At 72.7% G+C, this 57325-nt stretch carries 52 protein-coding genes, 1 tRNA gene and 1 pseudogene (2 of these 54 running past the window's edge); 25 read left to right on the forward strand and 29 right to left on the reverse strand.

Annotation, left to right across the window (positions count from 1 at the left end):
- The 3 genes from H4J02_RS09405 to H4J02_RS09415 form a co-directional block, all read left to right on the forward strand.
- Positions 1-841 carry the 3' portion of a DUF4192 family protein gene (locus H4J02_RS09405; RefSeq protein WP_187674342.1) on the forward strand. 326 nt of this gene lie to the left of the window's left edge, so only the last 841 of its 1167 coding nucleotides appear in the window; its start codon lies off the left edge, out of view; its stop codon occupies positions 839-841.
- Positions 842-956: 115 nt separating this feature from the next.
- Positions 957-1745 carry an alpha/beta fold hydrolase gene (locus tag H4J02_RS09410; RefSeq protein ID WP_187674343.1) on the forward strand — a complete coding sequence of 263 codons (789 nt, stop codon included), beginning with the start codon at positions 957-959 and terminating at the stop codon, positions 1743-1745.
- A complete protein-coding gene (locus tag H4J02_RS09415) occupies positions 1742-2203 on the forward strand; it encodes a GbsR/MarR family transcriptional regulator (protein WP_187674344.1) in 462 nt (153 codons plus the stop codon). The genes H4J02_RS09410 and H4J02_RS09415 overlap by 4 nt, the downstream gene beginning before the upstream one ends.
- Before the next feature lie 441 nt (positions 2204-2644).
- Here the strand turns inward: H4J02_RS09415 and H4J02_RS09420 are convergent, their stop codons facing one another.
- The 3 genes from H4J02_RS09420 to H4J02_RS09430 are packed head-to-tail and all read right to left on the reverse strand — an operon-like array spanning position 2645 to position 4107.
- Positions 2645-3043, reverse strand: coding sequence for a CrcB family protein (locus H4J02_RS09420; protein WP_187674345.1), 399 nt, complete (start codon positions 3041-3043; stop codon positions 2645-2647).
- Positions 3040-3534 carry a CrcB family protein gene (locus tag H4J02_RS09425; RefSeq protein ID WP_187674346.1) on the reverse strand — a complete coding sequence of 165 codons (495 nt, stop codon included), beginning with the start codon at positions 3532-3534 and terminating at the stop codon, positions 3040-3042. Before H4J02_RS09425 ends, H4J02_RS09420 begins: the two co-directional genes overlap by 4 nt.
- Before the next feature lie 51 nt (positions 3535-3585).
- A complete protein-coding gene (locus tag H4J02_RS09430; protein ID WP_187674347.1) occupies positions 3586-4107 on the reverse strand; it encodes a carboxymuconolactone decarboxylase family protein in 522 nt (173 codons plus the stop codon).
- A 47-nt stretch (positions 4108-4154) separates the two neighbouring features.
- On the opposite strand from H4J02_RS09430, the gene H4J02_RS09435 reads away from it, so the two are divergent.
- The 6 genes from H4J02_RS09435 (at position 4155) to H4J02_RS09460 (ending at position 10643) form a co-directional block, all read left to right on the forward strand.
- Positions 4155-5567 carry a PLP-dependent aminotransferase family protein gene (locus H4J02_RS09435; RefSeq protein WP_187674348.1) on the forward strand — a complete coding sequence of 471 codons (1413 nt, stop codon included), beginning with the start codon at positions 4155-4157 and terminating at the stop codon, positions 5565-5567.
- 122 nt (positions 5568-5689) lie between these two features.
- Complete coding sequence (locus H4J02_RS09440) at positions 5690-7159, forward strand: HNH endonuclease signature motif containing protein (RefSeq protein ID WP_187674349.1); 1470 nt, start codon at positions 5690-5692, stop codon at positions 7157-7159.
- A 116-nt stretch (positions 7160-7275) separates the two neighbouring features.
- The gene (locus tag H4J02_RS09445) at positions 7276-7839 is read left to right on the forward strand and encodes a dihydrofolate reductase family protein (RefSeq protein ID WP_187674350.1); all 564 of its coding nucleotides are present in this window, start codon (positions 7276-7278) and stop codon (positions 7837-7839) included.
- Positions 7840-7848: 9 nt separating this feature from the next.
- The gene (locus H4J02_RS09450) at positions 7849-8721 is read left to right on the forward strand and encodes a carbohydrate kinase family protein (RefSeq protein ID WP_187674351.1); all 873 of its coding nucleotides are present in this window, start codon (positions 7849-7851) and stop codon (positions 8719-8721) included.
- A gap of 202 nt (positions 8722-8923) precedes the next feature.
- Complete coding sequence (locus tag H4J02_RS09455; RefSeq protein WP_187674352.1) at positions 8924-9541, forward strand: pyridoxamine 5'-phosphate oxidase family protein; 618 nt, start codon at positions 8924-8926, stop codon at positions 9539-9541.
- Positions 9542-9617: 76 nt separating this feature from the next.
- Positions 9618-10643, forward strand: a complete 1026-nt coding sequence (locus tag H4J02_RS09460) for an LLM class flavin-dependent oxidoreductase (protein WP_187676524.1) — start codon at positions 9618-9620, stop codon at positions 10641-10643.
- A gap of 24 nt (positions 10644-10667) precedes the next feature.
- On the opposite strand, the gene H4J02_RS09465 is transcribed toward H4J02_RS09460, so the two are convergent.
- A complete protein-coding gene (locus H4J02_RS09465; protein WP_187674353.1) occupies positions 10668-11381 on the reverse strand; it encodes a response regulator transcription factor in 714 nt (237 codons plus the stop codon).
- Positions 11378-12601, reverse strand: a complete 1224-nt coding sequence (locus H4J02_RS09470) for a sensor histidine kinase (protein ID WP_187674354.1) — start codon at positions 12599-12601, stop codon at positions 11378-11380. Before H4J02_RS09470 ends, H4J02_RS09465 begins: the two co-directional genes overlap by 4 nt.
- Before the next feature lie 143 nt (positions 12602-12744).
- Between H4J02_RS09470 and H4J02_RS09475 the strand changes: the two genes are divergently transcribed.
- Positions 12745-14115 (forward strand): acyltransferase, encoded by a 1371-nt coding sequence (locus H4J02_RS09475; RefSeq protein ID WP_262406011.1) that lies wholly within the window; start codon positions 12745-12747, stop codon positions 14113-14115.
- Between the two features lie 12 nt (positions 14116-14127).
- On the opposite strand, the gene H4J02_RS09480 is transcribed toward H4J02_RS09475, so the two are convergent.
- The 12 genes from H4J02_RS09480 to H4J02_RS09535 all read right to left on the reverse strand — a co-directional run bounded on the left by H4J02_RS09480 (position 14128) and on the right by H4J02_RS09535 (position 24034).
- Positions 14128-14553, reverse strand: a complete 426-nt coding sequence (locus tag H4J02_RS09480) for an HIT family protein (RefSeq protein WP_187674355.1) — start codon at positions 14551-14553, stop codon at positions 14128-14130.
- A gap of 87 nt (positions 14554-14640) precedes the next feature.
- Positions 14641-14716, reverse strand: a tRNA-Ala gene (locus tag H4J02_RS09485).
- 91 nt (positions 14717-14807) lie between these two features.
- Positions 14808-15191 (reverse strand): ribosome silencing factor, encoded by a 384-nt coding sequence (gene rsfS, locus H4J02_RS09490; protein WP_187674356.1) that lies wholly within the window; start codon positions 15189-15191, stop codon positions 14808-14810.
- Between the two features lie 29 nt (positions 15192-15220).
- Entirely contained in the window at positions 15221-17944 is a 2724-nt protein-coding gene (locus tag H4J02_RS09495; RefSeq protein ID WP_187674357.1) for a hypothetical protein, read from the reverse strand.
- Positions 17941-18504 (reverse strand): nicotinate-nucleotide adenylyltransferase, encoded by a 564-nt coding sequence (nadD, locus tag H4J02_RS09500; protein ID WP_262406275.1) that lies wholly within the window; start codon positions 18502-18504, stop codon positions 17941-17943. Before nadD ends, H4J02_RS09495 begins: the two co-directional genes overlap by 4 nt.
- A gap of 48 nt (positions 18505-18552) precedes the next feature.
- Positions 18553-18753, reverse strand: coding sequence for a hypothetical protein (locus H4J02_RS09505; protein ID WP_187674359.1), 201 nt, complete (start codon positions 18751-18753; stop codon positions 18553-18555).
- Between the two features lie 28 nt (positions 18754-18781).
- The gene (locus tag H4J02_RS09510; protein ID WP_187674360.1) at positions 18782-20038 is read right to left on the reverse strand and encodes a glutamate-5-semialdehyde dehydrogenase; all 1257 of its coding nucleotides are present in this window, start codon (positions 20036-20038) and stop codon (positions 18782-18784) included.
- A gap of 334 nt (positions 20039-20372) precedes the next feature.
- Positions 20373-21146 carry a glutamate 5-kinase gene (proB, locus tag H4J02_RS09515; protein ID WP_187676526.1) on the reverse strand — a complete coding sequence of 258 codons (774 nt, stop codon included), beginning with the start codon at positions 21144-21146 and terminating at the stop codon, positions 20373-20375.
- A 23-nt stretch (positions 21147-21169) separates the two neighbouring features.
- Positions 21170-22708 (reverse strand): GTPase ObgE, encoded by a 1539-nt coding sequence (gene obgE / locus H4J02_RS09520; RefSeq protein WP_187674361.1) that lies wholly within the window; start codon positions 22706-22708, stop codon positions 21170-21172.
- Positions 22709-22823: 115 nt separating this feature from the next.
- Positions 22824-23078 carry a 50S ribosomal protein L27 gene (gene rpmA, locus H4J02_RS09525; protein WP_187674362.1) on the reverse strand — a complete coding sequence of 85 codons (255 nt, stop codon included), beginning with the start codon at positions 23076-23078 and terminating at the stop codon, positions 22824-22826.
- Positions 23079-23093: 15 nt separating this feature from the next.
- Positions 23094-23402, reverse strand: coding sequence for a 50S ribosomal protein L21 (rplU, locus tag H4J02_RS09530; protein ID WP_187674363.1), 309 nt, complete (start codon positions 23400-23402; stop codon positions 23094-23096).
- 143 nt (positions 23403-23545) lie between these two features.
- Positions 23546-24034: a hypothetical protein gene (locus tag H4J02_RS09535; protein WP_187674364.1), complete on the reverse strand. Its 489-nt coding sequence runs from the start codon at positions 24032-24034 to the stop codon at positions 23546-23548.
- A 64-nt stretch (positions 24035-24098) separates the two neighbouring features.
- Between H4J02_RS09535 and H4J02_RS09540 the strand changes: the two genes are divergently transcribed.
- Positions 24099-24374 carry a DUF4031 domain-containing protein gene (locus H4J02_RS09540; RefSeq protein ID WP_187674365.1) on the forward strand — a complete coding sequence of 92 codons (276 nt, stop codon included), beginning with the start codon at positions 24099-24101 and terminating at the stop codon, positions 24372-24374.
- Between the two features lie 170 nt (positions 24375-24544).
- Here H4J02_RS09540 and H4J02_RS09545 read toward each other — a convergent pair whose 3' ends face one another.
- The gene (locus H4J02_RS09545; RefSeq protein ID WP_187674366.1) at positions 24545-27013 is read right to left on the reverse strand and encodes an Rne/Rng family ribonuclease; all 2469 of its coding nucleotides are present in this window, start codon (positions 27011-27013) and stop codon (positions 24545-24547) included.
- Between the two features lie 334 nt (positions 27014-27347).
- Here H4J02_RS09545 and H4J02_RS09550 point away from each other — a divergent pair, with 334 nt between their 5' ends.
- Positions 27348-28016, forward strand: a complete 669-nt coding sequence (locus H4J02_RS09550) for a vitamin K epoxide reductase family protein (protein WP_187674367.1) — start codon at positions 27348-27350, stop codon at positions 28014-28016.
- 77 nt (positions 28017-28093) lie between these two features.
- Positions 28094-28933, forward strand: a complete 840-nt coding sequence (locus H4J02_RS09555; RefSeq protein WP_187674368.1) for a thioredoxin domain-containing protein — start codon at positions 28094-28096, stop codon at positions 28931-28933.
- A 94-nt stretch (positions 28934-29027) separates the two neighbouring features.
- On the opposite strand, the gene H4J02_RS09560 is transcribed toward H4J02_RS09555, so the two are convergent.
- From H4J02_RS09560 to H4J02_RS09590, 7 genes are all read right to left on the reverse strand, one after another.
- Positions 29028-29840, reverse strand: a complete 813-nt coding sequence (locus H4J02_RS09560) for a tyrosine-protein phosphatase (protein ID WP_187674369.1) — start codon at positions 29838-29840, stop codon at positions 29028-29030.
- The gene (ndk, locus tag H4J02_RS09565) at positions 29840-30265 is read right to left on the reverse strand and encodes a nucleoside-diphosphate kinase (RefSeq protein ID WP_187674370.1); all 426 of its coding nucleotides are present in this window, start codon (positions 30263-30265) and stop codon (positions 29840-29842) included. The genes H4J02_RS09560 and ndk overlap by 1 nt, the downstream gene beginning before the upstream one ends.
- Positions 30262-30735 carry a DUF4233 domain-containing protein gene (locus H4J02_RS09570; protein ID WP_187674371.1) on the reverse strand — a complete coding sequence of 158 codons (474 nt, stop codon included), beginning with the start codon at positions 30733-30735 and terminating at the stop codon, positions 30262-30264. Before H4J02_RS09570 ends, ndk begins: the two co-directional genes overlap by 4 nt.
- Positions 30736-32115, reverse strand: a complete 1380-nt coding sequence (locus H4J02_RS09575) for a folylpolyglutamate synthase/dihydrofolate synthase family protein (protein ID WP_187674372.1) — start codon at positions 32113-32115, stop codon at positions 30736-30738.
- Positions 32112-35432, reverse strand: a complete 3321-nt coding sequence (ileS, locus tag H4J02_RS09580; protein WP_187674373.1) for an isoleucine--tRNA ligase — start codon at positions 35430-35432, stop codon at positions 32112-32114. Before ileS ends, H4J02_RS09575 begins: the two co-directional genes overlap by 4 nt.
- Positions 35433-35652: 220 nt before the next feature.
- Positions 35653-36654: a DUF1648 domain-containing protein gene (locus H4J02_RS09585; protein ID WP_187674374.1), complete on the reverse strand. Its 1002-nt coding sequence runs from the start codon at positions 36652-36654 to the stop codon at positions 35653-35655.
- Positions 36651-37004: a GntR family transcriptional regulator gene (locus H4J02_RS09590; protein ID WP_187674375.1), complete on the reverse strand. Its 354-nt coding sequence runs from the start codon at positions 37002-37004 to the stop codon at positions 36651-36653. Before H4J02_RS09590 ends, H4J02_RS09585 begins: the two co-directional genes overlap by 4 nt.
- A 605-nt stretch (positions 37005-37609) precedes the next feature.
- On the opposite strand from H4J02_RS09590, the gene H4J02_RS09595 reads away from it, so the two are divergent.
- The 4 genes from H4J02_RS09595 to H4J02_RS09610 all read left to right on the forward strand — a co-directional run bounded on the left by H4J02_RS09595 (position 37610) and on the right by H4J02_RS09610 (position 41497).
- Positions 37610-38053, forward strand: coding sequence for a hypothetical protein (locus H4J02_RS09595; RefSeq protein ID WP_187674376.1), 444 nt, complete (start codon positions 37610-37612; stop codon positions 38051-38053).
- A 170-nt stretch (positions 38054-38223) separates the two neighbouring features.
- Positions 38224-40824 carry a valine--tRNA ligase gene (gene valS / locus H4J02_RS09600; protein WP_187674377.1) on the forward strand — a complete coding sequence of 867 codons (2601 nt, stop codon included), beginning with the start codon at positions 38224-38226 and terminating at the stop codon, positions 40822-40824.
- 2 nt (positions 40825-40826) lie between these two features.
- The gene (locus tag H4J02_RS09605) at positions 40827-41270 is read left to right on the forward strand and encodes a GNAT family N-acetyltransferase (protein ID WP_262406013.1); all 444 of its coding nucleotides are present in this window, start codon (positions 40827-40829) and stop codon (positions 41268-41270) included.
- Entirely contained in the window at positions 41270-41497 is a 228-nt protein-coding gene (locus tag H4J02_RS09610; protein WP_187674378.1) for a hypothetical protein, read from the forward strand. Before H4J02_RS09605 ends, H4J02_RS09610 begins: the two co-directional genes overlap by 1 nt.
- A gap of 261 nt (positions 41498-41758) precedes the next feature.
- Here H4J02_RS09610 and H4J02_RS09615 read toward each other — a convergent pair whose 3' ends face one another.
- Together H4J02_RS09615 and H4J02_RS09620 are read right to left on the reverse strand one after the other, a co-directional pair.
- On the reverse strand, positions 41759-42058 hold the full coding sequence (locus tag H4J02_RS09615) for a GIY-YIG nuclease family protein (RefSeq protein ID WP_187674379.1): 300 nt from the start codon (positions 42056-42058) through the stop codon (positions 41759-41761).
- A 203-nt stretch (positions 42059-42261) separates the two neighbouring features.
- A pseudogene (locus tag H4J02_RS09620) lies at positions 42262-43085 on the reverse strand (methyltransferase domain-containing protein).
- Between the two features lie 41 nt (positions 43086-43126).
- Here H4J02_RS09620 and H4J02_RS09625 point away from each other — a divergent pair.
- From H4J02_RS09625 to H4J02_RS09650, 6 genes are all read left to right on the forward strand, one after another.
- Positions 43127-45157 (forward strand): M3 family metallopeptidase, encoded by a 2031-nt coding sequence (locus tag H4J02_RS09625; RefSeq protein WP_187674380.1) that lies wholly within the window; start codon positions 43127-43129, stop codon positions 45155-45157.
- Between the two features lie 133 nt (positions 45158-45290).
- Complete coding sequence (locus tag H4J02_RS09630; RefSeq protein ID WP_187674381.1) at positions 45291-46310, forward strand: iron-siderophore ABC transporter substrate-binding protein; 1020 nt, start codon at positions 45291-45293, stop codon at positions 46308-46310.
- Positions 46307-47353, forward strand: coding sequence for an iron ABC transporter permease (locus tag H4J02_RS09635; RefSeq protein WP_187674382.1), 1047 nt, complete (start codon positions 46307-46309; stop codon positions 47351-47353). The genes H4J02_RS09630 and H4J02_RS09635 overlap by 4 nt, the downstream gene beginning before the upstream one ends.
- Positions 47350-48414 carry an iron chelate uptake ABC transporter family permease subunit gene (locus tag H4J02_RS09640; protein WP_187674383.1) on the forward strand — a complete coding sequence of 355 codons (1065 nt, stop codon included), beginning with the start codon at positions 47350-47352 and terminating at the stop codon, positions 48412-48414. Before H4J02_RS09635 ends, H4J02_RS09640 begins: the two co-directional genes overlap by 4 nt.
- Positions 48411-49211, forward strand: coding sequence for an ABC transporter ATP-binding protein (locus H4J02_RS09645; protein ID WP_187674384.1), 801 nt, complete (start codon positions 48411-48413; stop codon positions 49209-49211). Before H4J02_RS09640 ends, H4J02_RS09645 begins: the two co-directional genes overlap by 4 nt.
- Positions 49201-50118, forward strand: a complete 918-nt coding sequence (locus H4J02_RS09650) for a siderophore-interacting protein (RefSeq protein ID WP_187674385.1) — start codon at positions 49201-49203, stop codon at positions 50116-50118. Before H4J02_RS09645 ends, H4J02_RS09650 begins: the two co-directional genes overlap by 11 nt.
- Here H4J02_RS09650 and H4J02_RS09655 read toward each other — a convergent pair.
- Positions 50094-51368 (reverse strand): MFS transporter, encoded by a 1275-nt coding sequence (locus H4J02_RS09655; RefSeq protein ID WP_187674386.1) that lies wholly within the window; start codon positions 51366-51368, stop codon positions 50094-50096. The two genes, H4J02_RS09650 and H4J02_RS09655, sit on opposite strands and share 25 nt — an antisense overlap.
- Before the next feature lie 5 nt (positions 51369-51373).
- A complete protein-coding gene (locus tag H4J02_RS09660) occupies positions 51374-52570 on the reverse strand; it encodes a benzoate/H(+) symporter BenE family transporter (protein WP_187674387.1) in 1197 nt (398 codons plus the stop codon).
- A gap of 91 nt (positions 52571-52661) precedes the next feature.
- Here H4J02_RS09660 and H4J02_RS09665 point away from each other — a divergent pair, with 91 nt between their 5' ends.
- Together H4J02_RS09665 and H4J02_RS09670 are read left to right on the forward strand one after the other, a co-directional pair.
- Positions 52662-55718, forward strand: coding sequence for an FtsX-like permease family protein (locus H4J02_RS09665; protein ID WP_187674388.1), 3057 nt, complete (start codon positions 52662-52664; stop codon positions 55716-55718).
- Between the two features lie 11 nt (positions 55719-55729).
- On the forward strand, positions 55730-57325 hold the 5' portion of the coding sequence (locus H4J02_RS09670) for an FtsX-like permease family protein (RefSeq protein WP_187674389.1). 1071 nt of this gene lie beyond the right edge of the window; only the first 1596 of its 2667 coding nucleotides appear in the window; the start codon lies at positions 55730-55732; its stop codon lies beyond the right edge, outside the window.

The raw sequence follows: 57325 nt of genomic DNA on the forward strand, positions 1-57325 counted from the left end.
GCGGAAGGCGGGTTTCGCCATCAAGGAGGCGGCGGTGGTCGCGGCGGACGGATGGGCGAGCTACCTGGATCCCGGCCGCCCGCTCGGCGGTCGCCCTCTCGACGAGATCACCGGAAGCCGCATGGCGCTCGAGGCGGCCTACCACGTCGACCGCATCGCCGACCTCCATGCGTGGAGCTCGCTCCCCGACCCCGACCCCCGGATCGCGCAGCACGTGGCGGTCGCGATCGACGACCTCGTGTACTACGACGAGCGCCTCGACGCGTTCGGTGTCGCGCATCCGTACACGCCTGATCCGATCTCGCTCGCCGAGCGGATGCTGAGCGCCCCCGCGCACGAGCTCGGCATCGATGCGCTCGCGGAGATCGTCGTCACGTGCGACGCTCCGGCCCTTCGGGATGTGCTGCTGATCGCCCTCGCCGGTGGCCGAGAGCGCGGCGAGAACGCGCTGAGGTTCCAGCTCGACGCATACGATCGGCAGGCTGCGACGGGCGAATCGTTCGACGAGCAGGCGCTCGCCGACATCGGGAACCGCCCGGACGACGACGACCTCATCATGGTGGGGCGATCGCAGTTCCGCCCGAACGCGAAGCATCTGGAGGCGAGCATCGAGGCGCTTCGGCGCGCCGCCGCCCACGCACCTCGGCCCCGGAGGGCCGGGCCGCTCTGTGTCCTGGCCTGGATGCTGTGGGCACGAGGCCTGATGTCGCCGGCGTCGCAGATGCAGGCGCTCGCCTACGAGTGCGACCCCGACCTTCGGATGGTCGAGACGATCGAATGGCTCCTTTCGTCCGGACCGCCGGAGTGGGGGTACCGCGTCGCGACAGATGTGCAGAGCTGAGTCGTTCTGCACACGCTCAACATGGCGAAGATCTCGGTGTCCGACGGGTCAGGCGATCGCGTCGGGCTGAACGTGGGGCCTATCCAAGCACCGATCTTCGCGCTATTTTCAGTATGTGGTGAAGATAGCGACGCTCAAGCGACCGGATGCCACCCTCAGCTACCTCGACGCTGCGGGCGCTCGGCGCGCGCTCGTGCTCGTGCACGGGGCGGGCGTCGACAGCTCGATGTACGCGCCGCAGGTGGCTGGCCTCTCCGAACTGGGGCACCGGGTCATCGCCGTCGACCTGCGCGGCCACGGCGCCTCGACGGTCGCCGACGGCGTGCGGATCACGGCATCCGCTCTCCTCGACGACCTCGTCGCGCTGCTCGAGCACCTGCGGCTCGACGCGCCGATACTCGTCGGCCACTCGCTCGGCGGCAACCTCGCGCAGGCCCTCGTGCGGCGGCATCCGCAGCTCGTCGGCGGCCTCGTGGCGATCGACTGCACCTGGAACACCGGGCCGCTCACCGCCCTCGACCGCCTCGGCCTGCGCCTCGCGGCACCGAGCCTCGCCGCGATCCCGGCCCGCAGGCTGCCGGGGCTCATGGCGTCGGCATCCGCGGTCACGCCCGAGGCGGTCGCCGCGCTCGAGGCCGCGTTCGCCCGGATGCCGAAGGCGCGCTTCCTCGACGTGTGGCGCGCGACGGCGAGCCTCGTCGAACCCGACCCCGGGTACCGCACGCCCGTGCCGCTCACCCTCGTGCGCGGCGAGCGGGACCGCACGGGCAACATCGCGAAGGCGATGCCCGCGTGGGCGGCTGCCGAGGGGGTGACCGAGCACGTCATCCCCGGCGCGGGCCACGTGCCGACACTCGACGCCCCGGATGCGGTGACCGTGATCCTCGCCGAAGCGGCGCGGTGAGCGGCGACGACGAGCGCGGGCGATTCGTCGACGCGCTCGGCGAGATCCTCGCGTCGTGGCACCTGCCGCGCTCGACGGGGCGGATCTACGGTGCATTGCTGCTTCGCGACACCCCCGCGACCTTCGATGAGCTGCGTGACGAGCTCGGCCTGAGCGCCGGCGCCGTCAGCACGGGCGTGCGCGAGCTCGTCAGCTGGGGGCTCGCGCACACCATCCCGCAGCCCGGAAGCCGCAGGCTGCTCATCGAGGCGGCGGGCGGCTTCGAGCAGCTGCTCGCCGCGAGCCACGAGCGCACGCGCGCGTTCATCGAGGTGCTGCGCAGCGGCACCCGGCTCGTCGACGGTTCGGTCGCCGCCGCCCGACTCGACGACGTGAGCGGTCTCTTCGAGGCCTACGTCGACGCGGGCGAGCGGATGCTGGCGTCGCGCGGCGGCAGGAGGTCGCGGGCAGTGGAGTAGCCCCTTTGCCGCTGGTTGAGTAGCCCGCGCAGCGGGCGTATCGAAACCCGACGGACGTATGACGTCGGGCTGGTTTCGACACGCGCCTGCGGCGCTACTCAACCAGCGGGGTGACGCGCCTGCGGCGCTACTCAACCAGCGGGGTGGCGCGCCTGCGGCGCTACTCAACCAGCGCGGTGCGGCACACGCGCTCGCCGGAGTGCCGCGCAGCGGCTTATCACCGCTGGTCGAGTGCCCGCGCAGCGGGCGTATCGAGACCCGACGGACGTTCGACGTCGGCGTGGTTTCGATACGCGCCTGCGGCGCTACTCAACCAGCGGGGTGCGCCGCCTGCGGCGCTACTCAACCAGCGGGGTGCGCCGCCTGCGGCGCTACTCAACCAGCGGAGCGCGGCGCCCGCGACGCTACTCAACCAGCGAGGCGCGGCGCCTGCGGCGCTCCTCAACCGACGGACGCGGCACCGCCGAGCGTCGCCCCCGCCCACAGCCCGAGCGCCGCGAGCGCCGTCGCCGCCGCGAGCTGCACGAGCGCGGTGAGCGCCGCATCCGTCCACGCGCGCTTCTGCAGCAGCCGCACCGCCTCGAAGCTCGCCGTCGAGAACGTCGTGTAGCCGCCGAGGAACCCCGTGCCGAGCGCCCACTGCCACTCCCCCGCGAGCGCCCCCGCACCCACGAGCCCGACGAGCAGGCCGAGCAGCAGCGAACCGCTGAGGTTGATCGCGATCGTGCCCCACGGCATCCGCGTGACCAGGCGCGAACGGATGCCCGTGTCGAGCCCGAACCGCGCCACGGCGCCCAGTCCACCCGCGAGCGCCACGACGACGAACAGCCCGGGGGTCATTGGGCGGCCTCCGGATGCCGCAGCGAGCCGAGCAGGATGCCCGCGAACGTCGCCCCGGCGCCCACGAGCACCGTGCCGAGGCCGTACAGGGTGGCGAGCCATCCGTCGCCCGAACCGAACAGCAGCGCGGCGTCGGTCGCGAGGGCGCTGTAGGTCGTGAAGCCGCCGAGGAACCCCGTGCCGAGCAGCAGCCGCAGGCTGCGACGGATGCCGTGGTCGGGCCCGCGGCGCACGAGCTCCTCGAGCAGGAAGCCGAGCGCGAACGCTCCGACGAGGTTGGCGAGCAGTACAGCCCACGGGATGCCGCCCGCGGCAGGGATGAGGAGGGTGAGCGCCTCTCGGGCGGCCGTGCCGAGAGTGCCGCCGACGAAGACGAGCGCGAGGTTCGCGGGGGTGACGAGGGCGCGCGCGGGGGGCGCTGGCGGCACCTCGACGACGTCGGTGTCCGGGTCGCTGGGGAGCTCCGGGGCGGCGTCGGGGGCGGGGGCCATCGGGTCGATGCTAGCGGGGCCGGGGCGCCGGGGCGGGGCCGCCCCGCGACGTCACCCGCGCAGCCGCGGCGTCCAGCAGCGAGCCGTGACGCCGATGCCGTTCCACACGTTGATCGTCACGATGAGGGCGATGAGCGCGGCCACCTGCGCCTCGTCGAACTCGGCAAGCGCGTCGGCGACCACGGCATCCGGCACGTGCGTCTCGGAGAGCCGCGTCACGGCCTCGGTCAGCTGCAGCGCGGCGCGCTCGGCGGCGGTGAAGAAGGGCGAGTCGTGCCAGATGACGACCGCGTGGATGCGCTGCAGGCTCACGCCGTGCTTCTCGGCGTCGCGCGTGTGCAGGTCGACGCAGTAGGCGCATCCGTTGAGCTGCGAAGCGCGGAGCCGGATGAGCTCGCGCAGCCCCGGGTCGATGCCGGCGCGGTCCGCCTCGCCGATCGCCGCTTCGTTCAGATCGCTCACAGCGCGGGAGAACGCGGGGGCGAGGGCGTCGAAGTCCACACGCTGTGGGATGCCGACGTAGGCGACCGCGCTGGGGGCCGTTGCGTTTGTGGGGGTCGCGATGTCTGTCATGTCCTCGACGCTATGCACCGGATGGCCCGCTGCTATGGTCCATTCGCATGACGGATGACTGGGCCGATTCCGGCATCGACCTGCACCTCGCGCTCGACCCGCGCGACAAGGCCGGGTCGCTCGCGTCCAGCATCCGCGACGCCATCCGAACCGGGCGCCTCGCCCCGGGCACGCGCCTGCCGGCATCCCGCACCCTCGCCGCCGACCTCGGCGTGGCGCGCAACACCGTCGCGGAGGTGTACGCGCTGCTCGTGGCGGAGGGATGGCTCGCCGCGCGCACGGGATCGGGCACGTGGGTCGCAGGGCGCGCGAGCTCCCCCGCACCGACCGAGACGCTCGTGCGGCACGAGGCGCCGCGGTTGATCTTGCGGGGCGGGATCCCGGATGCGTCCGCTTTCCCGCGCGGCGAGTGGGCGGCATCCGTGCGGCGTGCCGCGCACGAGGCGCCGGTCGACGCGCTCGGCTACCCGCCCCCGCTCGGCGTGCCGCGGGTGCGCACGGTGCTCGCCGAGTACCTCGCCCGCGCTCGTGGCGTGCACGCGGACCCTGAGCGGGTCGTCGTGGGGCGCGGCTTCGCCGACCTGCTGTCGCTCATCGGCCGCACGCTCGTCGCGGCGGGCGCGCGCACCGTGGCGGTCGAGGAGTACGGGCACGAGACGCATCGCGCCGTGCTCGCGGCGGCAGGGCTACGGCTCGCGCCGATCCCGGTCGACGGGGACGGCGCCGACATCGCCGCCCTCGAAGCTGTCGCAGCGGATGCCGTGCTCCTCACCCCCGCGCACCAGTTCCCGACGGGCGTTCCGCTGTCGCCCGCGCGCCGCGTCGCCGTCACGGCGTGGGCGCGGCGAACCGGCGCCCTCGTGCTCGAGGACGACTACGACGGCGAGTTCCGCTACGACCACCGCGCGATCGGGGCCGTGCAGGCTCTCGACCCCGACCACGTCGCCTACCTCGGCACGGCGAGCAAATCGCTCGCGCCCGCGGTCGGGCTCGCGTGGGCGGTCGTTCCGCAGCGGATGATCTCGGGGCTCGCCGAGGCGCGGCGGGTCGCGGGCGCGGGGGCGGATGCGCTCTCGCAACTCGCCCTCGCCGACTTCATCGAGAGCCACCGCTACGACCGCCAGGTCCGGCGCCTCCGGGCGGAGTACCGGCGGCGGCGGGAGCTGCTCGACGGGCTCGTGGTGGCATCCGGCTCGGGCGCGCGCGTGCGGGGGCTCGCCGCGGGGCTGCACTGCCTCGTGGAACTGCCCGCGGGGGTGGCGGCGGATGCGGTGGTCGCCGAGGCTGCGCGGCGCGAGGTCGCGGTGGAGGGGCTTGCGGCGTATGCGGCGCACGCGACCGCGGCGGCTCGCACGTCGACGATCGTGGTCGGCTACGGCGCGCCGCCCGCTCGCGTCGCCGACGAAGCGATCGCCGAGCTGGTGGCCGCGATCGCGAGCGCGTCGCCCTCGCGCAGCTAGGCGGCGCGTTCCCCTCCTTCCGAACGTTCGTTTGATGACTTCTCCACCAATCGCCTGATTCTATGGTATATATGTTCGCGACTCGGTAGCGTGGAGGCATCCCCTCAACGAACGGAGTCACGGTGCCCCTCGACCGCTTGCTTCTCACCAGCGCACACGCGCTCGTGGACGCGCTGGGCGGAACCTCGCTCGACTCGGTCGACGCGCTCGGCGCCCTGCCGCCGGCGGCCGTATTGCAGGCGATCGACATCGTGGGCGATCTCTCCCGCATCGTCGACTCACTCGGCGCCGTCCTCTCCGCGCACGTGACTGAGCGAGTGCAGACGGATGCCGCCTTCCGCGTCGAGGCACTCGGGCGCGACGTGGGCGGTCGCCCCGCGAGCGAGCTGCTCCGCGACCGCACCCTGCTCGATCCCGAGGTGCTGCGCGATTGGCAGACCGTCGGCGACGGCATCGCGCCGCGCGTGTCTCTGCAGGGCGAGCCACTCCCCTGCCGGCACGAGGCGGTGTGCGCCGCGGTGCTGTCGGGCGACGTCGGAGCGCGCGCGGCGGCGATCATCGTGCGCGGGATCGACGCTGTGGCCCCGTTCGCCGACCTCGACTCCCTCCACGCCCTCGAGCAGACGCTCGTCGGATGCGCCGGCACCATCACCAACCGCCAGCTCGGCCGCCTCGTGCGCGAGCTGCCCGACCGGTTCGACGTCGAGGGCGCCGACGACCGCGAGGAGCGCCTCCGGGCTCGCGCGAGCGTCACGCTCCGTGAACTCCCCAGCGGGCTCACGCGCCTCATCGCCGACCTGCACCCCGAGGCCGCGGGCCTCGTGCGCGCCGCCCTCGACGCGCACACGGCGCCGCGGCGGCAGCCGACGTTCCAGGCGAGCGATGCGGGCGGGAGGCGCGCCGACAGCAAGGTCAACACCGAGCTCGACACCGACGTCAGCCCCGGTTTCGACACTCAACTCGACACCGGCCTCGACACCGAACACGACGCCGACCCGGCGCGCGATTCCGCCCTCGCCGATGTCCGTCCGCTCGCCCAGAAGCGCGTCGATGCGCTCGAGAGCATGGCGCGCAGCTTCCTCGCCCAGGACCGCGGCTCGCTCGCGGGCACCGCCGTCACCATGCTCGTGACCGTCGCGCTCGAGACGCTCGAGAGCGGCACGGGCACTGCCCGCATCGCGGGCGTCGACGAGCCGATCTGCGCGGGCACCGCCCGGCGGCTCGCGGCGGAGGCCGAGATCATCCCCGTCGTGCTCGGCACGGGCTCCGAGGTGCTCGACCTCGGGCGCTCCACCCGCCTCTTCACCGAGGCGCAGCGCCGCGCGATGGCCGCCCGCGACGGCGGATGCATCTGGCCGGGGTGCGACGTGCCGCCCGCCTGGTGCGAAGCAGCGCACCTCATCGCGTGGATACTCGCCGGACTCACCGACCTCGACAACGGCGCCCTCCTCTGCGCGCACCACCACCGGCGGTTCGACCACGAGGGCTGGGCGCTGCGGCGCGACGACGGGGTGCCGAGCCTCATCCCGCCACCCTGGCTCGACCCGCGCCAGCGCCCCCGCCGAGCGGGCCGCCTCACCCTCGCCGCGTAGCGCCGGGAGGTCGCCCGCGCCCTGCCGCGCCCGCGCCCTGCCGCGCCCGCGCCCTGCCGCGCCCGCGCCCTCGCGCCCCCAGGTGCTGTCGGCGGCGACCAGTACGCTTCTGCCCCATGGGACGCATCCGCTTCGACACCGCCACCACGATCGACGGCTACATCGCCGACGAGCAGAACTCGCTCGCCTGGCTCTTCGCCGTCCCCGGCTCCGACGACGCCGAACGCGACATCGCCACCCCCGACTCCGCTGTCGACGTCATGGGCTCCACCACCTACGAGTGGATGCTGCGCGAGATGGACCTCCTCGCCCACCCCGAGAAGTGGACCGAGTTCTTCGGCGCCAAGACCGTCTACGTCTTCACGAGCCGCGAACTCCCCACCCCCGACGGCGCCGACATCCGCTTCCTCCGCGGCGCCGTAGCGGATGCGCTCCCCACCATCCGCGAGACCGCGGGCGACGGCGACGTGTGGGTCATCGGCGGCGGCGACCTCGCCGGCCAGTTCCTCGACGCGGGCGCCCTCGACGAGCTCGCCGTGAGCATCGCCCCTGTCACCCTCGGAGCGGGTGCACCGCTCTTCCCGCGGCGCCTCGAGTCCGACCGCCTGCACCTCGTCGAGGCGACGCAGTTCGGGCAGTTCGTGCGCGCGGTGTACGAGGTGCGCGCACCCAGCGCCTAGCCTGGAGCCATGCGCCAGGTTGTCGTGATCGGCGACGCCCTCATCGACGAGCTCGTGGCCGACGACGGCACCACGACGCACATCGTCGGCGGATCTGCCCTCAACGTCGCCGTCGGGCTCAGCGTGCTCGGCGTGCCCTCCACCCTCATCGCCATGATCGGCGACGACGTCGACGGCGCCCTCATCCGCGGGCACCTCGCCGACCATGGCGTCGGGCTGCTCCCCACGATCACCCCGCACGGCACCGGCATCGCCCGCTCGGAACGCGTCCACGGCGAGCCGCACTACACGTTCAGCCACTCGATGGTGCACCGCACGATCGGCTTCGACGACGCCCAGCGCTCCGCGCTCGCGGATGCCGACCTCGTCGCCGTGAGCGGCTACCCCTTCGACGACGCCGACCAGGTCACCCTGCTCACCGAGGCCGTCGCGGACCGCCCGCACGTCGCCGTCGACCCGAACCCGCGCAGCGGCATGCTCCATGACGCCGACGCCTTCCGCGACGCGCTCCTCGGCTTCGGCGGAACCGCCCAGCTCATCAAGCTCGGCGACGACGACACCCAGCTCCTCTGGGGCGAACCGGTCGCCGACGTCGCACCCCGTCTCCTCGCGCGCTACCCCTACGTGCTCGCGACCGAGGGCAAGGCCGGCGCGAGCATCCGCATCGGCGACGCCCGCTGGCGCCACCCGAGCGTCGTCGAAGCGGATGCCGTTGTCGACACCATGGGCGCCGGCGACTCCGTCTTCGCGGCCGTGCTCGCCGAGATCGCGACCACACCCATCCGCGACATCGACTGGTTCGCCGCCCTGCGCCGCGCGATGCGCATCGCGGCGGCGACCGTGGCGCAGCCGGGGGCGTTGCTGCGGGTGCCGGAAGTTTAGCGGGGCGGTGGTCTCGAGACGCGTCGCTTCGCGGCGCTCCTCGACCACCGGGCAGAGCGGCGGTCTCGGCCATCTGGGGCAGAGCGGCGGTGCCGGGGCCCGGCGCTCCTCGACCGCCGAGAGACACAGCGCTCGGTAGGTGGCGGGCGCGCGGGTGTCAAGGGGCTGCCACCTCCCAGCGAATCCGACGCAGGCTCAAGACATGACCGACGAGACGCACACCCACGCCCAGCACGAGCACGCCCCGCACGAGCACGCACAGAACGAGCACGCCCAGCACGAGCGCGCCCACAACGAGACCGAGCAGGTCAAGGACGACATCACCGCCGCCGAGGTCACCGGCCAGGAGGCACGCGCGCGCCTCAAGGAGCTCGTCGAGGAGATCGACATCGCCGCCCTCACGACCCGGGATGCGCGCGGCAACCTCGTGAGCCGGCCCATGAGCACGCGCGAGGTCGACGAGGCCGGCGACATCTGGTTCTTCACCCTCGACGACAGCAAGAAGGTCGACGAGACCGAGCGCCACCACGAGGTCGGTCTCGCCTACCTCGACACGAGCGGCCACCGCTACGTCTCCGTCGCGGGACGAGCGGATGTCGTGCACGACCGCGCGCGCATGGAGCGTCTGTACTCCCCGTCGCTCGACATCTGGTTCGAGGACGGTCTCGAGACCGACGGCCTCGCCCTGCTGCGCGTGACGCCCGTGAGCTCCGAGTACTGGGAGCCGCGCCAGGGCAAGCTCGCGACCGCGGCCGGGATGCTCAAGGCCCTCGTGACGCACGAGACTCCCGACGACACGATGATCCATGGACGCGTCTGACCCGCTGATCACCGAGATCGTCACCGAGATCGAGCCCGAGGGAATGGCGCGACCTCACCTCCGCGTTGGTCCCGACGTGAAGAAGATCGGGTTCCTCTCCTTCGGCCACTGGTCGAACTCCCCCGGATCGCAGGCGCGCTCGGCATCCGACGTGCTCCTGCAGTCGATCGATCTCGCGGTCGCGGCGGAGGAGCTCGGCGCCGACGGCGCCTACTTCCGCGTGCACCACTACGCGCGCCAGCTCGCGAGCCCGTTCCCGCTGCTCGCCGCCGCGGGCGCCAAGACGAGCCGCATCGAGCTCGGCACGGGCGTCATCGACATGCGCTACGAGAACCCGCTCTACATGGCCGAGGACGCCGGCGCCGCCGACCTCATCGCGGGCGGACGCCTGCAGCTCGGCGTGAGCCGCGGCTCACCCGAGTCGGTCATCGACGGCTGGCGCTACTTCGGCTACGACGCCCCCGAGGGTCAGACGATGTCCGACGTGGCCCGCTCGAACACCGAGGTGTTCCTGCAGGTCATCGACGGCGCGCGCTTCGCGGCCCCCAACCCTCGGCCCATGTTCCCGAACCCGCATCCGGGTCCCCTCGGCATCGAACCGCAGTCGCCCGGCCTGCGCGACCGCATCTGGTGGGGCGCCGGGTCCGACTCGACAGCAGTGTGGGCAGCGGAGCGCGGCATGAACCTCATGAGCTCGACGCTCAAGGAAGACGAGTCGGGCGAGCCGTTCCACGTGCAGCAGCGCAAGCAGATCGAGAAGTTCCACGCGGCATGGACGGATGCCGGCCACGAGCGCCGCCCGCGGGTCTCGGTGAGCAGGTCGATCTTCGCGATCGTGAACGAGCTCGACGACCGCTACTTCGGCGGCGGTCAGCGCGACGACGAGGACCAGTTCGGGCAGCTCGACGACTACCGCGCCGTGTTCGGACGCAGCTACGCCGCCGAGCCCGACAAGCTCGTCGAGCAGCTGCGGGAGGACGAGGCGATCGCCGCCGCCGACACCCTGCTGCTCACGATCCCCAACCAGCTGGGCGTCGACTACAACGCCCACGTGATCGAGGCGATCCTCACGCACGTCGCCCCGCAGCTCGGCTGGCGCTGAGCCGCACGGCCGGCCCTCACTGGTTCAGCGCGGCTGCTCGCCCGGCGTCACGAGCCCCGACTCGTACGCGAGCACGACGGCATGCACGCGATCGCGCAGCCCGAGCTTCGTGAGGATGCGGCTCACGTGGCTCTTCGTGGTCTGCTCGGCGATGAAGAGCTTCTCGGCGATCTCGCTGTTGCTGAGGCCCGCCGCGATGAGCAGCAGCACCTCGCGCTCGCGCTCAGTGAGCTCGGCGAACGCGGGCACGGGCTGAGTGCGCCGCACGGGCGCGCCCACGAACTCCGCTACGAGCGTGCGCGTCACACGCGGCGAGAGCAGCGCATCCCCCGCGTGCACGGTCCGCACGGCCGCGACGAGCTCGTCGGGCGCCGCATCCTTGAGCAGGAAGCCACTCGCGCCCGCCCGCAGCGCCGCGAAGACGTAGTCGTCGATGTCGAACGTCGTGAGCATGACGACGCGCGGCCGCGGCGCGGATTCCGCGTCCCCTTCGGGTTGCGCGTCGCCCTCGGTCTCCCCGTCGCCCAGGATCGCCGCCGTCGCCTCGATGCCGTTCATGGTGGGCATGCGCACGTCCATGAGCACGACATCCGGCCGGAGCGCACGCACCTTCTCGAGCGCGTCGGCACCGTCGACGGCCTCGCCCACGACGTCGATGTCGCTCTGCGCCGCGAGGATCGCGACGAGCCCGACCCGGAACATCTGCTGATCGTCGACGACGAGCACTCGGATGCTCACGCGGTCCCCTCCTCACCCGCGCCCGGGTACGGGGCGCGCGCCACCACACGATAGCCGCCTCCCGCGAGGGGCCGGTCGTCGAGGGTGCCGCCCACCGACGCCATGCGCTCGCGCATGCCCCGGATGCCGTGCCCGCCCTGGTCGGACGCCGCCCCGCCCTCCGCGGGCTCCCCGTCGCCCGGCCCGTTCTCGATCGTGAGCCACAGCTCAGGCCCGACGCGCTCGAGCCCTACGAAGACCTCGGCGCCGTGCGCGTGCCGCACGACGTTGCTGAGCGACTCCTGGGCCACACGGTAGAGCGCGAGCTGCAGCGATGCGGGCAGCTCCGCGAGCCGCTCGGCACCCTCGCCGTCGCCGTCTCCCTCGGCGGGGAGCGACGCCGTGATGGCGACCCCGGCATCCCGCGTCGCCGCGATGAGCGCGGGCAGGTCGGCGAGGCCCGGCTGCGGCGCGTCGAGCACGCCGTCGCCCTCGCGCAGCACACCCAGGAGCCCGCGCATCTCGCGCAGCGCCGCGCGTGCCTGCTCGGCGATCCCGTCGAACTCGGCCGCGGCATCCGCGTCCAGCCCCTCGATGCGATACCGGGCGGAGGTGGCGCGCATGTGCACGATCGACATCGAGTGCGCCACGACGTCGTGCATCTCGCGCGCGATGCGGGCGCGCTCCTGCTGCCACAGCACGTGGGCGCGCTCGGCCTCGGTCTCCTCGCGGGCCTCGCGCACCTCGACGCGCGCGTCGACGAGCTGAGCGAGCATCGCGGCGGAGAAGAGGGCGAGGGCCGAGGTGCTCGCGGTGACGATGAGGTCGGCGAAGGCGCCCGCGGCCACCTCGCCGAAGGTCGCGGCGACGAGCGCCGACGAGGTGAGCAGCACGATGACGGCGAGCCACAGCACACCGCCGATGCGCCAACGCCCGTGCACCCCCAGCACGACGAGCACGAAGCAGAAGGCGATCATGCCGATCACGGGCATGGGCCACGGTCCGCCCGTGACGGTCGACGCGGCCGAGAAGCCGACGACGGCCGCCGCCTGCGCGCCCGCGCCCCACCAGGGCAGCACGGCCGACAGCAGCACGCTGCCGCCCAGCAGCAACCCGAACACGAAGGCGAGCGCGACCGGCACGTCGTAGAAGGCGGCATGCGTCGGGATGGCCACGGCGGCGATCACGACCGAGACGACCGACCACACGATCCACTCGACGGGGCCGCGAATCCGTTTCACACCGCAACGCTACGGGAGCCGACGCCAGCGTCTCATCCCTCGCGCGCGGGGAACGGCATCCGCGTGCCCCCTACCGCGGTACGGGGTGCGAACGGCTCTTCCGCGTGATGTGACGGAGGGGGTGCGGCGGCGAGTGTGGAACCATGACGACGTTCCTCGAGCCGCCGACCCGCACCCAGGCCGGCTCCCGCTCCGCCGCCACGCCCCGCGGCACCGCCCGCGACACGTCGATCGACGTCGCGCGCGCCTGGTGCCTCATGGTGGCCGTCGCGCTGCACGCCCTCATGGTGGGCGTGAGCGTCGTCGCGGGCACACCCGTGCTCGAGAACGCCATGGACTCCTACAGCGGATTCGCCGCTCTCACGTGGGTCATGCAGATCATGCCGTTGTTCTTCGTGCTCGGCGGCTTCTCGAGCGCGACCCAGTGGTCACGGCTGCGCGAGAAGGGCGTGCCCGCGCACGAGTACATCGCGATGCGGCTGGGCCGCCTCCTGGGCCCCGCCCTCGGCGCGATGGCCGTCACGGCCGCCGTTCTCGTCGGCCTCGTGCTCGCGGGAGTCTCGGATGAGGTGGTCGCCGTCGCCGGTTTCCGCCTGAGCCAGCCGCTCTGGTTCCTCGGCGTCTACCTGCTGCTCACGGGCCTCGTGCCCTTCATGATGATGCTGCACCGCACGGCCCCGCGTGCGACCGTGGCCGGTCTCGGCGCGCTCGTCGTGGGCGTCGACCTGACCCGCATCGGCACCGGCATCGAGGCCGTCGGCTTCGCCAACCTGCTCTTCGTCTGGCTGCTCATGCAGCAGCTGGGCTTCTTCCTCGCGGAGGGCCGCCCGAACCTCGACCGTCGCGGTCACGCGGTCGGCGCGGTCGCCGCTCTCGGCACGCTCACGATCCTGTGCACCTTCGGCGTGTACGACTGGGACCTCTACGAGAACCTCAACCCGCCCACGGCCGCTCTCGTGCTGTTCGGTCTCGCGCAGATCTGCCTGTTCCAGCTCGCCCGACCCATCCTGCGCAGAGCGCACGAGCTGCGTGCCGTTCAGAGGATCGTCGGCGCGATCAACGCCCGCTCGATGACGATCTACTCGTGGCACATGCTCGTGCTCATCGGCATGGCCGGGGTGCTCATGTTCACCGTGGGCGAGGCCCTGCCGACGCCCGTGAGCGACGAGTGGTGGGCGACCCGCCCGGCGTGGTTCGCCGCCGCGACGCTCATCACCGTTCTGCTCGTCGCCCTCGTGGGGCGCCGGGAGGCCCGCGGTGGTGCGCGGATCGCTGCCCGCGAGAGCAGCCGGAAGCGCACGACCACCGCGCTCCTCCTCGCAGCGGGCGGCGTGCTGCTCGTGCTCGTCGTCGGCGCCTCGCCCCTCGCGTGGGTGGGCGGAGCGGTGCTCGTCGCCGCGGGGCTCGCCATCGCGAACGGTCTCGGCGCTCGCCGCCTCGACGCCGCGCGCGTCGGCGCGGGCGGGGTCAGGGCAGCGGGGTTCAGGGCAGCTCGCATCAGGGCAGCTCGCTGAGGGCAGCTCGCATCAGGGCAGCTCGCTGAGGGCGCGACGGATGCCGTCCGCCGTCTGCTGCGCCTCCGCATCCGTCTTGTAGGGGCGCCGCGGGCCGAGCCAGAACCGCAGCCCGTCGCCCTTCTTGCGCGGGATGACGTGCAGGTGCAGGTGCGGCACGCTCTGGCTCACGACGTTGTTCATGAGGATCATCGAGCCGTCGGCGCCCATCGCCGCCTCGACGGCCCGCTCGAGTCGCTGCGAGGTGTCGACCCACTCGCGGGCGAGCTCGAGCGGCAGCTCGGCGTAGGTGCGCACGTGCACGGTCGGCACGAGCAGCGTGTGACCCGCGAAGAGCGGACGCGCGTCGAGGAACGCCACGAGCGTGTCGGTGCGCAGCACCTCGAACGCGGGCGCGTCGCCCGCGACGATCTGGCAGAAGACGTCGGGCGCGCTCACGCGGCATCCTCGCTCGTGCGGCGCATCATGCCGTCAGTCTACGAACGCGCTCGAATGCGATCGCCCGCAGGAGTGAAGCAGAACCGGTGGTGGATCTGAGGGGACTCGAACCCCTGACCCCCTGCATGCCATGCAGGTGCGCTACCAGCTGCGCCACAGACCCGGGCTGTTCTCCCGGAGGAGACAACTCCCCTAGCCTACAACATCCCGCGACCCCCTCGTGCACCTCACGGACGCGAGGGGCGGGATGCGGCTCAGGCCTGCTCGACCTGGTCGGGCGTCGGCAGCTCGAGGGCGATGACGGGCGCATCCTTCCAGAGGCGCTCGAGCGAGTAGAAGAGCCGCTCCTCCTCGTGGAAGACGTGCACGACGATGTCGCCGAAGTCGAGCAGCACCCAGCGGCCCTCGGTGCGGCCCTCGCGGCGGAGCGGCTTGGCACCGGCCTCGATGAGGGCGTCCTCGACGGCGCCCGCGATCGCGAGCACGTTGCGCTCGTTGTCGCCGGAGGCGAGCAGGAACACGTCGGTGAGGGGCAGCGGACCCGACACGTCGAGGGCGACGAGGTCCTCGGCCTTCTTCGAGTCGGCGGCGAGGGCGGCGATGCGCACGAGTTCGCGCGCGCGGTCGGATGCAGTCACAGAGGGGGGTTCTTCCGGGTCACGGGCCGTCAGCCGAGCACGCCCGAGGCGAGAGCCACGACGAGGAGGGTGACGACCACGACCGCCATGCCGGCGGCCGCGATGATGAGGGCGGTGAGGGCGCGGTTTCCGCGCTTCGGCTTGATGGTGCCGATGATCTCACGCGAGGACGTGTGCGAGCTGACCGCACGGATGGCGCGCACCGGCTGCGAGTCGGTCGACGCGACCTGCGCGTCGCCCGGGTCGAGCAGGTTGTCGAGGTCCGACTCGTCGAGCTGCGCGGGCAGCGCGCCCGTCGAGGCGAGGCTCGCGGGGAGCGAGATGGACCCCGTCACGAGCACGTCTCCCGTGCTCCTGATGGGACCCGTGATGAGGTCGCCGTTCGGCACCTCAGGAAGCACGAGCGCGTTCGCGGTCGCCGACGAGACGCCCACGCTGCGCGAGATGGCGCCCGTGTCGGGCTGGGAGTCGTCCTCCCACTCGGCCTGACGCGACCAGTGGTTGCGGGGGCGCTCCCCCGGCACGGGCTGGGGCTGCGCCTGCTCGGGCTGCGGCTGATCGGGCTGCGGCTGCTCGGGCCGCGGCTGCTGCTGTGCGTCGGGCTGGCCCTCAGGCTGAGCCTCGGGCACGGCGCCCGACGGCAGGATGACGGCGTCGTCCGTCGGCGACGGCGTCGGCATACCGGGCGTGAGGCCCCACAGCGGCGGCGCCGAGGTGACGGGCGACGCGGATGCGGCAGGCGGCCACACGGGCGACTCCGACGCGGATGCGGCAGGCGGCCACACGGGCGACTCCGACGCGGTCGGCGGCCACGCGGGCGATTCGGATGCGGCGGGCGGCCACACGGGGGACGCGGACGCCGTGGGCGCCTGCTCCTCGACCTGCGGCTCCTCGACCTGCGGCTTCTCGGCCGGCTGCTGGTCGGCGGGCGCGGGCTCCTGCACCTCGGCCGGCGGCAGCTCGACGGGAGCCGCCGACGCGGACGACGACGGCACCGGCTGCCAGGTGTTCGGCTCCGGGAGGTACGGCTCGGGCACGTAGGGCTCGGCCGCGGACTGCTCGTGCTGCACGGCGGGCTGAGGCGCGGCCGACGGGCGGTCGTCCGCATCCGGCACGACCGGGAGCGAGCCGCTCTGGGCGCGGAAGAGTGCCTGCAGGCTCGCGATGGCATCCGTCTGCGGCTCGGCCGGCTCGATGAGCGGCGGAGGCGTGGGCTGCGACGACGACGCCTCGGGCTGCTCGTCGGCGGCCTCGTTCGCGGGCTGCTCGTTCCACGTGTGCTCGGCCTCGGCCGGAGTCTCGGGCTCGGCCGGACCCGCGAGCAGGTCATCGAACGACTGCGGCGCGGCGGGCTCCTGGCCGTAGGCAGGCGCGGTGGAGGCGCTGTACGCGGGAGGGGTCGATCCGCCGAAGATGGGCGGCGTCGAGGCACCGTAGACCGGCGGGGCCGACGCCTCGGCGGGCGGCACGGGTGCCGCCGACCCTGTCGACGACTGCTCGGGGTACACGGGGGCGGTGGAGCCCCCGTAGGCGGGAGCCGCGGAGCCGCCGTAGGCGGGCGGGGTCGACGCGCCGTGGGCGGGCGGGGTCGAGCCCTGCTGCTCGGGCGTGTGCTGCTCGGAACTCTCCTGCGAGGTGGCCGGCGCGGCGGACGCCTCGGCACGCTCCTGCGCCTCGCGCAGCGCGCGCAGCTCACGGCGGCTCATCGTGCCCTCGAACCCGGCGACCGGGCCGGCAGTGGGCCACGCAGGCGCCGCCGTCCCTCTCGTCCCGCTCTCCGCGGGCGCGGCGTCGGCGGGCACGGCGCCGTCGGGCGCAGCGCCCTCGGGCGCAGCGTCAGCGGGGGCTGCGTCAGCGGGGGCTGCGTCAGCGGGGGCCGCGTCAGCGGGGGCCGCGTAGGCGGGCCCGGCCGACGCACCGTACGCAGGAGGCGTCGAAACAGCGTATGCGGGGCCCGCGGAAGCACCGTAGGCCGGCGGCGTGGATCCCCCGTCGACCGGCGGCTCGGATTCCCCGTGGACCGGCGGCGTGGAACCGTGCACGGGCGGCGTCGACCCATACGCAGGCGGCGTCGAGGCGAACACGGGCGGAGTCGAACCGTAGACCGGTGCGGCCGAGTCGCGGCCGGCATCCGCAGAGCCGTAAGCGGGACCGGCAGAGCCGTAGGTCGGGCCGGCAGAGCCGTAGGTCGGACCGGCAGAGCCGTAGGCCGGGCCGGCAGAACCGTAGGCGGGACCGGCAGAGCCGCCGTACTGCGGCGGGGCCGACGACGCATCCGGCACCTGGCCCGCGCTCGGCGGGAGGGGCGTGTCGTCGCGGTTCTGGGTCTGGTAGTCGAGGTCGGCGGGCTCGGCGGATGCGGGCGGCCGCCCGAGACGCGCCGCACGACGGCCCTCCGGGCTGTAATCGCGGTAGCGGTAGCCCGACGGCTGCTCCTGCTCGCCCGAGGCGGGGGCCGCATCCGCGTCGTCCGCTGCGACGGGTGGAGTGGTCGCCCACGAGGGCGCGACGGGCGCGTCGTACTGAGGCAGCGGCGCGCGCTCCTGCGTCACGTAGCTGAGCGGCTCGGGCGGCGCACTCGTCGGCCGCTGCTCGCCGCCGCCGTCCTGCGCTGCACCGTCTTGCGCGGCGCCGTCCTGGCCGGCGTCGCCACCGGTCGCGTCAGACTCAGCGGCCTCCGCGGCGCGAGCGGCAGCGGCCTCGCGCTCCCGGATCTCGCGGCGCGAAAGCGGCTGATCCTGGTAGGTCGTCATGTCGTACTCCGATAGAGGTGGTGCTTGGAGATGTACTGCACAACACCATCGGGGACCAAGTACCACACCGGGAATCCCCGGCCCACTCGCTCACGGCACTCCGTCGAGGAGATCGCCAGGGCGGGCACTTCCAACGAGCTTACGCCAGCCTCAGGCAATCCGCGAATGTCGAGGGCGTGCCCTGGCCGTGAAACTGCTACGAAATGAGCGAGCTCCCACAGCTCCTCCACGTCCTTCCACTGCAAGATCTGCGCCACCGCATCCGCGCCCGAGATGAAGAACAGCTCGGCATCCGGACGCTGCTCCCGCAGGTCTCGGAGGGTGTCGATCGTGTAGGTGGGGCCGTCGCGGTCGATGTCGACACGACTGACCGTGAACCGCGGGTTCGACGCCGTCGCGATGACGGTCATGAGGTACCGGTGCTCGGCCGGGCTCACGTCGGACTTCATCCACGGCTGGCCGGTCGGCACGAAGACGACCTCGTCGAGATCGAGGGTCTGCTGCACCTCGCTCGCAGCCACGAGGTGGCCGTGGTGGATGGGGTCGAAGGTTCCGCCCATGACGCCGATTCGCGGTCGGCGCGCGGCTCCTTCGCTCACAGCGCGAGCTTAGTGGTGGCCGCCGCCGTGACCGTGAGCGGCGTCGTGCTCGGCGACCTTGTCGGCGTGGCGGTTGGCGACGTCGCGGTAGCTGTACGTGACGAACCCGAGCACGATGAAGACGATGGCGGCGACGAGGGCGAACACCCACGGCGGGGCGATCATCGGGGCGAGCTCTTCGTGGGCCTCGACCAGGAGCGTGCTGAGCATGGGGTCGATTCTAGCCGGATGCGCGGCCTCAGCCCCGCACCTGGCCCTCGCCGCGCACGATCCACTTCGTGCTCGTCAGCTCGGGCAGGCCCATGGGACCGCGCGCGTGCAGCTTCTGCGTCGAGATGCCGACCTCGGCGCCGAAGCCGAACTCGCCGCCGTCGGTGAAGCGCGTGGAGGCGTTGACCATGACGACGGCCGAGTCGACCTCCGCGAGGAAGCGGTTCGCGGTGGCCATGTCGTTCGTCACGATCGACTCGGTGTGGTGCGTCGAGTAGGTGCGGATGTGCTCGAGCGCCTCGTCGAGGTCGTCGACGACCTTCACGGACAGGTCGAGGCTCATGTGCTCCGTCGACCAGTCGTCGTCGGTGACGGGCACGGCATCCGGGTACAGCTCGCGCGTGCGGTCGTCGCCGTGGATCGTGACGCCGTTGTCGGCGAGCGCCTTCAGCACGGGCGGCAGGAGGCGCTCGGCGGCACCCGTCTCGACGAGGAGCGTCTCGAGGGCGTTGCACACGCTCGGGCGCTGAACCTTCGAGTTGACGGCGATCTCGGTCGCCATCGCCTCGTCGGCGGTCTTGTCGAGGAAGAGGTGCACGACGCCCGCACCCGTCTCGATGACGGGCACCTTAGACTCGCGCACCACCGTGTCGATGAGGTTCGCCGAGCCGCGCGGGATCAGCACGTCGACGAGGCCGCGCGCCTGCATGAGCTGCGTCGCGCCCTCGCGACCGAACTCGTCGATCGTCTGCACGGCATCCGCGGGGAGGCCGACGGATGCGAGCGCGCCCTGGATGAGCTCGACGAGCACGCGGTTCGTGTTCTCGGCTGCGCTGCCGCCGCGAAGCACGACGGCGTTGCCCGACTTGAGCGCGAGCGCGGCGATGTCGATCGTGACGTTGGGGCGCGCCTCGTAGATGGCGCCGACGACGCCGAACGGCACGCGCACCTGGGTGAGCTGGAGGCCGTTGGGGAGCGTGGAGCCGCGCAGCACGGTGCCGACGGGGTCGGGCAGAGCGATGATGTCACGCGTCGCGGCGGCGAGGCCCGCGAGGCGGCTCTCGTCGAGGCGCAGGCGGTCTTGCAGTCCCTGCGACATGTCGTTCTCGCGACCGTTCGCGAGGTCGAGCTCGTTCGCGGGCAGGATGCGGGCGGCGCCCTCCTCGACGGCGCGCGCGATGGCCTCGAGGCCCGCGTTCTTCTGCGACGTCGACGCCTGCGCGAGGGCGATGGATGCGGTGCGTGCTGCGGTGAGCTTGTCGTCGAGTGCGGCTGTGGCGACCATGCCGCGAGTCTATCGATCGCTCGTTCGGCCAAACGCTGCAGCGCTTGCCAGCCCGCGGCAGGCATTTCTGTAGCGCGTGGTGCATCGCTGTAGCGGACGGCGCATCCCCGCCGGCGGCGTCGCGCGCGCTTCTGTGTGGCGCGGCTCGCGATGAGCGCTCACGGCGCCGCGCAGTTTGCTGGTGCCCCACGCGGCGGAGTCGGCGCCCCCTGCGGCCTCGCTGGCGCCCCGTCACACGGCTCAGCGCCTCCCGCTACACCGTTTGGCCCCGGGCGCCCGTCATCTCGAGCGCCCGGGGGCAACCGCTATAGCGTTTGGCACCGTACCGGGCGGGTCAGCGGGGGGCGGGTTCGAACCAGGTGCCCGTGGGCTCGCCCGAGAGCGCCGCGGCGACGTTCGCGGTCGAGGCGAGGAGCACCGCCGTGCCGGCCCCGGCGGCGAGCTTCGCGGCCGCGATCTTCGTGCCCGCTCCCCCGGTGCCGACGCCGGCGGCCCCGATGTCGCCGAGCTCGACACCGGCGAGATCGTCGGCGAACGGCACGTGCGCGATGGGCTTCGCGCCGGGCTCGTGCGGCGGGCGCGTGTAGAGCGCGTCGACGTCCGAGAGCAGCACGAGCAGGTCGGCCCCCACGAGCTCCGACACGAGCGCCGCGAGGCGGTCGTTGTCGCCGAAGCGGATCTCGTGCGTCGCCACCGTATCGTTCTCGTTGACGATCGGCAGGATGCGCAGGCCGAGCAGGCGCTCCATCGCGCGCTGGGCGTTCGAGCGGTGCGTGGGATTCTCGAGGTCGCCCGCCGTCAGCAGCACCTGCCCGGCGACGATCTTGTAGCGGCGCAGCGACTGCTGGTAGCGGTAGATGAGCACGTTCTGACCGACCGCCGCGGCGGCCTGCTGCGTCGCGAGGTCGCTCGGGCGCGCGTCCAGCTGCAGGTACGGCATGCCGGTCGCGATGGCGCCCGACGACACGAGCACGACCTCCGCGCCGCGCGCGTGCGCGGATGCGAGGGCGTCGACGAGCGGCTCGATCTGGCCGACGTTCGCACCCGAGATGGAGCTCGAGCCGACCTTCACGACGATGCGCTTGGCATCCGTCACCGCGGTCCGCAGACCCTGCGTCGCGAGAGCTTCGGTCACCGACCCTCCCAGATCACTTCCACGTCGCCGTCGTCGGGCTCGTCGTCTTCGTCGTCGGTCCACAGGCCGGCCTCGCGCTCGGCCTCGAGCTCGGCGCGCGCGGCCGCCTTGGCGTCCATGCGCTCGTGGTAGAGCTCGCGGCGCTCAGCGCGCGTGAGGCGCGCGTTGTCGTCGAGGCGCGCATCCGTCCCCCGGGGGCTCGTGATGAGCTCGGCCGTGGAGGTGAGCGTCGGCTCCCAGTCGAAGACCATCTGGCCGATCATGACCGTCGAGCCGGGCACGGCGCCCTTCTCGAAGAGCTCCTCCTCGACGCCGAGCTTCGCGAGCCGGTCGGCGAGGTAGCCGACGGCCTCGTCGTTCGTGAAGTCGGTCTGCTCGACCCAGCGCTCGGGCTTCGCGCCGACGACCCGGTAGACCGTCTCGGTGCCGCCCTCGACGCGCACCTCGAACTGCGCCTCATCGACCGCCCGGGGACGGATGACGATGCGCGCGGGCGGGGGCGTCGCGGCCTTCGCGGCGCGGTCGGCTTCGACGAGCTCGGCGAGCGCGAACGACAGCTGGCGCAGACCCGAGTGGCTCACGGCGGAGACCTCGAAGACGCGGTAGCCGCGCTCCTCGAGCATGGGGCGCACGAAGTCGGCGAGCTCCTGCGCATCGGGCACGTCGACCTTGTTGAGCGCGATGAGCTGCGGGCGCTCGAGCAGGGGCGTCTGGCCCTCCGGCACCGGGTAGGCGCCGAGCTCGCCCAGGATGATGTCGAGGTCGCTGATCGGGTCGCGGCCCGGCTCGAGCGTGGCGCAGTCGAGCACGTGCAGGAGCGCCGAGCAGCGCTCGACGTGGCGCAGGAACTCGAGGCCGAGGCCCTTCCCCTCGCTCGCGCCCTCGATGAGGCCGGGCACGTCGGCGATCGTGTAGCGCGTGTCGCCCGCCTCGACGACGCCGAGGTTCGGGTGCAGGGTCGTGAAGGGGTAGTCGGCGATCTTCGGCTTCGCCGCGGAGAGCGCGGCGATGAGGCTCGACTTGCCCGCGCTCGGGTAGCCGACGAGCGCGACATCCGCGACCGTCTTGAGCTCGAGCACGACGTCACCCTCCCAGCCGAGCGTGCCGAGCAGCGCGAAGCCGGGCGCCTTGCGCTTGGTCGTCGCGAGCGCAGCGTTGCCGAGGCCGCCCTGGCCGCCCTCCGCGACGACGACGCGCATCCCGGGCTCCACGAGGTCGGCGAGCTGCACGCCGTCGGGCGTCGAGACGACCGTGCCGACGGGGACGGGCAGCACGAGCTCCTCGCCCGCATAGCCGGAGCGGTGGTCGCCCATGCCGGGGCCGCCGTTGCCGCTCGAACGGTGCGGGGCACGGTGGTAGTTGAGCAGCGTCGTGACCTGCGGGTCGGCGACGAGCACGATGTCGCCGCCGTGCCCGCCGTTGCCGCCGTCGGGGCCCGCGAGGGGCTTGAACTTCTCGCGGCGCACCGACACGCATCCGTTGCCGCCGTGGCCCGCGCGCAGGTGCAGCGTCACCTGGTCGACGAACGTCGCCATGCGCTCCTCCTGCTCTCCGGCCCTCGGCCGATCCGTCTGTACAAACAGCGAAGGGCGAGCCTCAGCCCGCCCTTCGCGAAACCCCTGTACGGGGAAGTATCGGTCGCCCGGGCGACTACGCCGGGGTGACGATGTTGACGACCTTGCGGCCGCCCTTGTTGCCGAACTCGACGGCGCCGGCCTCGAGGGCGAACAGCGTGTCGTCGCCACCGCGGCCGACGTTCGCGCCGGGGTGGAAGTGGGTGCCGCGCTGGCGGACGATGATCTCGCCGGCCTTGACGACCTGGCCGCCGAAGCGCTTCACGCCGAGGCGCTGAGCGTTCGAGTCGCGACCGTTACGGGTGGACGATGCGCCCTTCTTGTGTGCCATGTCTGCAGCCCCTGCTTACTTGATGCCGGTGATCTTGACGCGGGTGAGCTCCGAGCGGTGGCCCTGGCGCTTCTTGTACCCGGTCTTGTTCTTGAACTTCTGGATGACGATCTTCTTGCCGCGCTCGTGGCCGATGACCTCGGCGGTCACCTTGACCTTGGCGAGGGCCTTCTCGTCGTGCGTGATCGTGTCACCGTCGACGAAGAGAACGGGGGTGAGCTCGATCTTGCCGCCCTGGTCGGCCTTGACGCGGTCGAGCACGACGACCGTGCCCACCTCGACCTTCTCCTGCCGGCCACCGGCGCGCACAACTGCGTAAACCACGTGAGTTCCTTACGTATGGATGGAAGTCTGTCGCGTCACCGAGTCGGGAGGACGCGGAAAGCGCGGGGTATCGAATGCGGGCTAGAAACCCGCAGACACCAAGGGTCAAGAATACCCGACGACGGGTGATCCGGCAAACGCGGTCAGAGGCGGGCGCCGCGGGCGATAACCCATTGCGCGAGCACGACCAGCATCACGAGTGGCGCGAGCGCGAGCGTCGCACCCCATACGCCCGCAAAGGGCGAGATCGGCAGCGCACCGTAGTCGGCGAGGCGGAGGCCCGAGGCGATGATCTGATAGCCGAAGGTGGCGATCGCCGACACGACGACGCCTGCGAAAGCCGCCGCAAGACCTCGCGCGAGCACGAGCAGCAGGCGAGCGCCGGCATCCGCGGGCCACAGCCACAGCAGCAGGAACACGCCGAGCGCATGCGGCACGACGTTGAAGAGCAGGGAATTCCCGGCGTACACGAGGTAGTAGCCGGAGTCGGTGGCACCCTGAACGACGGCGTCGACGAGCACGAGGAGGATCTCGAGCACCGCGATCGCGGCGACGACAGCCGCGACAACGAGCGCGGCACGTGGGTTCCGTGCGGCGGTGGTGGTGGTGGCGACGGGACTCTGTGATGTCATCGCACGCTCCTAAGATCGCGACGAGGCGGTTGCCTCAGCCTAGGCCGGAACGGAGGGAATCTCGATGATTCTCATCGACGAGGCGATCTGGCCGAACCACGGCACCGTGTGGGGGCACCTCGTCTCGGACACCTCGCTCGACGAGCTGCACGCCTTCGCGCGTCGCGCCGGCATCCCGGAGCGCGGCTTCGACAACGACCACTACGACTACCCGATCGAGCGCCGCGAGGCCCTCATCGCGCTCGGCGCAGAGCCCGTCACCGCGCGCGAGCTGCTGCGCCGGCTGCAGGCCGCCGGTCTGCGGGTTCGTCAGCGCGACAAGGGCCCCAAGGGGGTCTGACCTCCTCACGGGTCCCGAGTGCGCGAAACAGCCCCAGGGCGCACTCCTGCCACTCCGGCAACGCGGACTCCTCGAGATGGGAACCCGGGGTCCTTGAGACAGGAACCCGAAACGGGAAACCGGGCCCCCTGAGTAGGGAGCCCGGGTTCCGGTCGTGTTGGAGGAGCGGCTCAGCTCGCGGCGTCGGGCGAACCCGCGGCCGACGACGCACGACGCGAGCGACGCGAACGTCCCTGCCCCGGCTTCTTCGGCTCCGGGAGCGCGTCGAGCACCGAGCCGAGCACGGCATCCGGGTCGACGACGGGGCGCGGCTGCTCGGTGCGCACCGGCTCGATCGGGATGTCGAGGATCTCGACGGGCGCCGCCGCGACGGCCTCGGCGACCTTCTCGGCCGGCAGCACGATGGGCGTCGTGTCGGTCGGCTGGTCGTCGTGGTGCACCGTCTTCGCCGCGATCTTCGCGAGCGCGTTCTTGACGTCATCGGTGATCTCGTGCGTGCCGGTCGTCTTGGGAGCGGATGCGGGCGCCGCCCCTCCCCCGTTGCCGCCGCCGTTGCCGCCGCGGCCGCGACGACCGCGACCCGACGACGACGACGACTGCTCGTTCTGCTGACCGCCGCGGTGCTTGAACACCGGGTCGTGGTGCACGATGAGGCCGCGACCGGCGCACACGTCGCACGTCTCGCTGAACGACTCGAGCAGCCCGAGGCCGAGCTTCTTGCGCGTCATCTGCACGAGACCGAGCGAGGTGACCTCGGCCACCTGGTGCTTCGTGCGGTCGCGAGAGAGGCACTCGACGAGGCGACGCAGCACGAGGTCGCGGTTCGACTCGAGCACCATGTCGATGAAGTCGACGACGATGATGCCGCCGATGTCGCGCAGCCGCAGCTGGCGCACGATCTCCTCGGCGGCCTCGAGGTTGTTCTTGGTGACGGTCTCCTCGAGGTTGCCGCCCGAACCCACGAACTTGCCCGTGTTGACGTCGACGACGGTCATCGCCTCGGTGCGGTCGATGATGAGCGACCCACCCGAGGGCAGCCACACCTTGCGCTCGAGGGCCTTCTCGATCTGCTCGGTGATGCGGTACTTGTCGAAGCTGTCGACCTCGTCGGCGTAGCGCTCGACGCGGTCGAGCAGGTCGGGGGCGACCGCCGAGAGGTACTTCTCGATCGTCGCCTGCGCGTCGTCGCCCGCGATGATGAGCTTCTGGAAGTCCTCGTTGAAGACGTCACGCACGATCTTGAGCAGGAGGTCGGGCTCCGAGTGCAGGAGCGCCGGGGCCTGCTGCGTCTCGACCGCGCGCTCGATCTCGGCCCACTGGGCGGTGAGACGCTGCACGTCGAGCGTCAGCTGCTCCTCGGTGGCGCCCTCCGCGGCGGTGCGCACGATGACGCCCGCGTCATCCGGCAGCACCTCCTTGAGGATCTTCTTGAGGCGCGCGCGCTCGGTGTCGGGCAGCTTGCGGCTGATGCCGTTCATCGAACCGCCGGGCACGTACACGAGGTAGCGGCCGGGCAGGCTCACCTGGCTCGTGAGTCGGGCGCCCTTGTGGCCGACCGGGTCTTTCGTGACCTGCACGAGCACGCGGTCGCCGGGCTTGAGCGCGAGCTCGATGCGGCGGGGCTGGTTCTTGGCGTCGCCCTCCTGGTTGGCCGCGGCGGCCTCCCAGTCGACCTCGCCCGAGTAGAGCACGGCGTTGCGGCCGCGGCCGATGTCGACGAACGCCGCCTCCATGCTCGGCAGCACGTTCTGCACGCGGCCGAGGTAGACGTTGCCGATGAGGCTCGCATCCTGCGCCCGCGCGACGTAGTGCTCGACGAGCACGCCGTCCTCGAGCACGCCGATCTGGATGCGGCCGAACTTCGAGCGCACGACCATGACGCGGTCGACCGACTCGCGGCGCGCGAGGAACTCGGCCTCGGTGATGACGGGACGGCGGCGACCGGCGTCGCGGCCGTCGCGGCGGCGCTGCTTCTTCGCCTCGAGACGCGTCGATCCCTTGACCTTCTGGGGCTCGGTGATGGGCTCCGGCTGCTTGCGCGGCTGACGCACCTTCGTGACGGCGTTCGGGGCGTCGTCGCCCTCACGCGGCGCCTCGCCCGAGCGGCGGCGGTTGCGGCGGCGCGACGCACCCCCGGATGCCTCCTCATCGTCGGGCACGACCGGCGCGACGCCCACGGGCGGGGGCGGCGGCGCCTGGAAGATGAGGTCGAACGGCGAGAGCGGCGTCGGCACGACGGGCGCCTGCTGCTCGGGCTCGGCTGCAGCCTCGGGAGCTGCGGCGGCCTCGGGCTCGGTCGCGGCGGCCTCGGATGCGGCGGCCTCGGATGCGGCGGGCTCGGATGCGGCGGGCTCGGATGTCGCAGGCTCGGATGCTGCGGGCGCCTCGGCCTCGGCGGCGGGTCCGTCGGCGTCGGCAGCCGGAGCGTCGGCGGCGGGAGCCCCAGCGGCGGGAGCCTCGACAGCCGGACCCTCGGCGGCAGGCGCCTCGGCATCCGTCTTCTTGCGGCCGCGACCGCGACCGAAGCGCTTGGGCTTCTCCGTCTTCTCCGTCTTCTCTGCCTTCTCGGCAGAGCCGGCCTCCGCGGGCGCGGGCTCTGAGTTCCCGGTAGGAACCTCGGGTACGTCGTTCTCCACCATCTCTGGTGCTCCTCATCCGGGGAGGCCGCGCCGGCCCCGGGTACTCTCGTGCCTCTCACGCGCTCGGCGGGAGGCGAATCCTTCATCGGTCCCGCGACCCGCACCTCGCTGAGCGTCGGTGGGTCGCGTGCGCCCTCTCACAGCGCCGGCACTGTCACTGCCGCCGGAACTGGCTATCCGTCGTCGATGTCTTCCCGCGCGGCGGGAGCATCCGTTGGCCCGGTGATGCCCGGTCAAGCTCTGTTGGTCGGCCCGCTGGGGGCGACTGCGACGATTATCGCACGTCGATGCCGTTCACGGCATTTCCTTATGCACGGCGTGGCAGGATCGGCTCATGACCGACGCCGTCGCCACCACCGACCCCGAGCTGGATCCGGAGTTCGACGACGAGCTCGACGAGGTCGCGGCGGCGACGAAGCGCCGCCCGTGGATCTTCGGTCTCTGGCTCCTCATCGGGGGCCTCATCGGCGAGTTCGCGGCGTTCATGCTCACGATCGAGAAGTTCGAGGTGCTGCGCGACCCGGATGCGGCCCTCAGCTGCAACGTGAGCGTCTTCGTGCAGTGCGGCAAGAACCTCGAGTCATGGCAGGGCGCGGTCTTCGGGTTCCCGAACCCGATCATCGGCCTCATCGCCTGGATGGCCCCCGTCCTCATGGGTGTCGCCGTGCTCGCGGGCGTCAAGTTCCCCCGCTGGTGGTGGATCGCCTTCAACGCGGGCGTCGCCCTCGCGGTCGTGTTCGTCATCTGGCTCGCGAGCCAGTCGATCTTCGCGCCCAACCTGCGCACGATCTGCCCCTACTGCCTGCTCACCTGGACCGTGACCTACCCGACGTTCCTCGCCGTGACGTTCCGCAACATGGCGGAGGGCGTGTTCGGCGAGGGCGCGCGCCGGCCCGGCAAGGCGCTCCTCGGGTGGGTCGCCCCCATCACGCTCGTGATCCTCGTGGTCATCCTCGGCATCGCGCAGCTGCAGTTCCCCGTCATCCAGAGCCTCTTCCTCTGAGACCGGGCGCCCGCCCCGAATAGACTCCACTCGACGTTCCCAGCCACATCCGATTCCGACACAGCAGGATTCCACCCGTGACCAACGCGCCCCGACCGACCAAGAACCAGCGCCGCGAAGAAGCGCGCGAAGCCGCCCGCCTCGCCCGCGAGAAGCAGCTCAAGCGCCAGAAGACGCTCAAGTGGCTCATCCCGACCATCGCATCCGTCGCGATCCTCGCGATCGTCGGCGGTGTCGTGTGGGCCGTCATCGCGTTCCAGCCGCCGCCCAAGAAGGAGGCCGGCCCCGCGAACATGATCAGCGACGGCATCGTCTTCGAGGCCGACGGCGAGGGCGACATCCAGTACGTGCCCACGAAGGCCATCGCGAAGGGCGGCGACCCCGTCGCGACCGAGCCCCGCGACGGCCTGCTCAACATCATCACGTACGTGGACTTCTCGTGCCCCGCGTGCAAGAACTTCGAGGCGGCGTACTCCGAGAGCATCCGCCAGATGGTCGCCGAGGGCGACGCGACGCTCGAGGTGCGCCCCATCGCGATCCTCGACTACCGCGGCTACACGACCGACTACGCGACGCGCGTCAACAACGCCGGCGCGTGCGTCGCGAACTACGCGCCCGAGAGCTTCCTCGACGTCATGGACGCGCTCTTCGCGGGCCAGCCCAGCGAGGGCGGTCCCGGCCTCGGCAACTCCGCGATCCTCGACATCGTGAAGAGCACGGGCCTCGACGACGCCGACGTGAACGAGTGCGTGCTCAACGTGAGCTTCAGCCCGTGGGTCAAGTCGGCCACGCAGCGCTCGTCGCAGAACGGCGTCTCCGGCACCCCGACGGTGCTCGTCAACGGCACCAAGTGGGACGCCCAGAACGTCGCCTTCGAGGACTTCATCGCCTCGGAGACCGCGAAGCTCGAGAGCTGAGCCGCAGCGCATACGCGAGAACCCCCGCCGTCCTCCGGGACGGCGGGGGTTCTTCGTGGTTTCGATACGCGTGCGGCCTGCTGCCGCCCGCTACTCAACCAACGGGGACCAGCAGCAGCTCGCGGAGGCGCTCCTGATCATCCGGGCCGATGCCGAGGCCGTCGGCGAAGTAGCTCTCGATCGTGCCGAACTCGGCGCGCATCGTGATGAACGCCTCGTCGAGGTAGCTGCGGTCGACGCCGAGCACCGGGATGAGCAGCTCGCGCGGGGCGCCGTGCTGCTCGAAGCGGCGGAACAGCGGCTCGAGGGCGGGCAGCAGCTGCTCGTTCGTGAGCAGGTACTCGCGGTACACGTCCTCCTCCGAGACCCCGAGCAGCGTCAGCAGCGCGGCGGTCGCCCAGCCCGTGCGGTCCTTGCCGGTCGTGCAGTGGTAGAGCACGGGCAGGTCGGCCTCGTCGAGCAGCAGGCGGGAGAACGACGAGAGGCCGCGCCGCGCGCTCGGCAGGGTGATGAACTCGCGGTACGCGTTGCGCATCGCCTCGTGGCCGTCCCCGCGCTCGAGGAACTGCAGCGCCGTGGCCGGCGAGCGGAAGAACGCCTCCATCTGCGCCGGCACCGCGATCGCCGAGTCGGCGAGCACGTCCTCGAGCAGGGTGCGCACGCCCTCGAGCACGCGGTCAGGCCGGCTCTCGCGCTCGACGCGCGTGCGGAAGTCGACGACGCAGCGGATGCCGAGCGCACCGAGCCGCCCGGCATCCGCGTCGTCGAGGCGGTCGAGCGCCGTCGAGCGGAACAGCACGCCCGTGCGAACGCGACGGCCGTCGGCCGTGGGCCAGCCGCCCGCGTCGCGCAGATTCGGCAGGGTCCGGAGGAGGATCGCCTCCCCCGGCCCCGAGAGCTCGGGCATCAGCGAGCGGGGAACCAGAGGGCCAGCTCGCGCGCCGCCGACTCGGGCGAGTCGGAGCCGTGCACGAGGTTCTGCTGCACCTTGAGGCCCCAGTCGCGGCCGAGGTCACCGCGGATCGTGCCGGGCGCCGCCGAGGTCGGGTCGGTCGTGCCGGCGAGGGCGCGGAAGCCCTCGATGACGCGGTTGCCCGCGACGCGCATCGCGACGACGGGGCCCGACTGCATGAACTCGACGAGCGGCTCGTAGAACGGCTTGCCCTCGTGCTCCTCGTAGTGGGCGGCGAGCAGCTCGCGGTCGGCCTGCAGCATCCGGATGTCGACGAGCGAGTAGCCCTTCGCCTCGATGCGGCGCAGGATCTCGCCCGTGAGCCCGCGGGCCACGCCGTCGGGCTTCACGATCACGAGGGTCTCTTCGACAGCGGTCACGGTGCGTCTCCTTCGGTTGCGGATGCGGTGGTCGGGGTGTCGGATGCGGCGGTGTCGGATGCGGCGCGCTCGGACGCGGCGGTGTCGGATGCGGCACGCTCGGCGAGCCACGCGGCCTTCGCCTTGTCGATCTGGCGACCGCGCACGTAGCAGTAGACCCACAGGGCAGTGAACGCGGCGCCGACGAGGAACATCATGGGCTCGAGGAAGCCCGTCGCGATGATCGCGAGCTGGAGCACGGCGCCCGTCCAGACGCCCCACGTCCAGCGCTGCACGCCCGCGACGAGCACGAGCACGACGATGAAGATGGCGCCGTAGACGAGCGCGAGCCAGTCCGGGTCGAGGCGGTCGAGGCCGAAGACGACCATCGCGGCGAAGAACATCATCGCCGCCTCGAGGCCGAGAGTGATCGTGAGAAGCGTCTCGGTGAGCGAGCGCTCACGCCGCGCGCGGGTGCGGGTGCGGGCCATCTACTTCCAGCCCTCCGCCTCGGCGAGCTCGATGACCTCGCCGACGAGCGTGATCGAGCCCGTCACGACGACGGCGCGGCGGGGCGACTGCGCCGCCCATGCGCGCGCGGCGTCCATGGCATCCGGAAGCGTCTCGTGTACGAGCACCGCGTCGGGCGCGACGTCTTCGCGCACGATGTCGGCGAGCTCGTCGGCGGGGATCGCGCGATCGGACCCGGACTCCGTGACGTCGACGCGCGCCGCGAGCGCCGCGAGCTCGCGCACGATGCCGTGGGCGTCCTTGTCGGCGAGCACGCCGAGCACGAACGCGAACTCGTCGAAGTCGAAGTACTCGCGCAGCGCCGCGGCGAGCGCGGCCGCGCCGTGCGGGTTGTGGGCGGCATCGACGAGCACTGTCGGCTCGATGCCGACGAGCTGCAGTCGACCGGGCGAGGTGACCTGACCGAGGCCCTCGGCCACGACATCCTGGTCGAGCGCGACCGTGCCGTCGCCCAGGAACGACTCGACGGCCGCGACCGCGACGGCGGCGTTCTGCGCCTGGTGGTCGCCGTAGAGCGGCAGGAACACGTCGCGGTAGCGGCCCACGCGGCCGCGGATGTCGACGAGCTGGCCGCCGACGGCGACCGTCGTCGACTCGAGCGCGAAGTCGACGCGCTCGATCGACACGTGCGCCTCGTCGCGGGCGGCCGCCTCGCGCAGCTCGTCCATCGCCTCGATCGACTGGATCGCCGTGACGACGGACGCGGCGGGCTTGATGATGCCGGCCTTCGTGCGCGCGATCTCGGCGACGGTGTCACCGAGGCGCTTCGTGTGGTCGAGCGCGATGGGCGTGAAGACCGCGACCTGGCCGTCGGCGACATTCGTGGAGTCCCACTCGCCGCCCATGCCGACCTCGAGGATCACGACGTCGACGGGCGCGTCGGCGAAGCTCGCGAACGCGAGCACCGTGAGCGCCTCGAAGAAGGTCAGCGTCTCCTCGCCGTTCGCGGTGAGCTCGGCGTCGACCATGAGCAGGTAGGGCTGGATGTCGTCCCAGTTGCGCGCGAACGCTTCGTCGCTGATGGGCTCGCCGTCGATCATGATGCGCTCGGTGACGCGTTCGAGGTGCGGGCTCGTGAGGAGGCCCGTGCGGAGCCCCGTCGCGCGCAGGAGCGACTCGATCATGCGGCTCGTCGAGGTCTTGCCGTTGGTGCCGGTGATGTGCACGACGGGCGCCGCCCGGTGCACGTCGCCGAGCAGCTCGACGGCGCGACGGGTCGGCTCGAGCCGCGGCTGCGGCGCGGCCTCGCCCACGCGTCCGAGCAGCTGCTCGTAGGCCGCGTCGGCGGCCTTGCGGTGCTCCGCTGCCTCGAAGTCCGGCGCCTCCGGGTCGTCCGTCATGCTCGGTTCACCTCGATCGTCACGGCGGAGGCGTCGCCCACCGGCGTCTCTCCCCCCTCAGCCTCACCGACGACGAGGTCGGTCGCAAGCGTCTCCCCCGCGATGAGCTCGCGGTGCGCCTCGATCGCGGCCACGGCATCCGCGTCTCCCGTGAGGGTGAGACGGATGCGGTCGGTGACCTCGAGCCCGGCGTCCTTGCGGGCCTGCTGCACGACGCGCACGACGTCGCGCGCGAGGCCCTCGGCCGCGAGCTCGGGGGTCACGTTCGTGTCGAGCACGACGAAACCGCCCGACGACAGGAACGCGATGGCGCTCGACGCGTCGGCGACGGTGAGCTCGAGCTCGTACTCGCCCTCCTGCAGCGCGACGCCGCCCGCGACGACCGAGTCGCCATCGGCGCCTGCTTCGACTGCCCAGTCCCCGGCCTTCGACGCCTGGATGACGCGCTGCACGTCCTTGCCGATGCGCGGCCCGAGGGCGCGCGCGTTGACGGTGAGGCGGCGCGTGATGCCGTAGTCGTCGAGGCTCGAGTCGGCGAGCGGCACGAGGTCGAGCGCCTTGACGTTGAGCTCGTCGCGCACGATGTCGGCGAAGCCCGCGAGCGCCTCCGCGTCGGGCGCGACGATCGTGAGCTTCGCGAGCGGCAGACGCACACGCAGCTGACGGGCCTTGCGCAGCGCGAGCCCCGACGAGGCGACCTCGCGCACGCGGTCCATCGTGCGCACGAGCTCGGTGTCGACGGGGAACTCGGATGCGTCGGGCCAGTCTTCGAGGTGCACGCTGCGGCCGCCCGTGAGCCCGCGCCAGATCTCCTCGCTCACGAGCGGGAGCAGCGGGGCCGCGAGGCGCGTGAACGTCTCGAGCACCGTGAAGAGCGTGTCGAACGCGTCGCGGTCGTCGCCCGCCCAGAAGCGGTCGCGGCTGCGACGCACGTACCAGTTGGTGAGCACCTCGGCGAACTCGCGCAGCGCCTCGGCGGCGAGCGGGGTGTCGAAGTCCTCGAGCCGCGCCGTGACCTCGTGGATGGCGTCGCGCGTCTTCGCGAGCAGGTAGCGGTCGAGGGGGTGCGCCGAGTCGGTGCGGCGGCGCGCGGTGTAACCGGCGTGGTCTCGAGACGCGTCGCCCTCCGGGCGGCGCTCCTCGACCAGCTTCGATGCCGAGTTGGCGTAGAGGGTGAAGAAGTAGTAGCTCGACCACAGCGGCAGCATGACTTCGCGCACGCCCTGGCGGATGCCCTCCTCCGTGACGACGAGGTTGCCGCCGCGGATGACGGAACCCGACAGCAGGAACCAGCGCATGGCATCCGCGCCGTCGCGGTCGAAGACCTCCGACACGTCGGGGTAGTTGCGCAGCGACTTCGACATCTTCTGGCCGTCGGAGCCGAGCACGATGCCGTGGCTCAGCACGTTCTTGTAGGCCGGGCGGTCGAAGAGCGCCGTCGCGAGCACGTGCATGACGTAGAACCAGCCGCGCGTCTGGCCGATGTACTCGACGATGAAGTCGGCGGGGTTGTGCCCCGGCTCCCCCTCGACACCGTCGAACCACTCGCGGTTCTCGAACGGGTAGTGCACCTGCGCGAACGGCATCGAGCCCGAGTCGAACCACACGTCGAGCACGTCCTCGATGCGACGCATGACCGACGTGCCCGTGGGGTCGTCGGGGTTCGGGCGCGTGAGGTCGTCGATGTACGGGCGGTGCAGGTTCACCTCGCCGTTCTCGTCGCGCGGCAGAGTGCCGAAGTCGCGCTCGAGCTCCTCGAGCGAACCGTAGACGTCGACGCGCGGGTACTCGGGGTCGTCCGACTTCCACACCGGGATGGGGCTGCCCCAGTAGCGGTTGCGGCTCACCGACCAGTCGCGCGCGTTCGCGAGCCACTTGCCGAACTGGCCGTGCTTGACGTTCTCGGGCACCCAGTTGATCTGCTCGTTGAGCTCGATCATGCGGTCCTTGAACTCGGGCACGCGCACGAACCAGCTCGAGACCGCCTTGTAGATGAGCGGCTTGCGGCAGCGCCAGCAGTGCGGGTAGCTGTGCTCGTAGCTCTTGAGCTGCAAGAGGCGCTTCTCCGCGCGCAGCTTCTGGATGAGCGGCTTGTTGGCCTCGTCCCAGCGGAGCCCCGCGACATCCGTCACGGCCGGCAGGAAGCGGCCGCCGTCGTCGAGCGACAAGATGACGGGGATGCCGGCCGCGGCGCTCGTGACCTGGTCGTCCTCGCCGTAGGCGGGCGCCTGGTGCACGATGCCCGTGCCCTCGCCCGTCGCGACGTACTCGGCGACGAGGATCTGGAACGCCTCCGGCCCGTACGCGTCGGCGTAGTAGTCCCACAGGAAGTCGTAGCGGATGCCGCCGAGCTCGGCGCCCGTGAAGCGGCGCTCCTCGACCGCGGCGAGCGCGGCAGCGGCATCCGGGTACCCGAGGTCCTTCGCGTACGACGCGACCGTGTCGGCGGCGAGGAGGAAGCGCGCGGCGTCGCCCTCGAGGCCGTTCGCTGCGCCGTTCGGCCCGGCGGGAACGACGACGTAGACGATCTCGGGGCCGACCGCGAGGGCGGCGTTCGTGGGGAGGGTCCACGGGGTCGTCGTCCAGGCGAGCGCGTTGACGGCGGTGAGGCCGAGCACCTCCGCCTTCTCGCCCACGAGCGGGAAGGTCACGGTGACCGACTGGTCCTGGCGCTGCTGGTAGACGTCGTCGTCCATGCGCAGCTCATGGTTCGAGAGCGGCGTCTCGTCGTTCCAGCAGTACGGCAGCACGCGGAAGCCCTCGTAGGCGAGGCCCTTGTCGTAGAGCTGCTTGAACGCCCAGATGACGGACTCCATGAAGCTCACGTCGAGCGTCTTGTAGTCGTTCTCGAAGTCGACCCAGCGCGCCTGACGCGTGACGTAGTCCTGCCACTCCTGCGTGTAGTGCAGCACCGACTCGCGCGCCTTCGCGTTGAAGACGCCGACGCCCATCTCCTCGATCTCGTCCTTGGTCGTGATGCCGAGCTGGCGCATCGCCTCGAGCTCCGCGGGGAGGCCGTGGGTGTCCCAGCCGAAGCGGCGGTGCACCTGCTTGCCGCGCATCGTCTGGAAGCGCGGGAAGACGTCCTTGGCGTAGCCCGTGAGCAGGTGGCCGTAGTGCGGCAGGCCGTTCGCGAAGGGCGGGCCGTCGTAGAACACCCACTCGGGGTCGCCCGCGCGGGCGTCGACGGAGGCCTCGAAGGTGCCGTCGGCCTTCCAGAAGGCGAGGATCTGCTTCTCGATCTCGGGGAAGCGCGGCGAGGCGGGAACGCCCTCGCCCCGAGCGTCGTCGGGCGTCGCGTTGCGGGGGTAGCTCATCCGTGGGTCCTGGTTCGTCTCGTGGGTGCATGCACACGAGGACGACGGATGCCGCGGTACCACCTCGTTTGCCGGTCTCCGCGCGGAGGCCGACCGCTCATTCACGCGATGACGGGCGCACCCGCTCGGTTCTACTGCCGCCTTCCGGAGAGGGCGGGTTCTTCCGAGGACTCCCCGGTGATGGCCGGATCGCTGTCTGTGCCGACGATTCTAGCGCCGGTCACGCGGAGTACGCCGCGAGGAGCGCGGCGGCCGTTGCGGCGTCGTCGACCGAGACCGTGAAGCGGCGGTCGTCGCGGGTCACCACGAGGATGCCCTCGCCCGCACGGGTGATGACGCCGGTGCCGCCGCCGGGGGCCCAGCGCCAGCCCCAGCCGCCGAACTGCGAGGTCGGGTCGACGTGCGCGACGCTCACGGATGCGATGTCCGCGGCGCGGATGCGGCGGCGCGGCCAGCCGAACGGGAGCGACCGCACCGTGAGGCCCGTCGCATCCACTCGCACGCGCCACACGAGGCCGAGGCCGCACAGCACGAGCAGCAGCACCGGGACGAGGAAGAGAGGCCACGCGGCGCCGTCGGTCACCGCGACCACGAACGACATCATGACGATCGTCAGCCCGATCGCGCTCACGACGATCGCGACGACCGAGGTCGGCATCCGCACCGTCGCGATCCACGCGCTGCGCTCGCCCGGGGCGAGCTCGAGCGGGCGTGCGGGCGTCGCGGCGTCCTCGGCATGAACGGCCTTCGGCAGCGCGAACCAGGCGATGCCGGCGGCGACGGCTCCGAGCGCGAAGGCGAGCGGCATCCATCCGTCGATGTCCGCGGCGTCGCGCGCGTCGTCGAGCCCGAGCTGGATGCCGAGAGACGCCGTCACGATCGAGCCGACGAAGAGGGAGACGCCGAGCGACATGACGGCGAGGAGCTTGTGCGTCGAGGTCGGCACCGGGCCGGGGCCGATGCCCACGAAGGCCGCGAACATCCCCGTGAGGCCGACGCCGAGGCCTGCCGTCAGGGCGACGCTCACCCAGGCGGGCGCGAAGCCGTCGGGTCCGGTGCCCGATCCCCAGTGGATCGCGACGGGGTCGGGCAGCGACGGCAGCCACGCGAGCTGCACCGCGACGGCGGCGCCCCACACGATGAGCGGCAGGGCGACCGTCACGATCCACAGGGAGAGCGGGCGGCGCTCGCGCGTCGGACGGGCGGATGCGGCGGCGGTCATGACGGGTACTCCTCGCGGATCAGGGAGATGAGGGACTGGGGGCCGACGCCCTCGCGGCGCGCTTCGGCGACGAGGGCGCGCACGGCGTCGAGCAGCGGGGCTCCCCCCGCGGCGGCATCCGTCACGACGGCGCCTCGACCGCGGCGGAGGTCGATGAGACCCTCGTCGCGCAGGTCCTGGTAGGCGCGCAGCACGGTGTGGATGTTGACGTCGAGCGCCTGGGCGAGCTCGCGCGCCGCGGGGAGCCGATCGCCCGGGCTCAGCACACCGCGGGCCACCTGGGCACGCACGGATGCCGCGATCTGGTCGTAGATCGCGACCCCGGAGCCGGGGTCGACGCGGATGAGCATGATGCCATCCTATTGTTCTAATTGCGCTAGCACAATTGAGGATGGATTCGCGGAGTCCCCGGTCATATGCTCGGAGCGTCTCCCTGCCCCGATCACCGCGGAGCCCAGCATGAGCGACGACACCCCCACGCAGCGCTACCCCGAGGGCTTCCCTCCCCCGGGCGGGCCGAAGCCGGGCGACGGGCAGGGCGCGCAGCCGTCGGCCGGGCAGCCGGGCGCGGGGCAGCAGGGCGCCGGGCAGCCGGGCGCGGGGCAGCCGGCCGCGCAGCCGTCGGCTGGGCAGCCGGGCGCCGGGCAGCAGGGCGCTGGGCAGCCCGGCGCTGGGCAGCAGGGCGCCGACGAGCCGACGCAGGCGATGCCCCCCCCCGCCCCCCCTGACCTCCGCGCCGCCCGCGCCGGCCCCCCCCCCCCCCGCGCGCCCGCCCGCCGCGACGATCCCGCTCGCCGACCCGGCACCCGCCGCGGCAGCCGTCCCGCCCGCGGCCGTCCCGCCCGCCGCGCCCACGGCATCCGGTGACGGCGACGGCGAGCGCCGCGGCAAGGGCCTCATCATCGCGCTCGCGATCGTCGCCGGTCTGCTGCTCGCCGCGCTCATCGCCCTGCTCGTGTGGCTGGCGACGAGCGGAGGCACGCCGAGCGCGGACCCGACCGAGACCGCGTCGGTCTCCCCGTCCCCGAGCGAGACGCCGTCGGAGACGCCGAGCGAGGACCCGACGCCGAGCGAGACGCCCTCCGAGGAACCCCCGCCTCCCCCGCCGCCCGCCGACGCGATCTCGAGCTTCACCGCATCCGCGCAGGACGTCGACTGCTCGGGTGGCGTACCCGTGCCCGTGACCTTCAGCTGGACCACGAGCGGCACGACCGTCTGGTTCGGCGTCGGCACGGACGACGCGCGCGCCGCACCGTACGAGTCCGGGCTCCAGCCGAACGACACGATAGGCATCGACTACCAGTGCGGCCAGCCCGACGGCCAACAGCGCTACACGATCACCGTGCAGCGCACCGACGGCGCCTTCGAATCGGAGACCGTCGTCATCCGCGAGTCCTGACCACGGCTCCGCGAGAGTACGCACTTTTCCTCCTCTCGCGCCCTGAATCGGGGAAAGTACGTACTCTCGCGGACACACCGCGCCGCAGGCGCGGGCCGGTAGAATCGCGGGGTTCCCACACTCAGGCACCCCTTGACGCGGTGCCGCACATATCGAACCGGAGTACCGCGATGAACGCCGCCGACGCTCGCAACGAGTCCACGGGCATCCCCGAGAAGCCCGCCCTGGAGGGCCTCGAGACCAAGTGGCGGGAGGTGTGGGAGAACGAGGGCACCTTCCGGTTCGACCGCGCCGCCGCGCTCGCCGCCGGCAAGGGCTCCGTCTTCAGCGTCGACACCCCGCCCCCCACCGCATCCGGCAGCCTCCACATCGGCCACGTGTTCAGCTACACGCACATGGACCTCATGGCCCGATACCAGCGGATGCGCGGCCAGCACCTCTTCTTCCCCATGGGCTGGGACGACAACGGCCTCCCCACGGAGCGCCGCGTGCAGAACTACTACGGCGTGCGCTGCGACCCGACGCTCCCCTACGACCCCGACTTCACGCCCCCGCAGGAGGGCGGCGAGGGCAGCTCGACGAAGGCCGCCGACCAGCTGCCCATCTCGCGCCGCAACTTCGTCGAGCTCTGCGAGAAGCTCACCGCCGAGGACGAGAAGCAGTTCGAGGAGCTGTGGCGCACGCTCGGCCTCTCGGTCGACTGGTCGCTCACCTACCGCACGATCGGCGACGAGGCGCAGCGCGTGGCGCAGCGCGCGTTCCTGCGCAACCTCGAGCGCGGCGAGGCGTACCAGGCGGATGCGCCCACCCTGTGGGACGTGACGTTCCGCACCGCCGTCGCGCAGGCCGAGCTCGAGGACAAGGAGCAGCCCGCGGCCTACCACCGCGTGAGCTTCCACAAGGCCGACGGGGGAACGGTCGAGATCGAGACCACGCGCCCCGAGCTGCTCGCGGCGTGCGTCGCGCTCGTGGCGCACCCCGACGACGAGCGCTACCAGCCGCTCTTCGGCACGACCGTGACGACTCCCGTGTTCGGCGTCGAGGTGCCCGTCGTGGCGCACCACCTCGCCCAGCAGGACAAGGGAAGCGGCATCGCCATGATCTGCACCTTCGGCGACGTGACCGACGTCGTGTGGTGGCGCGAGCTCGACCTGCCGAACCGCGCGATCATCGGCTTCGACGGCCGCATCCTGCCCGAGTCGCCCGCGCAGGATCTCTTCACGGATGCCGGCCGAGCCGCCTACGCGGAGCTCGCGGGCAAGACCGTGTTCAGCGCGAAGGCCCGCATGGTCGAGCTGCTGCAGGAGTCGGGCGACCTCATCGGCGAGCCCCGCAAGATCACCCACCCCGTGAAGTTCTTCGAGAAGGGCGACAAGCCGCTCGAGATCGTGTCGACCCGCCAGTGGTACATCTCGAACGGCGCGCGCGACGAGAAGCTCCGCGACGAGTTGCTCGCGGCGGGCCGCGAGCTCGAGTTCCACCCGGACTTCATGCGCGTGCGCTACGAGAACTGGGTCGGCGGCCTCACGGGCGACTGGCTCATCTCGCGCCAGCGCTTCTTCGGTGTGCCGATCCCCGTCTGGTACCCGCTCGACGAGAACGGCGACCCGGTGCGCGAGCAGCCGATCGTTCCGAGCGAGCACATGCTCCCCGTCGACCCGTCGTCGGATGCCGCCCCCGGCTTCGACGAGGCGCAGCGCGGCGTGCCGGGCGGCTTCGTCGGCGAGCTCGACATCATGGACACCTGGGCCACCTCGAGCCTCACCCCGCAGATCGCGGGCGGCTGGGGAACCGACCCCGAGCTGTTCGACCTCGTGTTCCCCTACGCCCTCCGCTCGCAGGGCCAGGACATCATCCGCACGTGGCTCTTCTCGACCGTGCTGCGCGCGCGGCTCGAGCACGGCCAGACGCCGTGGCGGCACGCCGGCATCTCGGGCTTCATCGTCGACCCCGACCGCAAGAAGATGTCGAAGTCGAAGGGCAACGTCGTCACCCCGCAGGGCCTGCTCGACGAGCACGGCTCGGACGCGGTGCGCTACTGGGCGGCGTCGTCGAAGCTCGGAACGGATGCGGCGTTCGATCCGCAGAACCCGAAGACGATCAAGATCGGCCGCCGCCTCGCGATCAAGGTGCTCAACGCCGCGAAGTTCGTCTACGGGTTCCCGTACGCGGAGGGCGCCGAGGTCTCGGAGCCGCTCGACGTCGACATGCTCGCCGAGCTCGGCCGCGTCGTCGACGAGGCGACGCGCGCCTACGAGGCGTTCGACCACGCTCGCGCCCTCGAGGTGACGGAGCAGTTCTTCTGGACGTTCTGCGACGACTACCTCGAGCTCGTCAAGGAGCGCGCCTACACGGGCGAGGGCGCCGGTCAGGCCTCGGCCGTGGCCGCGCTCCGCACCGCGATCGACGTCATGCTGCGCCTGCTCGCGCCCGTCATCCCGTTCGCGACCGAGGAGGTGTGGTCGTGGACCCACGAGGGCTCGGTGCACACCGCCTCCTGGCCGACGACCGCCGAGCTCGGCGTCGCATCCGAGACCCGCAGCCTGCTGTCGGCGGTGTCGGCGGCGCTCGTCGGCATCCGTCGCGCCAAGACGGATGCGAAGGCCTCGCAGAAGACGCCCGTCACGTCGGCGACGCTCGCCGGCCCCGCGATCATCGCGGAGGCCGCCGACGACCTGCGCGCCGTCGGCCGCATCGAGCGGCTCGACCTCGTGGAGGCCGAGGAGGTCGAGGTGCGCGACGTCGTGCTCGCCGAGGTTCCGGAGGCCTGATCGTGACGGAGACGACCGTGCGCCCGCTCGCCGCCGCCGACGAGGCGCGCTGGCGGGAACTGTTCCACGCGTACGGCGTCTTCTACGAGACCGACTTCTCGGACGAGGTGCTCGACCGCGTGTTCGCGCTGCTGCTCGAGGAGGGCTCGGGCATCGACGGGCTCGTCGCCGAGCGCGACGGGCAGGTGGTGGGCCTCGCCCACTATCGCTCGCATCCGGACACCTTCACGGGCGGCCGCGACTGGTACCTCGACGACCTGTTCGTCGACCCCGCGGCGCGCGGCACGGGCGCGGGGCGCGCGCTCATCGAGGCGATCGCGGAGCTGTCGGCCGGCACGGGCGGCTCGCTGCGCTGGATCACGGCCGACACCAACGAGGTCGCGCAGGCGCTCTACGACCGGGTCGCGACGCGCACGCGCTGGGTCACCTACGAGGTGCGGCGCTGATGCAGCTCGGAACGCGCTGGTCGGTCGGCGGCGAGGTGCCTCCGCGGGTTCCGGATGCCATGGTCGCGGCGATCCGCGAGGTCGAGTCCGAGCTCGCCGACGTCGACACGACCCAGTGGCGCTGGACCCTCACGTGGCTCGAGGGGCGCCCCGTCGCCGAGCTCGACGACGGCACGCGCCTGCGTATGGCGCACGACGGCGCGATCCTGCGCGACCGACTCGACTGAGCAGCGGGCTGGACTGAGCAGCGGGCTGGTTTCGACACGCCCGCTGCGCGGGCTACTCAACCAGCGGTGAACGGCCGCTGGTTGAGTAGCGGCGCAGCCGCGTGTCGAAACCAGCCCCCGCTCAACACCCCATCGCGTCGCCCCACCCGCTGGTTGAGTAGCGGCGCAGCCGCGTGTCGAAACCAGCCCGCGCACTACTCCCCCTTCGCAACACCGCTGGTTGAGTAGCGGCGCAGCCGCGTGTCGAAACCAGCCCACGCACTACTCCGCCGTCCGCCGCCGGTACGCGCTCCGACTCAACGACGGCAGCAGCGAGAACTCCCCGCGGATGAGCGCCTCGCGCTTCGCCCGCGACCACCCCTGCACGCGTTTCTCGATCCCGTACGCCTCCGCCACAGACTCGGTCTCGTGCACGAACACGAGCTCGACGGGGAGCCGGCCCGAGGTGTATTCGGAGCCGTGGCCCGACGCGTGCTGCGCGGCGCGAGCCTCGACGTTGCGGGGGCTGCCGACGTAGTAGCTGCCGTCGCCGCAGCGGAGGATGTACATGCCGCAGGTCATGCGGGTAAGGATGCACGGCGCCCGGGGGCGCGGGGCGCGGGTCTCCACAGGGCTGGTTTCGACACGCCGCTTCGCGGCTACTCAACCAGCGGGTACGGGCTGGTTTCGACACGCCCGCTCCGCGGGCTACTCAACCAGCGGTGAACGCCCGCTGGTTGAGTAGCGCCCGCAGGGCGCGTGTCGAAACCAGCCCCCGTGTCACCTCACTTCCGCGCGAGGATCTCGCCGTGCGGGAAGACCATCCACCCGTCCGGGTCCTCGGCCCAGTGGGCCCACGCGGTGCTGATCGCCTGCAGGTCGGCGCGCGTCGCGAAGCCCTTCGACGTCGCGTCGTCGGCGAACGCCGACGCGAGCACGCGGTCGCGCCACATGCCGCCCCACCAGGTGCGCTCGTCGTCGTCCGAGAAGCACCACACGGATGCCGTCGACTCGACCGAGCCGAAGCCCGCCTCGCGCGCCCACTGCTTGAGGCGGCGGCCGGCATCCGGCTCTCTCCCCCGTTGCTGCGGTGCACACGCTGGTAGAGCGCCGCCCACGCCTCGAGGCCGAGGGTCAGCGGATGCAGCACCACGCCCGCGTAGTCGCACTCGCGCACCGCGACGAGGCCGCCGTCGGCCACGACGCGGCGGAACTCGGCGAGCGCCTCGACGGGCCGCGCGAGGTGCTGCAGCACCTGGTGCGCGTGCACGACGTCGAACTCGCCGTCGGCGTACGGCAGGGCGTACGCGTCGGCCACGTGGAACTCGACGTTCGTCACACCGCGCTCGGCGGCGTGGGCGCGCGCCTGTGCGACGACATCCGCCGAGGCGTCGATGCCGACGACGCGGCCGGGCGCGACGAGCTCCGCGAGGTCGACCGTGATCGTGCCGGGCCCCGCGCCGACGTCGAGGATGCTCATACCGGGACGCAGGTGCGGAAGGAGGTACGCGGCCGAGTTGAGGGCGGTGCGCCAGATGTGGGAACGCAGCACCGACTCGTGGTGGCCGTGGGTGTAGTGCTCTTCGGGCGCGTGCTCTTCGGGGGGCATGGAGAACAACCTAGGCGGCGGAGCGTGCCTAGGCTTGAGCGGTGACGAATCCGTTCCTCGCCGACAGCGAGCTGCCGTATCTGCTGCCCGACTTCGCCGCCGTGCGCGACGAGCACTACCGCGAGGCGTTCGAGCTCGGGATGGCCGAGCAGCTCGCCGAGGTCGCCGCCATCACGGCCGACACCGCTGAGCCGAGCTTCGAGAACACGATCGTGCCGCTCGAGCGCTCGGGCCGCGTGCTCGACCGCGTGTCGACGGTGTTCTTCACGCTCGCCTCGTCGGACACGACCGATCACATCCAACAGCTCGAGGAGGAGCTCGCACCGAAGCTCGCGGCGCATCACGACGCGATCGTGCTCGACCCCGCCCTCTTCGCGCGCGTCGACGCGATCCACCGCGCCTCGATCGACGACAGCGAGCGCCTCGACGACGAGCAGCGCTACCTCGTGCAGCGCCACCACACCGAGATGGTGCTCGCGGGCGCCGCGCTCGACGAGGCCGCGAAGCAGCGCCTGCGCGAGCTCAACCAGCGCATCTCGACCCTCACGACGCGCTTCGAGAAGAACCTGCTGAACGACACGAACGAGCTCGCGGTGCACATCACGGATGCGTCCGAGCTCGCGGGACTCGCGGCATCCGAGCTCTCCGCGGCGCACGAGGCGGCCGCCGCGCGCGGCCTCGACGGCTGGCTCGTGACGCTCGTGCTCTACACGGGCCACCCGTGGCTCGCCTCGATCGAGTCGCCGGAGACCCGCGCCCGCATCATGGCGGCGTCGCGCGCCCGCGGCATCCGGGGCGGCGAGTTCGACAACCGCGAGCTCGTGCTCGAGCTCGTGCGGGCCCGCGCCGAGCGCGCGCGGCTGCTCGGCTTCCGCGACCACGCCTCCGTCGTGACGGCGGATGAGACGGCCGGCTCCCCCGCGGCCGTCGCCGAGCTGCTCGGTCGCCTCGCCCCCGCCGCCGCCCGGAACGCGACCGTCGAGCGCGAGGAGCTGGCGGAGGTCACCGGCGGGCCCGTCACGGCGTCCGACTGGGCGTTCGCGGCCGACCGCGTGCGCCGCGAACGCTACGATGTCGACACGGCGGCGCTGCGCCCGTGGTTCGAGGCCGAGCGCGTGCTGCACGACGGCGTGTTCTTCGCCGCCGAGCGCCTCTACGGTCTGCGCTTCCACGAGCGCGCCGACCTGCGCGGCTGGAGGGACGAGGTGCGCGTCTTCGAGGTGCGCGACGACGACGGCACCGTCGGCCTCTACGTGCTCGACCTCTACACGCGCGACTCGAAGCGCGGCGGCGCGTGGATGAACTCGCTCGTGTCGCGCAACGAGCTGCTCGGGCACACCCACTCGATCGTCACCAACAACCTCAATGTGCCCCGCCCCGCCGCGGGCGAGCCGACGCTCCTCACGCTCGACGAGGTCGAGACGCTCTTCCACGAGTTCGGCCACGCGCTGCACGGACTCTTCGCGCACGCGCGCTACCCGAGCCTCGCGGGCACGAACGTCTACCGCGACTTCGTGGAGTTCCCGAGCCAGGTCAACGAGATGTGGGCGATGTGGCCCGAGGTGCTCGAGAATTACGCGCGCCACCACGAGACCGGCGAGCCGCTCGACCCGTCGATCGCGCAGCGCCTGCGCGACGCGGAGCAGTACGGTCAGGGCTTCGGCACGAGCGAGTACCTGCAGGCCGCTCTGCTCGACCAGGCGTGGCACACGCTCGACGTCGAGCAGGCGCAGGCGGTCACGGATGCCGCGGCCTTCGAGGCCGAGGCGCTCGCCTCCGCGGGGCTCGCCGACGACGCCGTGCCGCCGCGCTACGCGACGACCTACTTCGCGCACGTCTTCTCGGGCGGCTACGACGCCGGCTACTACTCGTACATCTGGAGCGAGGTGCTCGACGCCGACACCGTCGAGTGGTTCCGCGAGAACGGCGGGCTCACGCGCGAGAACGGCGAGCGCTTCCGCCGCCGTCTGCTGCAGACGGCGGGCACGCGCGACCCGCTCGCGGCGTTCCGCGACTTCCGTGGTCGCCACGCCGCGCTCGAGCCGCTGCTGGAGCGGCGCGGACTCGCCTGACAGGCGTCGCGTCGCGGATCGTCACCGGACGCGCCGGACGGTTTGACAGGGGCAGACCGACTGAGGTTAGGTTAACCTCAGCTCGCCGCTGGTTAGGTGAGCCTCACCTTCCCCCCTCGCCGAAAGGATCCTCGTGCGCGTCCTCCGCACCCTTCCGGTCGTCGCCGCAGCAGCGCTCGCGCTGTCGGCGTGCGCCGCCACCTCCCCCACCGCGACCGGCTCCGAGGCGCCGGGCGACGCATCCGCGTTCCCCGTCACGATCGAGCACGCGTTCGGCGAGACCACGATCGAGGCGAAGCCCGAGCGCGTCGCGACCGTCGCGTGGTCGAACCAGGAGGTGCCGCTCGCGCTCGGCGTCGTGCCCGTCGGGATGCCCGCCGTCTCGTGGGGCGACGACGACGGAGACGGCGTGCTGCCGTGGGTCGAGGAGAGGCTCGGGGAGCTCGGCGCCGAGACGCCCGTGCTGTTCGACGAGACCGACGGCATCGACTTCGAGGCCGTCGCCGACACCGCGCCCGACGTCATCCTCGCCGGGTACTCGGGGCTCACCGAGGAGGAGTACGAGACGCTCTCGAAGATCGCTCCCGTCGTCGCCTACCCCGACGTCGCGTGGGGCACCTCGCTCGAGGACATGATCCGCATCGACTCGACAGCGCTCGGCCTCGCCGACGAGGGCGAGGAGCTCATCGAGCAGCTGCACGCCGAGATCGACGCGGCGCTCGAGGCCAACGCGGTGATCGCCGACAAGCGCATCCTGTTCTCGTTCATCGACGCCTCGGACTTCAGCCAGATCGGCTTCTACACGACGCACGACACGCGCCCGGGCTTCCTCGCGAGCCTCGGCCTCCCCGTGCCGAGCGTCGTCGAGGAGGAGTCGGCGTCGACCGACGCGTTCTACACGACGGTGAGCGCCGAGCAGGCCGACCGCTTCGCCGACGTCGACATCTTCGTGACCTACGGCGACCCCGAGGGCGACCTCGTCGAGCGCATGCAGGCCGACCCGCTGCTGTCGAAGATCCCCGCGGTCGCGGCCGGTCACGTCGTGATCCTGCCCGACTCGACCCCGCTCGCCGCCTCCGCCAACCCCTCGCCGCTCTCGATCCACGCGACCATCGGCGACTACCTCGCGCTCTTCGTGGCGCAGGCCGGGTGACGACCGCCACGGCGACTCCGACGCCGCCGGCCGCCGCGATCGCGCGGCGCCCGGCGGCCGTCCGCGTGACCTGGATCGCGGCGGGCGTCGTCGCGCTCGTCGTCGCATCCGCACTCTCCCTCGCGGTCGGCACGCGCGTCGTGTCGCTCGACGAGGTCGCGGCGGGCCTCGCGGGCGACCTCGATACGGTCGGCGCCGCGGCGGTCGCGGCGCGCATCCCCCGCACCGTGCTCGCGGTGCTCGTGGGCGCGGCGCTCGCGCTCTCGGGCACGACGCTGCAGGCCGTCACGCGCAATCCGCTCGCCGACCCCGGCATCCTGGGCCTCTCGATGGGGGCCTCGCTCGCGGTCGTCACGGGGATGGCGTTCCTCGGCCTCTCGAACCCCGTCGTCGTCCTCGTCGTCGCGATCGTCGGATCGGCCGCCGCGGGCGTCTTCGTCTACGCGATCGGCTCGCTCGGCCGCGACGGCGCGACACCCCTCAAGCTCGCTCTCGCGGGCGCCGCGACGACCGCCGCGCTCGGCTCGCTCGTGAGCGCCGTCATGCTGCCGCGCGCGCAGGAGCTCACGTCGTTCCGCTTCTGGCAGATCGGCGGCGTGGGCGGTGCCGCGTGGGACCGCATCGCGCTCGTCGCGCCCGCGTTCGGCGTGGGCGCCCTCATCGTCGTCGCCCTCGCGCGCGGCATGAACTCGCTCGCCCTCGGCGACGACGTCGCGACGGGGCTCGGCGAGCACGTCGGCCGCACGCGCGCACTGTCCGCGGCCGGCGCCGTGATCCTGTGCGGCGCGGCGACGGCGATCGCGGGGCCCATCGGATTCGTCGGCCTCATCGTGCCGCACCTGTGCCGCCTCCTCGTCGGCACCGACCACCGCTGGCTGCTGCCCCTCACGGCCGTCGTCGGCGCGGTGCTGCTGACCGCGGCGGATGTCGTGGGTCGCGTCATCGCGCGCCCCGACGAGGTCGAGGTGGGCATCGTCACGGCGCTCATCGGCGCGCCCGTCTTCATCGCGCTCGCGCGCCGCAAGAAGGTGCGCGAGCTGTGACCGCGACCCTCGCCCCCCTCGCGACGCCCGTCGACGGCACCGCGGCCGCGATCGCCGCCGGACGCCGCCGACGCGCCCGCGGGCGCGCCGCGCGCACCCTCGTGCTCGCTGCCCTGGTCGTCGCCGTGTTCGTCGTGAGCCTCATGGTCGGCCGCACGTTCTACGGTCTCGACGAGGTCGTGCGCGTCATCCTCGGCCAGCAGGTTCCGGGGGCCTCGTTCACGGTCGGCGAGCTGCGTCTCCCCCGCGCGAGCCTCGGCCTGCTCGCGGGCTTCGCCTTCGGCATTGCGGGGGTGACCTTCCAGACGATCCTGCGCAACCCGCTCGCCTCCCCCGACATCATCGGCGTCACGTGGGGTGCGAGCGCCGCGGGCGTCTTCGGCGTCGTCGTGCTCTCGCTGAGCGACACGGGCGTCTCGCTCCTCGCCCTCGCCGGCGCGCTCGCGACGGCCCTCGCCATCTACTTCCTCGCCTACCGCCGCGGCTTCTCGGGGGCTCGCCTCGTGCTCATCGGCATCGGCGTCGCCGCCATGCTGCAGAGCGTCGTGTCGTGGGTGCTCTCGCGTGCCTCCGACTGGGACATGCCCGCCGCGATGCAGTGGCTCACGGGCAGTCTCAACGGCGCGAGCTGGCAGAGCGTCGCGCCGCTCGCCGTCGCATCCGCCGTGCTCGTGCCGCTCATGCTCGCCCAGTCCCGTGCGCTCGGCGCCCTGCGGCTCGGCGACGACACGGCCGCGGCGCTCGGCGTGCGCGTGCCCGTCGCACGGCTCGCCCTCATCCTCGGCTCCGTCGCCCTCCTCGCGTTCGCGACGGGCGCCGCGGGCCCCATCGCCTTCGTCGCGTTCATGGCCGGCCCGATCGCCTCGCGCCTGCTCGGGCCGGGGGCCTCGCTCCTGCTGCCCGCGGGCCTCGTGGGCGCGCTCCTCGTGCTCGCGGCCGACCTCGTCGGCCAGTTCGCGTTCGACGCCCGCTACCCCGTGGGCGTCGTCACGGGCGCGCTCGGCGCCCCGTTCCTCGTCTCCCTGCTCGCCCGCACCGCACGGAAGGGACGCACCCCGTGACCATCGCCCACAGCCTCCAGGCGCGCGACGTGACGCTCGCCTACGGTGACCGCACGGTCGTCGAGGGCCTCGACCTCGACGTCTCCCCCGGGCGCATCACCGCGATCGTCGGTGCGAACGGATGCGGCAAGTCGACGCTCCTGCGCGCTCTCGCCCGCCTCCTCGCGCCGAAGCGCGGTCAGGTGCTGCTCGACGGCGAGCCGATCGCATCGAAGCCGAGCAAGCACGTCGCGCGCGTGCTCGGCCTCCTGCCGCAGAGCCCCGTCGCCCCCGAGGGCATCACGGTCGCCGACCTCGTGGGCCGCGGCCGGCATCCGCACCAGCGCCTCCTCGCGCGCTGGACCGAGCACGACCACGCGGCCGTCGCATCCGCTCTCGAGGCGACCGGCACGGCCGACCTCGCCGACCGCAGCGTCGACGAGCTCTCGGGCGGCCAGCGCCAGCGCGTCTGGATCGCGATGGCCCTCGCGCAGGAGACCGACATCCTGCTGCTCGACGAGCCGACGACGTTCCTCGACGTCGCGCACCAGGTGGAGGTGCTCGACCTGCTCGCCGAGCTCGGCCGCGAGCGCGGCACGACGATCGTCATGGTGCTGCACGACCTCAACCTCGCGGCGCGCTACGCCGACGAGCTCGTCGCCATGAGCGCCGGGCGGATCGTCGCGAGCGGCGCGCCGGCCGACATCCTGACGCCCGAGCTCGTCGAGAGCGTGTTCGGCATCCGCAGCCACGTGATCCTCGACCCCGTGTCGGAGACCCCCCTCGTCGTCCCGATCGGAAGGCACCATGTCCGCTGACACCCTCATCCGCGTCTCCGCAGAGCCCTGGGCGTTCGCGCGCGTCGCCGTCTCGCGCATCGACGACCTCACCCCCACGTTCCGCCGCTTCGCGCTGCGGCCGATGGGCGAGGATCGGCTCGCCGACCCGGGCCTCGACCAGCGCATCAAGGTCGTGCCGCCGTGCCCGCAGGGCATCGACGCGATGCCGACCGACCCCGAGTGGTTCGCCGCCTGGCGCGCGCTCCCGGAGGGCGAGCGCCCGCCGTTCCGCACCTACACGATCCGCGGGTTCGACGGCGACGAGCTGCTCGTCGACTTCGCGCTCCACGGACCCGACGGGCCCGCCGCGCGCTGGGCCGTCGACGCGGCGGTCGGCGACGAGCTGCTCGTGCTCGGACCCAACGCCGCCCATCCCGGACCCTACGGCGGCATCGACTTCGTGCCGCCCGCCCGCTGCGGCCACCACCTGCTCGCGGGCGACGAGACCGCGGCGCCCGCGATCGCGCGCATCCTCGAGCAGCTGCCGCCGGATGCGCGGGGCACGGTCGTCGTGGAGCTCCCGGACGCGCGCGACGCCGCCTACCTGCCGACGCATCCGGGTTTCGCGGTGCACGCGCTCGCGCGCGAGGGCGCCCACGGTGCGGCGCTCGTGGCGCGCGTCGCCGCCGTCGCCGCCGAGCACCTCGAGGCGCACCCCGGGCAGGAGCCCGAGGAGGTCGACATCGACGAGGGCCTGCTGTGGGAGGTGCCGCGGAATGCACGTGGCGGGGCGGCGCTCAAGAGCGCCCCGCTCTACGCGTGGCTCGCGGGCGAGGCGGGCGCCATCACGACGATCCGCCGCCATCTCGTCAAGGAGCTCGGCATCGACCGTCGCGCCGTCGCCTTCATGGGGTACTGGCGTCAGGGCCGCGCCGAGAACTCCTGAGCGCGGGCCGCGCGCCGCGCGATAATCGTCACGCCGAAAGCGGCGACGAGGAACATCGCGCCGAGGATGAGCCAGCCGGCGAACCCGAGCTGGATCGCGGTCCACGTGATGACGAGCGGCCCGATCATCGAGGCGACCGCGAAGGTCATCGAGAACACCCCCTGGTAGGAGCCCGCGCGCCGCTGGTCGGCGAGCTCGAAGCTGAGCCCCCACGCGCCGCCCTGCGAGAGCACCTCCGAGAGCGCGTGCAGCACGGATGCCGCGATGAGCAGCACGACCGTCGCGACGAGGTCGGTGCCCGCCGACGCCCCGTAGAGCACGCAGCCGAACGCCATGAGGATGCCCGCGACGGCCGTCACGTCGCCCGCGCGGCGCAGGTCGTGGGTGCCGCGCGAGAGCGGCACCTGCAGCGCGATCACGAGCACCGTGTTGACGACGAACATGATCGAGACGATCCACTCGGGCGCGACCGTGTCGTGCGCGACCCACAGCGGGATGCCGACGTTGAGCACGACGAACTGGATCGCGAAGACGCCCGCGAGGGCCGAGAACAGCAGGTAGCGCGGATCGCGCCACGGACTGCGGCCGGGCTCGACGGGCGCGGCGTCGGCTTCCGCATCCGCCGCCTCGGGCTTCTGCGCGTCGACGCGCGCCGGCAGCCGCAGCAGGAGCAGCGCCGATGCCGCGTAGGCGAGGCCGCCCGCGACGAGGATCGCGCGGTACGCCTCGGCAGAGCCGAGGGCGAGCGCGACCGCGCCGACGCCGGTGCCGACCGTGATGCCGATGTTCGTGACCGTGCGCAGCACGGCGCGGCTCGTGACGCGCGTCTCGGGCGAGAAGGCGCGCGCCACGATCGCCGAGCGCACCGAGCCGTTCATGCCGAGCGCGATCGAGATGAGCGACTCGGTGACGACCGCCATCCAGAACTCCGTCACGAGTGCGACCGACGCGAGCGCGAGCCCTGCGACGGCGACGGATGCCACGAGCAGCCGCCGCGCCGAGAGCGAGTCGGCGAGGTGCCCGCCGAGGTACGACGCGCCGATGCCGATCGCCGAGCCGATCGTGTAGACGAGGGCGACCTGCCCCGCGGGGAGCCCCGCGATGAGCGACAGGTAGAGCACGACGATCGTGAGAGTGACGCCGCGGCCGACCGTGCCGATGAGCGTCGCGACGGTCAGGGCCCGGAGCACCGAGTCCGAGAAGGTGTCGCGGATCCGCACGCGGAGCGGGAGCCGGGGGGAGGCAGTCACCCGCTCTATTCTGCACCCGCCTCGGACACCGGCTTCCGCCGCGGACGCAACGTGAGCCACAGCATCGCGACGCCGCCCACAATGAGGCCCCAGAACGCCGAGCCGATGCCCGCGATCGAGACGCCCGACGCTACGACGAGGAACGTGATGACGGCGACGACGCGCGTCGCGGGCTCCTCGAGCGCCGCGGTCGCCGCCGAGGCGAACGCCCCGAAGAGCGCGAGGCCCGCGACGGCCGTGATGAGGATGGGCGGCGTGACCCCGACGAGCACCGCCGCGGCACCCGCGCCGAGCCCGATGACGAGGTAGGCCACGCCGCCCGTGACGCTGGCGATCCACCGGCGGTCGCGGTGCGGATGCGCGTCGGGCCCCGCCATGAGCGCCGCCGTGATCGCGGCGAGGTTGAGCGCGTAGCCGCCGAAGACGGAGCCCAGCATCGTCGCGGCGCCCGTGCTCGTGAGGATCGCCCGGGCGGGCGGATGCGGGTACCCGAACGTCGTGAGCACAGCGAACCCGGGCACGTTCTGCCCCGCCATCGTGACGACGTAGAGCGGCAGCCCGAGGCTCACGAGCACGGCGGGGTCGAGCGTCGGCCAGGTGACCGTCACGACGGGCCACAGGGAGGCGGAGGCGAGGTCGGCGCCCTCCCCAGACGCGATGACGACGACGACCGTCGTGAGCACGGCGCCGGCGACCGCCCAACGGGGGGCGAGCCGCGCGAGCACGAGCCACACGCCCACGATGGGCAGCGCGAGCGCCGGCAGCTCGACGGAGGCGAGCACGGGCGCGAGGCAGATGGGGAACAGGATGCCCGCGAGCATCGCGCTCGCGATCGGCTTCGGGATGCGCGTCATGGTGCGCGCGAGCGCGGGCCACAGCCCCGTGACGACCAACAGCACGCCGCACAGGAGGAACGCGCCGATGGCCGCGCGGTAGTCGCCCGTCGTGGCCTGCGCGGCGACGAGCAGGGCGGCACCGGGGGTCGACCACGCGAACGCGAGCGGCATCCGGTACCTGAGTCCGAGCGCGATCGCCAGCACGCCCTGCAGGATGCACAGGGCGAGAAGCCCTGATGCGGCCTCGGCGGGGGTCGCGCCGACGGCCTGCAGTCCCGCGACGACGAGCGCGAACGAGCTCGCGAAGCCCGTGACGGCACCGACGACGCCCGCGCCGACGGGCTGGGCGAGGTCGGAGGCGCGCATGGGATCAGAGCCTAGGGGCGCGCCGGGGCGCGTGACGACAGCCGCCTGGACGCGCGTGGCACCCCCGGGGCTAGACTCGCCTGGCTCAACGATGAATCGAGGCCTTCGTCCCGTGTCGTTCCTCATCCGCTCTCGGCGGCACCTCTCCGTGCTCGCCGCCCTGGCGGTCGTCGTGGGCCTCGTCGCGGGCAGCTGGATGGTGGCGCTGGGGGCGCTCTCGCGTGCCGCCGACGAGGGCGTGCGGCTCGGCCTCGAGTCGCGCTCGGGTGCGGATCTCGCGCTCCGTGCGACGGGGCCGCTCGGCTCCGACCCGGCCGCCCAGGACGAGGCGGTGCGCGCTGCGATCGACGACGGCTTCGGGGGGCTCCGCGCCGCGTTCGAGCTCGTGCGCACCGCGAGCGCGAGTGCGTCGGTCGTCGCGCCATCCGCTCCCGACTCGACGCGCGCGGGTCTCGTCATGCAGATCGACGACCTCGCGGAGCACGCGCTGCTCGTCGAGGGCGCGTGGCCCGCGTCCGCCGACGAGGTCGCGGTGCAGGCGGATGCCGCCCTCGTCCTGGGCGCGGCGGTGGGAGACACGCTCACGCTCGACGGCGCGCCCTACCGGCTCGCAGCGGTATGGCGCGTCGCCGACCCGCTCGACCCGCGCTGGCTCGGCGACCCGCAGCTGCTCGCCGGCCGCGACGACGCAGGTCCGAGCGCGCTCGGCCCCGTCGTCGTCGACCCGACGAGGCTCTCGGGCTTCGCCGAGCCGCAGGCTCAGTGGACCCTCGTGCCGGATGCGTCGCGCGTCACGGCAGCGGACCTCCAGATGATCGCGGCCGCGTGGTCGCGCGTCCCGTCGTCGTGGCGCGGGGTGGTCGACGACGCCGGCGCTTTCCGCAAGTCCGGGCGGCTGGGGGCGACGATCGCGGAGCTCGACGCGCGCGTCGACGGGCTGCGCGCGATCGAGCCCGTCGTGCTGCTCGTGCTGGGCGCCGCGGCCGTCGTCGCGGCGCTCGAGCTCGGTCGGCTGCTCGCCGGCAACCGCGCGCGGGAGATCGCACTGCTGTGGGCGCGCGGGCGTGGAGCGGGCGAGACGGGACTGCGAGCGGGAGCGGAGGCCGCGGTCGGGGCCGCCCTCGGCGCCGTCGTCGGACTCGGGCTCGGCGCGGCCGTCCTCGCCCTGCTCGGCGACGAGGTCGGGCTCGATCCCGCGACCCTCGTCGTGGCCGGAGCGGCAGTGCTCGTCGCCGCGGCCGCGTGCGGCGTCGCGGCGTGGCGGCAGGCGGGCGAGGGGGTGCACGCGGAGGCGGCCGAGGGACGTCTCCGGCGCGCCGCCGGTCCCGCGGCGACCGTCGTCGCGCTCGCAGCGGCGGCCGTGTCGGTGTGGCAGCTGCGCCTCTACGGCAGCCCTGTCACGCCGCTCGCCGACGGCACCTCCGCGGTCGACCCCGTCGCGGTCGGCGCGCCCGCCCTCGCCGTCGTCGCGGGCGCGCTCGTGGCGCTCACGGCGTTCCCCCTCGTCGCGCGAACCGTCGCGCGGGCCGGGGCCGACGCATCCGTCCCTCGCCTGCTCGCCGGCCACACCGTCGCGCGTCGCCTCCGCCGCGTCGCGGCCCCGCTGCTCGTGATCGCGATCGCGGCCTCGACCGTGCTCGTCTCCGCGGGGTACCTCGCCACGTGGTCGGTCGCGTTCGACCGCACGAGCGCCCTGCGCGCGGGAGCCGAGTTGAGTGTCACGCATGCGGGCGGCTTCGACGAGAGCACGATCGGGAGGGTCGAGGGAGTCGAGGGGGTCGCGGCCCTCGCACCGGTGCGCCGTGACGAGCTCGTTCTCTCGGATGCGAGCGGCACGCTCGTCGCGATCGCCCCCGACGCGCTCGCGCGGCTCGCGAGCGACGCCGTCGGAGCCCTCGACCCCGCGGCCGTCGCCGAGGGGGTCGCGGCAGAGCTGCCGGGGCCGCGCATCCCGCCCACGGCACGCGAGCTCGTGCTCGCTGCGAGTCTCACGGGTTTCACGAGGCCTCCCACCGTGCGCGTGACGTACGCCGACGGCTGGGGTCGCGTCGCCGAGCTCCGGGCCGAGGCGCCCGACGCCGAGGGATCCGTCGGCCTCCGCCTCCCGCTCCCCGCAAGCGCGTCGCAGGCCGAGGGCCGCGTGCTCGCCGTCGACGTCGAGGTGCCTGCGGCATCCGTCGCCGAGGGGGCTCGCGCGATCTTCTCGCTCGACGAGTTCGCGACGGATGCGGGTCCGCTCCCCGACGGTATCGGCGCGCCGACCTGGTCGGCTCTCGCGACGAGCCCCGGCGGATCGGTGGGGACCGCGGGACCTCGCGCGTTCTCCGTCGAGCGCGGAGGGGTCGTCGTGCGCCTGACGCCCGACCCCGCGGGCGGGACTCCGCCCGTCGCGATCTCGCGCGGACTCGCCGACCGCCACGGACTCGACGTCGGGTCGATGCTGCGCGTGCAGTCCGCAGGCTCGTATGCCAGCACCGACATGCGTGTGACCGCGGTGCTCCCCGCGGTGCCGGGGGCCGACGACACCCTCGCGGTGCTGATCGACCTCGGAGTGCTGCAGTACGCGGCGGCCCGCGACGCATCCGGATCCTCCGCGCCCGACACGCTCTGGCTCGACACGGCCGCGATCCCGCCGTCCGCGGCGGCGCTGCGCGAGGTGCTGCCGCCCGGAGCGCGCATCCTCACGGCCCACGACACGGCCGGCCGCGCGGTGCTCGGCTCGGCCGCGACGGCCCTCACGGGGGTCGCGGCCCTGTGCGTGCTCCTCGCCCTCATCACCCTCGCCGCCGTCGCGCGCGCCGAGCACCGCGTGCGGATCGGCGACCTCGCGGTGCTGCGGGCGCTCGGCTTCCGCAGTCGCCAGCAGGCCTCCCTGCGGCGCACCGAGTTGTGGATCGTCGCCGCCTACGCCCTCATCGCGGGTGCCGTCGTCGGGGGCGTCGTCGTCGCGCTCACGGTGCCGCAGCTCGCGAGCGCCGCCGTGCCGGACCCCGTGCCCGGTCTCGACCCCGCGATCCGGATCGACCCCGCGGTCGCGGCGGGCGGCGGGGTCCTCCTCGTCGGCACCCTGGCGCTCCTCATCGAGCTCGCGGCCGCGGGAGTGCGGCGCGCATCCGTCGCCGCGCTCACGGCAGGTGACGGGCGATGACGCGGTCGCGCGTGAGCACGCCGGGGCTGCTGCTCCGCCACGCCTCGACCGGCGTCTCCGGCTCGCTCCTCGTCGGACTGCTCGTCGCGCTCGCCGTCTTCGCGACCGCCGTCGCGCCGCGGGCGCTCGTTGCCCTCGGCACCGAGGAGCTCCGCCATCGGCTCGCCGAGGCCTCGCCCGCGCTTCGCGACATCACCGGGCTCGGACGCATCGGTCTCGTCCCCGCGGGCCGCGACGCGACGGCCGAGGAGGTGCTCCGCCCGACCGACGACGCCATCCGCGGATCCGCGCAGCGCCTGCCCGAGCCCCTCGCCGGGCTCGCGGGCGAACCGCGCTGGGTGGCCCGCAGCCCCCAGCAGGATGCGGCCCTCCCCGACGACGCGCCGTCCGCCCGCCTGCGGCTCACGCTCGCCCTCGACCCCGGCTGGGAGCGCGACGTGCACATCCGCGAGGGCAGCGCCCCCGCGGCGTGGTCGGGATCGGATGAGACGGGCGCGGTCGAGGAGCCTCTCGAGGTCGCGCTCTCCACGAGCGCCGCGGAGGCGCTCGGCGTGAGCGTCGGCGAGCTGCTCGGCTATCCCCCGCTCACGCTGCGCATCGCGGCGCTCTACGAAGCCGCGGACCCCGACGCCCCCCTCTGGGTGCACGCCCCCGACCTCGCGGCGCCCGCGGTGAGCGCCGCCGAGGGTCTCGTCCCGACCGTGACGACCTCCGTGTACGTCGCACCAGGATCCGCGGGCCGGCTCGCGAACAGCTTCGACGCGGGCGCGCTCTCGGCGTGGATCCCGATCGACCCCTCCGGCATCCGCTTCGGCGACGCGCAGCAGATCGCGACGCAGGTCCGCGAGCGCGCGGCCACCCCGTTCACGCTCCCCGGCTTCGGCGAACTGCGGTTCTCGAGCCGCCTCGCCGACGCCGTGGACCAGACGCGCGACAGGGTCGCCGCAGGCTCGGCGCTCCTCGCGCTCTCGCTCTCGGGCCTGCTGGGCGTGCTCGTCGCAGTGCTCGCGCTCGGGATCGGCGCGATCGTCGAGCGTCGGCGCACGGCGATCGTGCTGACCGCCGCGCGCGGGGCGAGCGCCCTGCAACTGCGGGGAGCGCTCTTCGTCGAGGGCGCGAGCGTCGCCCTCCCTGCGGCTGTCGCGGGCATCGCCGCTGCCGCGCTGCTCGTGCCCGAGCCCGTCGACGTGAGCGCCTGGATGCTGCCCATGCTCGTGGCGCTCGCCGCACCCGTCGTCTTCGCGGCGCGCGCGGGGGCACACGGCCCACGGAGCGTCCGTCGCGAGCTGCGGTCACGCGGCGGCCGCGTGCGGCTCCTCGCCGAGGCCCTCCTCGTGGGCGCGGCGGCACTCGCCCTCCTGCTGCTCTTCCGCCGAGGTCTCGTCGCCCCCGCGGACACTGTCGGCATCGATCCGCTCCTCGCGCTCACGCCCGTGCTCCTCGCGGCCGCCGTGTGCGCGCTCGCCCTGCGTGTGTACCCGATCCCGCTGCGGCTCGTGCTCGATCGCGTGCGCCGCGGCGACGGCGCCGTGGGGCTCGTCGGTGTCGCGCGGGCCGTGCGCGCGCCCGTGTACGACCCCACGGCGTCCTTCGCGCTCGTCCTCGGC

The organism is Protaetiibacter sp. SSC-01 (assembly GCF_014483895.1).
Classification (GTDB): domain Bacteria; phylum Actinomycetota; class Actinomycetes; order Actinomycetales; family Microbacteriaceae; genus Homoserinibacter.

Coding starts and splice junctions, on each gene's coding strand:
- H4J02_RS09420 (WP_187674345.1), bottom strand. CDS start 3,043: ATGACCCCCGGGCTGTTCGTCGTCGTGGCGCTCGCGGGTGGACTGGGC.
- H4J02_RS09425 (WP_187674346.1), bottom strand. CDS start 3,534: ATGGCCCCCGCCCCCGACGCCGCCCCGGAGCTCCCCAGCGACCCGGAC.
- H4J02_RS09430 (WP_187674347.1), bottom strand. CDS start 4,107: ATGACAGACATCGCGACCCCCACAAACGCAACGGCCCCCAGCGCGGTC.
- H4J02_RS09435 (WP_187674348.1), top strand. CDS start 4,155: ATGACGGATGACTGGGCCGATTCCGGCATCGACCTGCACCTCGCGCTC.
- H4J02_RS09445 (WP_187674350.1), top strand. CDS start 7,276: ATGGGACGCATCCGCTTCGACACCGCCACCACGATCGACGGCTACATC.
- H4J02_RS09450 (WP_187674351.1), top strand. CDS start 7,849: ATGCGCCAGGTTGTCGTGATCGGCGACGCCCTCATCGACGAGCTCGTG.
- H4J02_RS09455 (WP_187674352.1), top strand. CDS start 8,924: ATGACCGACGAGACGCACACCCACGCCCAGCACGAGCACGCCCCGCAC.
- H4J02_RS09475 (WP_262406011.1), top strand. CDS start 12,745: ATGACGACGTTCCTCGAGCCGCCGACCCGCACCCAGGCCGGCTCCCGC.
- H4J02_RS09495 (WP_187674357.1), bottom strand. CDS start 17,944: ATGACGACCTACCAGGATCAGCCGCTTTCGCGCCGCGAGATCCGGGAG.
- nadD (WP_262406275.1), bottom strand. CDS start 18,504: ATGGGCGGAACCTTCGACCCCATCCACCACGGCCACCTCGTGGCTGCG.
- H4J02_RS09505 (WP_187674359.1), bottom strand. CDS start 18,753: ATGCTCAGCACGCTCCTGGTCGAGGCCCACGAAGAGCTCGCCCCGATG.
- H4J02_RS09510 (WP_187674360.1), bottom strand. CDS start 20,038: ATGGTCGCCACAGCCGCACTCGACGACAAGCTCACCGCAGCACGCACC.
- obgE (WP_187674361.1), bottom strand. CDS start 22,708: ATGGCGACGTTCGTCGACCAGGTGACGCTGCACCTGCGCGCGGGCCAC.
- rpmA (WP_187674362.1), bottom strand. CDS start 23,078: ATGGCACACAAGAAGGGCGCATCGTCCACCCGTAACGGTCGCGACTCG.
- H4J02_RS09535 (WP_187674364.1), bottom strand. CDS start 24,034: ATGACATCACAGAGTCCCGTCGCCACCACCACCACCGCCGCACGGAAC.
- H4J02_RS09540 (WP_187674365.1), top strand. CDS start 24,099: ATGATTCTCATCGACGAGGCGATCTGGCCGAACCACGGCACCGTGTGG.
- H4J02_RS09545 (WP_187674366.1), bottom strand. CDS start 27,013: ATGGTGGAGAACGACGTACCCGAGGTTCCTACCGGGAACTCAGAGCCC.
- H4J02_RS09550 (WP_187674367.1), top strand. CDS start 27,348: ATGACCGACGCCGTCGCCACCACCGACCCCGAGCTGGATCCGGAGTTC.
- H4J02_RS09560 (WP_187674369.1), bottom strand. CDS start 29,840: ATGCCCGAGCTCTCGGGGCCGGGGGAGGCGATCCTCCTCCGGACCCTG.
- H4J02_RS09570 (WP_187674371.1), bottom strand. CDS start 30,735: ATGGCCCGCACCCGCACCCGCGCGCGGCGTGAGCGCTCGCTCACCGAG.
- H4J02_RS09575 (WP_187674372.1), bottom strand. CDS start 32,115: ATGACGGACGACCCGGAGGCGCCGGACTTCGAGGCAGCGGAGCACCGC.
- ileS (WP_187674373.1), bottom strand. CDS start 35,432: ATGAGCTACCCCCGCAACGCGACGCCCGACGACGCTCGGGGCGAGGGC.
- H4J02_RS09585 (WP_187674374.1), bottom strand. CDS start 36,654: ATGACCGCCGCCGCATCCGCCCGTCCGACGCGCGAGCGCCGCCCGCTC.
- H4J02_RS09590 (WP_187674375.1), bottom strand. CDS start 37,004: ATGCTCATCCGCGTCGACCCCGGCTCCGGGGTCGCGATCTACGACCAG.
- valS (WP_187674377.1), top strand. CDS start 38,224: ATGAACGCCGCCGACGCTCGCAACGAGTCCACGGGCATCCCCGAGAAG.
- H4J02_RS09610 (WP_187674378.1), top strand. CDS start 41,270: ATGCAGCTCGGAACGCGCTGGTCGGTCGGCGGCGAGGTGCCTCCGCGG.
- H4J02_RS09615 (WP_187674379.1), bottom strand. CDS start 42,058: ATGACCTGCGGCATGTACATCCTCCGCTGCGGCGACGGCAGCTACTAC.
- H4J02_RS09650 (WP_187674385.1), top strand. CDS start 49,201: ATGTCCGCTGACACCCTCATCCGCGTCTCCGCAGAGCCCTGGGCGTTC.
- H4J02_RS09660 (WP_187674387.1), bottom strand. CDS start 52,570: ATGCGCGCCTCCGACCTCGCCCAGCCCGTCGGCGCGGGCGTCGTCGGT.
- H4J02_RS09665 (WP_187674388.1), top strand. CDS start 52,662: ATGAATCGAGGCCTTCGTCCCGTGTCGTTCCTCATCCGCTCTCGGCGG.